Source organism: Pseudomonas sp. NY15181, assembly GCF_048068055.1.
Lineage (GTDB): Bacteria > Pseudomonadota > Gammaproteobacteria > Pseudomonadales > Pseudomonadaceae > Pseudomonas.
In genome coordinates this window covers 220,037-275,381 of sequence record NZ_JBLUPT010000010.1, presented here as the reverse complement: position 1 = coordinate 275,381, position 55,345 = coordinate 220,037, and the positions used below count along the sequence as shown (strand labels likewise).

The 55,345-nt window shown below is 62.5% G+C and carries 54 protein-coding genes and 2 pseudogenes (3 of these 56 running past the window's edge); 21 read left to right on the top strand and 35 right to left on the bottom strand.

Translation table 11 applies throughout. The annotated features are described in order from the left end of the window. Positions 1-8, top strand: the 3' end of a protein-coding gene (locus ACNFBT_RS22375; RefSeq protein WP_416752922.1) for a phosphatase PAP2 family protein. Its footprint begins 817 nt before the window's first position; 8 of the gene's 825 nt are visible here — the last part of the coding sequence; its start codon lies beyond the left edge, outside the window; it ends in the stop codon at positions 6-8. Here ACNFBT_RS22375 and ACNFBT_RS22370 read toward each other — a convergent pair. The 9 genes from ACNFBT_RS22370 to ACNFBT_RS22330 form a co-directional block, all read right to left on the bottom strand. After that, positions 1-567, bottom strand: partial view of a hypothetical protein gene (locus ACNFBT_RS22370; RefSeq protein ID WP_416752921.1) — the 5' portion only. The gene continues 6 nt to the left of window position 1, outside the view; 567 of the gene's 573 nt are visible here — the first part of the coding sequence; it begins with the start codon at positions 565-567; its stop codon lies off the left edge, out of view. The two genes, ACNFBT_RS22375 and ACNFBT_RS22370, sit on opposite strands and share 14 nt — an antisense overlap. A 93-nt stretch (positions 568-660) precedes the next feature. After that, positions 661-1,038 (bottom strand): NUDIX hydrolase, encoded by a 378-nt coding sequence (locus ACNFBT_RS22365; RefSeq protein WP_416752920.1) that lies wholly within the window; start codon positions 1,036-1,038, stop codon positions 661-663. A 359-nt stretch (positions 1,039-1,397) separates the two neighbouring features. Continuing rightward, complete coding sequence (locus tag ACNFBT_RS22360) at positions 1,398-2,777, bottom strand: sensor histidine kinase (protein WP_416752919.1); 1,380 nt, start codon at positions 2,775-2,777, stop codon at positions 1,398-1,400. Further along, positions 2,777-3,433 (bottom strand): response regulator, encoded by a 657-nt coding sequence (locus ACNFBT_RS22355; protein ID WP_416752918.1) that lies wholly within the window; start codon positions 3,431-3,433, stop codon positions 2,777-2,779. Before ACNFBT_RS22355 ends, ACNFBT_RS22360 begins: the two co-directional genes overlap by 1 nt. Positions 3,434-3,541: 108 nt before the next feature. Next, on the bottom strand, positions 3,542-4,339 hold the full coding sequence (locus tag ACNFBT_RS22350; protein WP_416752917.1) for an SDR family oxidoreductase: 798 nt from the start codon (positions 4,337-4,339) through the stop codon (positions 3,542-3,544). Next, the gene (locus ACNFBT_RS22345) at positions 4,326-5,006 is read right to left on the bottom strand and encodes a TenA family transcriptional regulator (RefSeq protein ID WP_416752916.1); all 681 of its coding nucleotides are present in this window, start codon (positions 5,004-5,006) and stop codon (positions 4,326-4,328) included. The genes ACNFBT_RS22350 and ACNFBT_RS22345 overlap by 14 nt, the downstream gene beginning before the upstream one ends. Positions 5,007-5,017: 11 nt before the next feature. After that, positions 5,018-6,484: an AMP-binding protein gene (locus ACNFBT_RS22340; protein WP_416752915.1), complete on the bottom strand. Its 1,467-nt coding sequence runs from the start codon at positions 6,482-6,484 to the stop codon at positions 5,018-5,020. Further along, entirely contained in the window at positions 6,474-7,157 is a 684-nt protein-coding gene (locus ACNFBT_RS22335; protein WP_416752914.1) for a thermostable hemolysin, read from the bottom strand. Before ACNFBT_RS22335 ends, ACNFBT_RS22340 begins: the two co-directional genes overlap by 11 nt. A gap of 79 nt (positions 7,158-7,236) precedes the next feature. Further along, a complete protein-coding gene (locus ACNFBT_RS22330; RefSeq protein ID WP_416752913.1) occupies positions 7,237-8,142 on the bottom strand; it encodes a LysR family transcriptional regulator in 906 nt (301 codons plus the stop codon). A gap of 100 nt (positions 8,143-8,242) precedes the next feature. Here ACNFBT_RS22330 and ACNFBT_RS22325 point away from each other — a divergent pair, with 100 nt between their 5' ends. The 3 genes from ACNFBT_RS22325 to ycaC all read left to right on the top strand — a co-directional run bounded on the left by ACNFBT_RS22325 (position 8,243) and on the right by ycaC (position 10,577). Beyond that, the gene (locus tag ACNFBT_RS22325) at positions 8,243-9,109 is read left to right on the top strand and encodes a pirin family protein (RefSeq protein WP_416752912.1); all 867 of its coding nucleotides are present in this window, start codon (positions 8,243-8,245) and stop codon (positions 9,107-9,109) included. 101 nt (positions 9,110-9,210) lie between these two features. After that, the gene (locus ACNFBT_RS22320; protein WP_416752911.1) at positions 9,211-9,897 is read left to right on the top strand and encodes a hydrolase; all 687 of its coding nucleotides are present in this window, start codon (positions 9,211-9,213) and stop codon (positions 9,895-9,897) included. A gap of 53 nt (positions 9,898-9,950) precedes the next feature. Continuing rightward, positions 9,951-10,577 (top strand): isochorismate family cysteine hydrolase YcaC, encoded by a 627-nt coding sequence (ycaC, locus tag ACNFBT_RS22315; RefSeq protein ID WP_416752910.1) that lies wholly within the window; start codon positions 9,951-9,953, stop codon positions 10,575-10,577. A gap of 76 nt (positions 10,578-10,653) precedes the next feature. On the opposite strand, the gene ACNFBT_RS22310 is transcribed toward ycaC, so the two are convergent. Together ACNFBT_RS22310 and ACNFBT_RS22305 are read right to left on the bottom strand one after the other, a co-directional pair. Continuing rightward, complete coding sequence (locus ACNFBT_RS22310) at positions 10,654-11,148, bottom strand: hypothetical protein (protein WP_416752909.1); 495 nt, start codon at positions 11,146-11,148, stop codon at positions 10,654-10,656. Then, positions 11,132-11,425: a hypothetical protein gene (locus ACNFBT_RS22305; RefSeq protein ID WP_416752908.1), complete on the bottom strand. Its 294-nt coding sequence runs from the start codon at positions 11,423-11,425 to the stop codon at positions 11,132-11,134. The genes ACNFBT_RS22310 and ACNFBT_RS22305 overlap by 17 nt, the downstream gene beginning before the upstream one ends. Before the next feature lie 818 nt (positions 11,426-12,243). Between ACNFBT_RS22305 and ACNFBT_RS22300 the strand changes: the two genes are divergently transcribed. Further along, complete coding sequence (locus tag ACNFBT_RS22300) at positions 12,244-13,257, top strand: SIR2 family protein (protein WP_416752907.1); 1,014 nt, start codon at positions 12,244-12,246, stop codon at positions 13,255-13,257. Between the two features lie 10 nt (positions 13,258-13,267). Continuing rightward, positions 13,268-14,995 (top strand): ATP-binding protein, encoded by a 1,728-nt coding sequence (locus ACNFBT_RS22295; protein WP_023083790.1) that lies wholly within the window; start codon positions 13,268-13,270, stop codon positions 14,993-14,995. 202 nt (positions 14,996-15,197) lie between these two features. On the opposite strand, the pseudogene ACNFBT_RS22290 reads toward ACNFBT_RS22295, so the two are convergent. After that, positions 15,198-15,509, bottom strand: a pseudogene (locus tag ACNFBT_RS22290) (TonB-dependent receptor domain-containing protein); the annotation flags it as partial. A 254-nt stretch (positions 15,510-15,763) separates the two neighbouring features. On the opposite strand from ACNFBT_RS22290, the gene ACNFBT_RS22285 reads away from it, so the two are divergent. Further along, entirely contained in the window at positions 15,764-17,020 is a 1,257-nt protein-coding gene (locus ACNFBT_RS22285; protein ID WP_416752906.1) for an XAC2610-related protein, read from the top strand. Between the two features lie 175 nt (positions 17,021-17,195). Here the strand turns inward: ACNFBT_RS22285 and ACNFBT_RS22280 are convergent, their stop codons facing one another. The 12 genes from ACNFBT_RS22280 to ACNFBT_RS22225 form a co-directional block, all read right to left on the bottom strand. Then, entirely contained in the window at positions 17,196-17,633 is a 438-nt protein-coding gene (locus ACNFBT_RS22280) for a hypothetical protein (RefSeq protein ID WP_416752905.1), read from the bottom strand. Between the two features lie 109 nt (positions 17,634-17,742). After that, positions 17,743-18,309 carry a hypothetical protein gene (locus ACNFBT_RS22275; RefSeq protein ID WP_416752904.1) on the bottom strand — a complete coding sequence of 189 codons (567 nt, stop codon included), beginning with the start codon at positions 18,307-18,309 and terminating at the stop codon, positions 17,743-17,745. Positions 18,310-18,374: 65 nt separating this feature from the next. Further along, on the bottom strand, positions 18,375-18,968 hold the full coding sequence (locus ACNFBT_RS22270; RefSeq protein ID WP_416752903.1) for a hypothetical protein: 594 nt from the start codon (positions 18,966-18,968) through the stop codon (positions 18,375-18,377). 107 nt (positions 18,969-19,075) lie between these two features. Beyond that, positions 19,076-19,528, bottom strand: a complete 453-nt coding sequence (locus ACNFBT_RS22265) for a hypothetical protein (RefSeq protein ID WP_416752902.1) — start codon at positions 19,526-19,528, stop codon at positions 19,076-19,078. A 10-nt stretch (positions 19,529-19,538) separates the two neighbouring features. Then, positions 19,539-21,944 carry a hypothetical protein gene (locus ACNFBT_RS22260; protein ID WP_416752901.1) on the bottom strand — a complete coding sequence of 802 codons (2,406 nt, stop codon included), beginning with the start codon at positions 21,942-21,944 and terminating at the stop codon, positions 19,539-19,541. A 22-nt stretch (positions 21,945-21,966) separates the two neighbouring features. After that, positions 21,967-24,345, bottom strand: a complete 2,379-nt coding sequence (locus tag ACNFBT_RS22255) for a type VI secretion system Vgr family protein (RefSeq protein WP_416752900.1) — start codon at positions 24,343-24,345, stop codon at positions 21,967-21,969. Positions 24,346-24,612: 267 nt separating this feature from the next. Continuing rightward, positions 24,613-26,733, bottom strand: a complete 2,121-nt coding sequence (locus ACNFBT_RS22250; RefSeq protein ID WP_416752899.1) for a TonB-dependent receptor — start codon at positions 26,731-26,733, stop codon at positions 24,613-24,615. 200 nt (positions 26,734-26,933) lie between these two features. Then, positions 26,934-27,596, bottom strand: a complete 663-nt coding sequence (locus ACNFBT_RS22245) for a dihydrofolate reductase family protein (protein ID WP_416752898.1) — start codon at positions 27,594-27,596, stop codon at positions 26,934-26,936. 329 nt (positions 27,597-27,925) lie between these two features. Next, positions 27,926-29,383 carry a DUF1254 domain-containing protein gene (locus ACNFBT_RS22240; RefSeq protein WP_416752897.1) on the bottom strand — a complete coding sequence of 486 codons (1,458 nt, stop codon included), beginning with the start codon at positions 29,381-29,383 and terminating at the stop codon, positions 27,926-27,928. A gap of 178 nt (positions 29,384-29,561) precedes the next feature. Continuing rightward, on the bottom strand, positions 29,562-30,791 hold the full coding sequence (locus ACNFBT_RS22235) for an OmpP1/FadL family transporter (protein WP_416752937.1): 1,230 nt from the start codon (positions 30,789-30,791) through the stop codon (positions 29,562-29,564). Between the two features lie 173 nt (positions 30,792-30,964). Then, the gene (locus ACNFBT_RS22230) at positions 30,965-31,639 is read right to left on the bottom strand and encodes a DUF3313 family protein (RefSeq protein WP_416752896.1); all 675 of its coding nucleotides are present in this window, start codon (positions 31,637-31,639) and stop codon (positions 30,965-30,967) included. A 111-nt stretch (positions 31,640-31,750) separates the two neighbouring features. Then, positions 31,751-33,139, bottom strand: coding sequence for a DUF1254 domain-containing protein (locus ACNFBT_RS22225; RefSeq protein ID WP_416752895.1), 1,389 nt, complete (start codon positions 33,137-33,139; stop codon positions 31,751-31,753). A gap of 390 nt (positions 33,140-33,529) precedes the next feature. Between ACNFBT_RS22225 and ACNFBT_RS22220 the strand changes: the two genes are divergently transcribed. Further along, the gene (locus tag ACNFBT_RS22220; RefSeq protein ID WP_416752894.1) at positions 33,530-34,501 is read left to right on the top strand and encodes a helix-turn-helix transcriptional regulator; all 972 of its coding nucleotides are present in this window, start codon (positions 33,530-33,532) and stop codon (positions 34,499-34,501) included. Positions 34,502-34,622: 121 nt separating this feature from the next. Here ACNFBT_RS22220 and ACNFBT_RS22215 read toward each other — a convergent pair whose 3' ends face one another. Continuing rightward, positions 34,623-35,522, bottom strand: a complete 900-nt coding sequence (locus ACNFBT_RS22215) for a LysR substrate-binding domain-containing protein (RefSeq protein ID WP_416752893.1) — start codon at positions 35,520-35,522, stop codon at positions 34,623-34,625. Positions 35,523-35,714: 192 nt separating this feature from the next. On the opposite strand from ACNFBT_RS22215, the gene ACNFBT_RS22210 reads away from it, so the two are divergent. From ACNFBT_RS22210 to ACNFBT_RS22185, 6 genes are all read left to right on the top strand, one after another. After that, on the top strand, positions 35,715-37,337 hold the full coding sequence (locus ACNFBT_RS22210) for a 5-guanidino-2-oxopentanoate decarboxylase (RefSeq protein ID WP_416752892.1): 1,623 nt from the start codon (positions 35,715-35,717) through the stop codon (positions 37,335-37,337). 360 nt (positions 37,338-37,697) lie between these two features. Beyond that, a complete protein-coding gene (locus ACNFBT_RS22205) occupies positions 37,698-38,801 on the top strand; it encodes an ABC transporter substrate-binding protein (protein WP_416752891.1) in 1,104 nt (367 codons plus the stop codon). 101 nt (positions 38,802-38,902) lie between these two features. Continuing rightward, positions 38,903-39,811, top strand: a complete 909-nt coding sequence (locus tag ACNFBT_RS22200) for an ABC transporter permease (RefSeq protein ID WP_416752890.1) — start codon at positions 38,903-38,905, stop codon at positions 39,809-39,811. Continuing rightward, the gene (locus tag ACNFBT_RS22195) at positions 39,808-40,653 is read left to right on the top strand and encodes an ABC transporter permease (RefSeq protein WP_416752889.1); all 846 of its coding nucleotides are present in this window, start codon (positions 39,808-39,810) and stop codon (positions 40,651-40,653) included. Before ACNFBT_RS22200 ends, ACNFBT_RS22195 begins: the two co-directional genes overlap by 4 nt. Positions 40,654-40,667: 14 nt before the next feature. Then, positions 40,668-41,723, top strand: coding sequence for an ABC transporter ATP-binding protein (locus tag ACNFBT_RS22190; RefSeq protein WP_416752888.1), 1,056 nt, complete (start codon positions 40,668-40,670; stop codon positions 41,721-41,723). A 472-nt stretch (positions 41,724-42,195) separates the two neighbouring features. Continuing rightward, the gene (locus ACNFBT_RS22185) at positions 42,196-43,104 is read left to right on the top strand and encodes an alpha/beta hydrolase (protein ID WP_416752936.1); all 909 of its coding nucleotides are present in this window, start codon (positions 42,196-42,198) and stop codon (positions 43,102-43,104) included. Between the two features lie 71 nt (positions 43,105-43,175). Here ACNFBT_RS22185 and ACNFBT_RS22180 read toward each other — a convergent pair whose 3' ends face one another. From ACNFBT_RS22180 to ACNFBT_RS22155, 6 genes are all read right to left on the bottom strand, one after another. Beyond that, a complete protein-coding gene (locus tag ACNFBT_RS22180; RefSeq protein ID WP_416752887.1) occupies positions 43,176-43,721 on the bottom strand; it encodes an arsinothricin resistance N-acetyltransferase ArsN1 family B in 546 nt (181 codons plus the stop codon). 7 nt (positions 43,722-43,728) lie between these two features. Continuing rightward, complete coding sequence (gene arsH / locus ACNFBT_RS22175; protein WP_416752886.1) at positions 43,729-44,430, bottom strand: arsenical resistance protein ArsH; 702 nt, start codon at positions 44,428-44,430, stop codon at positions 43,729-43,731. A gap of 12 nt (positions 44,431-44,442) precedes the next feature. Then, positions 44,443-44,913 carry an arsenate reductase ArsC gene (locus ACNFBT_RS22170; RefSeq protein WP_416752885.1) on the bottom strand — a complete coding sequence of 157 codons (471 nt, stop codon included), beginning with the start codon at positions 44,911-44,913 and terminating at the stop codon, positions 44,443-44,445. Positions 44,914-44,940: 27 nt separating this feature from the next. After that, positions 44,941-46,224 carry an arsenic transporter gene (locus ACNFBT_RS22165; RefSeq protein WP_416752884.1) on the bottom strand — a complete coding sequence of 428 codons (1,284 nt, stop codon included), beginning with the start codon at positions 46,222-46,224 and terminating at the stop codon, positions 44,941-44,943. Between the two features lie 20 nt (positions 46,225-46,244). After that, entirely contained in the window at positions 46,245-46,592 is a 348-nt protein-coding gene (locus tag ACNFBT_RS22160) for a metalloregulator ArsR/SmtB family transcription factor (protein WP_416752883.1), read from the bottom strand. A 202-nt stretch (positions 46,593-46,794) separates the two neighbouring features. After that, positions 46,795-47,688: a MerR family transcriptional regulator gene (locus ACNFBT_RS22155; RefSeq protein ID WP_416752882.1), complete on the bottom strand. Its 894-nt coding sequence runs from the start codon at positions 47,686-47,688 to the stop codon at positions 46,795-46,797. 127 nt (positions 47,689-47,815) lie between these two features. On the opposite strand from ACNFBT_RS22155, the gene ACNFBT_RS22150 reads away from it, so the two are divergent. From ACNFBT_RS22150 to ACNFBT_RS22120, 7 genes and pseudogenes are all read left to right on the top strand, one after another. Further along, entirely contained in the window at positions 47,816-48,286 is a 471-nt protein-coding gene (locus ACNFBT_RS22150) for a PAS domain-containing protein (protein ID WP_331314789.1), read from the top strand. A 96-nt stretch (positions 48,287-48,382) separates the two neighbouring features. After that, the gene (locus tag ACNFBT_RS22145) at positions 48,383-48,805 is read left to right on the top strand and encodes a nuclear transport factor 2 family protein (RefSeq protein WP_416752881.1); all 423 of its coding nucleotides are present in this window, start codon (positions 48,383-48,385) and stop codon (positions 48,803-48,805) included. Next, entirely contained in the window at positions 48,802-49,557 is a 756-nt protein-coding gene (locus ACNFBT_RS22140) for an SDR family NAD(P)-dependent oxidoreductase (RefSeq protein ID WP_416752880.1), read from the top strand. Before ACNFBT_RS22145 ends, ACNFBT_RS22140 begins: the two co-directional genes overlap by 4 nt. A gap of 3 nt (positions 49,558-49,560) precedes the next feature. Next, positions 49,561-50,808 (top strand): NAD(P)/FAD-dependent oxidoreductase, encoded by a 1,248-nt coding sequence (locus ACNFBT_RS22135; RefSeq protein ID WP_416752879.1) that lies wholly within the window; start codon positions 49,561-49,563, stop codon positions 50,806-50,808. Continuing rightward, the gene (locus ACNFBT_RS22130; RefSeq protein ID WP_416752878.1) at positions 50,805-51,620 is read left to right on the top strand and encodes a DUF1365 domain-containing protein; all 816 of its coding nucleotides are present in this window, start codon (positions 50,805-50,807) and stop codon (positions 51,618-51,620) included. The genes ACNFBT_RS22135 and ACNFBT_RS22130 overlap by 4 nt, the downstream gene beginning before the upstream one ends. Continuing rightward, the gene (locus ACNFBT_RS22125; protein ID WP_416752877.1) at positions 51,592-52,860 is read left to right on the top strand and encodes a class I SAM-dependent methyltransferase; all 1,269 of its coding nucleotides are present in this window, start codon (positions 51,592-51,594) and stop codon (positions 52,858-52,860) included. Before ACNFBT_RS22130 ends, ACNFBT_RS22125 begins: the two co-directional genes overlap by 29 nt. Beyond that, a pseudogene (locus ACNFBT_RS22120) lies at positions 52,860-53,350 on the top strand (DUF2878 family protein). Before ACNFBT_RS22125 ends, ACNFBT_RS22120 begins: the two are co-directional and overlap by 1 nt. Here ACNFBT_RS22120 and ACNFBT_RS22115 read toward each other — a convergent pair. The 4 genes in view from ACNFBT_RS22115 to ACNFBT_RS22100 are tightly spaced (each overlapping or abutting the next) and all read right to left on the bottom strand, a layout consistent with a single transcriptional unit that may run on beyond the window. Then, the gene (locus ACNFBT_RS22115) at positions 53,315-53,470 is read right to left on the bottom strand and encodes a DUF2256 domain-containing protein (protein WP_416752876.1); all 156 of its coding nucleotides are present in this window, start codon (positions 53,468-53,470) and stop codon (positions 53,315-53,317) included. The pseudogene ACNFBT_RS22120 and the gene ACNFBT_RS22115 sit on opposite strands and share 36 nt — an antisense overlap. Continuing rightward, complete coding sequence (locus ACNFBT_RS22110) at positions 53,467-55,008, bottom strand: cryptochrome/photolyase family protein (RefSeq protein WP_416752875.1); 1,542 nt, start codon at positions 55,006-55,008, stop codon at positions 53,467-53,469. The genes ACNFBT_RS22115 and ACNFBT_RS22110 overlap by 4 nt, the downstream gene beginning before the upstream one ends. Then, entirely contained in the window at positions 55,005-55,310 is a 306-nt protein-coding gene (locus ACNFBT_RS22105) for a DUF6482 family protein (protein WP_416752874.1), read from the bottom strand. The genes ACNFBT_RS22110 and ACNFBT_RS22105 overlap by 4 nt, the downstream gene beginning before the upstream one ends. After that, positions 55,307-55,345, bottom strand: partial view of a DUF3833 domain-containing protein gene (locus ACNFBT_RS22100; RefSeq protein WP_416752935.1) — the 3' portion only. Its footprint extends 507 nt past the window's final position; 39 of the gene's 546 nt are visible here — the last part of the coding sequence; the start codon falls outside the window, past its right edge — the gene reads right to left on this strand; it ends in the stop codon at positions 55,307-55,309. The genes ACNFBT_RS22105 and ACNFBT_RS22100 overlap by 4 nt, the downstream gene beginning before the upstream one ends.

Below are 55,345 nucleotides of genomic sequence, written 5' to 3'. Positions count from 1 at the left end.
CGCGCTGAGGTTGCGGGGCGCGCCGCCCAGGCGGTAGCGCTCCAGCTCCTGCGGCGTGAGCACGCGCATGTTCTGCGGTTCGATGTCCTGCATGTCGTCGGCCAGGGCGAGTGGGATGTCCATGTCGCGCAGGTAGCTGCGGGCGTTGTATGCACCGCTGGCCTGGGACGAGTCGCCGCCCGGGTAGTAGGGGCGGTGCAGGCCGACGTAACCGCGCACCGTCTTGCGCTGGCCGGCGGCCAGCAGGTAGACGCACGAGCCCTGGCACACGCTGTTGGACGGTACCAGGGTCTCGAAGCCGGACTCGCGCAGCAGGCGCCCCATCTTGATCGACTCCGCCGCGCTGCCGCCGATGCTGTCGAGCAGCGCCACCTTGCGCGCGAACTTGCCGGGATTGCCCATCAGGCCCTTGAGCAGCCGCTCGTAGTCACCCGGTGCGACGTCCTCGGAAATGCGCACGGCCAGTACCGGGCCGACCTTGCTGTGCTGCACCGGCTGCACCTCGACCTTGGCCAGGGCGGTGGCGGAGCACAGAAGGGTGGCGCAGAGCAGGGGGACGCGGCGCATGGGCGGAAAATCCTGTCAGAAGGTGCGTTCAGAAGGCGCCGAAGATACCGCGAAGCACCGGCGCCTTGCATCCCTTCCGTTGGCCGCCAGGGTTCAGCTCGCCTTGGACAGGCAGGTGCGCAGCAGGCGCCGCACCGACTTGTTGATCTTGCGCTGCTCCACGTCTTCCGGGCCGAACCAGCGGCAGTCGGCGATCTCGTTCAGCGGCACCGGCTGCTGGGCCGGGTCGATCGGCGTCTCGAACACGTAATGCAGCGTCTGGTACAGCTCCAGCGGCGCGAGGTAGCTGAGCTGCGCCGCGTGCAGACCGGTTTCCTCGTTCAGTTCGCGCAGGGCGGCCTGGCCCGGGCGCTCATCGCGCTCGATGCGCCCGCCGGGCAGGTTCCATTTCGACTTGGCCTTGCGCACGAAGAGGATCTTGTCGTCGAGACGGCAGATGACCGTTGCGCGTTCCTTCAGCGATTTACCCATGGCGGCACCTCTGCGGCAAAACCAGTAACCCTGCAAACATCGGACGCGTCGCCATGGATGAAGAATTGCGTGGTGGGAAGTCAGTTGCGTGAATGAAGTGCGCGGATGGTAAAGGCCGGGTTTTGGCGACGTCTGTAGGAGGTTTCCCAGCATCCTGCTTCGACATCCTGACTCTCGCATATTCAGGGAAATTTTTCTTCAGACGGCAGGAGGCCGTTTCGCGTTCCTTAAGAGTCTTCCCCATGGCCCCTTCTCCTTACCGCAGAGCGCGGGTGCTTTTTTCCGTAAGCATAAGACGTCGGGAGAAAATCTCCATCGGCCAAATGGGTTATGACAATGATCTCGACTCGGGATGAAGATCAGAGGTGGGATTCGCCCAGTACAGGCAGGCATACGCGTGCCTGCAGACCACCTTCGGGACGGTTGCTCAACTGCACCTCGCCGCCCAGGCGCTGCACCGCCCGGCTCACGATGGACAGGCCCAGGCCCGCTCCGTTGGGGTTGCCTTCGCTGTAGAAACGCTCGAAGGCCCGCTCCAGCCGGGCTTCCTCGATCCCCGGACCGCTGTCCTGCACGGTCAGCAACAGGTTTCCGCCCTGACGTTCGAGGGCTACCCGCACGGTGGCGCCGGCGGGGGAGAAGTTCACCGCGTTGCTGACCAGATTCTGCAGGACCACTTCCAGTGCGCTGCGATCACTCACGGTGCGGTAGTCGCCACTGGCGATCTCCAGGTCTGGCTCGACCTGCTGGCGCAGCATCCAGGGCGTCAGCTCGGCGAGGCTGTCGGTGATCAGCGTCTGTACATCCAGCATTTTCCAGTGGTTGCGGTTGGCCGCCGGCTCCAGGCGCGCCAGGGTCAGCAACTGGTTGACCACCCGGCTGAGGCGGTCGACCCCGTCGATCAGGAAGTCCAGGGCTTGCTGGCGTTCCTGCTCGTTGACCGCCTGGGCGGCATTCTGGGCATGCAGGCGCAGGACCGCCAACGGCGTGCGCATCTCGTGGGCGGCGTCGGCAATGAAGCGGTGCTCGCGGTGCAGCAGGGATTCCACCTGGCTGAGCAGGCGGTTGAGGGCGGCCTGCATCGGCTCCAGCTCTCGCGGCAGCGGCACCAGTTGCAGCGGCTCCAGCGAGTCGGCGTGGCGGGCACGGATGACCCGCGCCATGTTCTGCAGCGGTTCCAGCCCGCCGCCGATGGCCAGCCAGACCAGCAGCGCCAGCGCCAGGCTGCCAGCCAGGTAGGGCATCAGGGTGTGGCGCACGATGCGGGTCACCAGGTCGTCGCGCACGTCAAAGCGTTCGCCGACCCAGATCACCAGCTTCTGCGTCGGCACCGGCAGCACGAAACTGCGCCATTGCTGGCCGTCGCGGGTCTGGGTGCTGAAACCGGGAACCTTGGGGGGCGCGGCGAATCCCGGCGCGCTGGGCGAGCGGACATGCAGTTCGCCGTCGTCGCTCCAGACGGCGAAGGCCAGCTTGTTTTCGTAAGGGTGGCCGAGGCGTTTCTCGCCGGACTGGCTGAGTGCCTCGTTGAACGCGTGGTACAGCGTCTGTCGCTCGGCACCGGCCAGTGGCAGGCTCATCACACCCTGCAGCAGGCGGGCGTTCTGTGCCAGGTGGGCATCATAGACTTCGGCGATCTCGTGGCTGCTGTCATGGTAGTTGTACAGCGCCAGCAGGCTGGTGCCTGCCAGCAACAGCAGCATCACCCGCCACAGCGTGCGGCTGCGCAGCGAACTCATCAGGCCTCCACCAGATAGCCGATGCCCCGCACCGTACGGATCAGGCCGCTGAACAGCTTCTTGCGCAGGTGCGAAATGTGCACTTCCAGGGTATTGCTCTCGGCGCTTTCATCCCAGCCGTAGAGCAGCTGGGTCAGGCGGTCGCGGGTGAAGACCTTGCCCGGTTGCGCCAGCAGTTCGTGCAGCAACTGGTACTCCTTGGGCGTGAGCACCACGGGGTGGCCCTGGAAGTGCACCTGCTGGGTCGACGGGTCGAGACTGACCCCGGCATGCTCGATCAGCACCTTTGCCCGGCCGCTGCTGCGGCGCAGCAGTGCGCGCAGGCGGGCCTGGAGTTCGTTGAGGTCGAAGGGCTTGATCAGATAGTCGTCGGCGCCGGCGTCCAGGCCGGCGATGCGGTCTTCGGTGGCGTCGCGGGCGGTGAGGATGAGCACCGGGACGGTCGAACCGGAAGCGCGTACGCGGCCCAGCACCTGCAGGCCATCGAGCCTCGGTAGCCCGAGGTCGAGCACCACCAGGTCGAACTCCTCGGTCTGCAAGGCGTGCAGCGCACTGGCGCCATCCTGCAACCAGTCGATGGTGTAGCCCTCCTGGCGCAGGCCGGTACGTACGCCTTCGCCCAGGGCCTGGTCATCCTCTACCAACAGCAAACGCATGGTCAGTCCTGTCTTGCCTGGATTTCCCTGAGTAAAGCATCGAACCTTGCGCGATGTCCCATGCCTGGCCCGCTCACGCACGCGAGGCCGGGCGGCCGGTGGCGGCCATCAGGGCTGTTGCCCGTGACGGCTGTGGCGGCGGATCAGCGGCAGTTGCTTGCGCAGCGCACGGTCGACGATGCCGGGCAGCATGCCGTTGATGCGCACGAAGAGTTTTTCCGGCCAGCCCAGGTACAACTCGCTGCGCCTGCCTTCGATGGCCGCGAGCACGGCCCGGGCGACGTCGCGGGGATCGTCGGTGCTGGCCTTCAGCGCCTCGTTCAGCGCCATTGCCGCCGCGCTGTTCATGCTGGTGCGGGTGGCGCGCGGGGCGACGTAGAGTACGTCCACCGAGGTGTCCGCCAGCTCGCGGCGCAGGGCCTCGGAGAAGCCGCGCAGGGCGAACTTGCTGGCGCAGTAGACCGCATAGCCCGGGTAGCCGATGGAGCCGTAGATGGAGCCGACGTTGACCACCAAAGCCTGGCTCTGCTCGCGCAGCGTCGGCAGCAACAGGCGGGTGAGGTGCAGGGTGGCGGCGATGTTCAGCTCGATCATGTCGTCCAGGCACGACTCTTCCAACTGGTCGAGCATGGCGAACTGGTTGACCCCGGCGGCATTGATCAGCAGGTTGGCTCCGCCGTTGTGCCGTACCGTGTCCAGCAGGGCGTGGCGATCAGCGCCGTTGCGCAGGTTGGCGGCCTGCCAGCGCAGGCGCTCCGGATAGCGCCGCAACAGCTCGTCCAACGCCCCGGCGTGGCGGCTCACCGCCAGGACCTGGGCGCCGGCGGCGCAGAGCTGTTCGGCCAGTTGCAGGCCGATGCCGCCGCTGGCGCCGGTGAGCACCACGCGGCACTCAGACAAGCGCATGCTGCACCTCGTCCTGCTGGGCACGCGGCAGGCCACGGAACATGTCGGCATACAGGCGGTAGACGACTTTCGCCGCGTGGATCACCGCTTCCTGGTCGGCCGGGTCTTCCAGGCGGTTCATCAGGCGTCGGTAGGTCTGCATGTGGTCCTGGTCCAGCGCACCGTGGGAGCTAAGGTAGCTGAAGGCCTCCTGGGGCAGCCCGAGGCTGCTGCGGATGGTGCCGGCGGCCTGGGTGGCCAGGGCGATGCTGGTGCCTTCGAGCACATTGACCATGCCGAACAGCCCGACCGGATTGCCGCGCTGGATGAGGTCATAAAGGAAAGCCACCATCAGCTCGATGGCCAGCGATGGGTGCCCCGTTCGCACGGCTTCCGCGTCACCGCCGCAGGCCGTGATGTCATCGAGAATCCAGCGCTCGTGGCCGTATTCGTCGTCGATGTACTCGCACACCGCGCCGCGCAGCCACTCCAGGCGGGCGGGCAGACGGGCGCCGCAGGCCATCATCAACGGCACGGTGTGGCGAACGTGGTGGTAGGCCTGGGTCAGGAAGGCGACGTAACCCTCCAGGCTGACGGTTCCGGACAGCGCCTCGCGAATCACCGGGATGCCGAACAGCGCCTCGCGCTCCTGGGCGGTGGCTGACTGCAGGGTGTCGAAGAAGGACATGGGGCACTACCTCACTCAGTGACCATTTCGGAAAGGGCTTCGCGGTATCGCTCCAGGATGGCCGTGCGGCGGGGACGGCCGTTGGCGGTGAGCAGGCCGCTGGCGCTGCTGAAGGGTTCCGGCAGGCGCGCCCAGCGATGCACCCGGGCGTAGTCCGGCAACTGCTGGTTACACTGGCGCACTGCCTGCTCCAGGGCCTGGTCCGTGCAGGCCGGGTCCACCGGCCAGAGCAACGCCAGGTTCTGGTGCAGGCCTTCGCCGTGGACGAAGGCCTGGAGCACCACGCCGTTCTGCGTCAGCTCGGCTTCGATCCATTCCGGATTGACGTTGCGCCCGAAGCTGGTGATGAACTGGTTCTTCTTGCGGCCGGCAAGGTACAGGTATCCGTCCTCGTCGAAGCGGCCGAGGTCGCCGGTCGGCCACCACTGCCCGAGGTGCGGCGGCTCGCCGAGGTAACCGAGCAGGGACGAGCCGCTGACCAGCACTTCGCCATCGTCGGCCAGCTTCACCTGCACGTGGGGCAGGGGTTTGCCCACGCTGCCGGGGCGCACCGCGCCAGGGCGGTTCAGGCATACCACCGAGGCGCATTCGGAGAGCCCGTAGCCCTCGAACACCGGCAGTCCGACGGCGGCGGCGCGTTGCAGCAGCGAGGGCGCCACCCGCGCACCGCCCACGGCGACGAACTTCAGCGGGCCGGGGCGCATTACACCGCGCTCGATGGCGGTGACCAGTCCCAGCAGCAGTTGCGGCACCAGGATCAGGCTTTGCGCGCCGCTCAGGGCGATGGCGCCGAGCAGCCGCTTCCAGTCCACGCTGCTCGATCCTCCCAGCCCGATCTGCTCGCTGGGCAGCAGGGTCAGCGAGGCGCCGGCGCACAGGGCGGCGTACAGGCCGAGGTTTTCCAGCAGCACTGCCAGGGGCAGGATGGCCAGGTAACGGCTGGGCTCGGCGGGTCGGCTGGCGGCTTCCAGCTCATGGGCGACGCGTAGCAGGGCGCCGGCATCCAGGCACACCCCCTTGGGCGCGCCGGTGCTGCCGGAGGTGTAGGTGATCTTCGCCGTCCCCAGGGGCAGGCCGGCGTCCACCACGGCGGGGCGATACCAGAAGGTCTCGCCACGGCTGAAACCGTTGCTGCGCAGCTCGTTCTCCATGCGGGGCTCGACCAGGGCCAGGCTGGCCTGGCTCTGCATCAGGCAGTGGGCGCGCTGGGACGGGCTGAAGAAGGGCGGCAGGATCAGGCAGGGACGTTCGCTGAACAGCGCGGCCAGGTCCCAGATCAGGGCCTCCGGGCCATTGTCCAGCGCCAGGGCAAAGGCCCCGCTGGGTTGCGCGGCCAGATGCGCGGCACGTTGCTCCACGGCTTCGAGCATCTGCGCGTAGCTGTAGCGCTGGGTCGCGCCACGCAAGGCCAGGCGCTCGCCATGGTCACGGGCGTGGTGACGCAGATGATGCTGGAAAGCCTCCAGCTCAGGCCGCATCTTCTTGCCTCGCACGGTAGAGCAAAACCGGGAAGCCCAGCCGCTGGTAGGCCCCGCTGTTCTCCAGCTGCTCATGGCCGTAGCGGATGCTGCCGGTGAACACCTGCGGGTGCTGGTCGTAGTAGCTGCCCCAGTCGCGCCGTTCGCCGTTCAGCCGCGTCGGGTCGGCCGGCGCCAGTACCGTTGGCTCCAGGCCCAGGCGATGGAAGCTGTTGATCAGTGTCGACGCGCCGGTGAAGGCGACCCAGCGCAGCCCGCGGGCGGCCAGCAGCCAGGTCATCGCGGCAATGATCAGGCGTGCGCTGCCGGCGTTCCGGACGGCCAGGTTGCCCACTTCCACCAGCTCCGCGCGCGGCACGGCGTAACCGGCGATGCGTGAAACCGGGCCCTCCAGCGGCTCATCCAGGTAGCGTTCGAGGAACAGCGGCTCCTGCCGCGCCAGGCGGATGCCTGCGACCGCCACCAGCGCGCCGTGGCGGTCGCGCAGGCTGAGCAGCTCGGGCAGGTAGTGATGCAGGTCGGCGTGGTGGGCGCGGTCGAAGCGCTCATGCACGAAGGCTTCGATCTCGCGTCGCTGCGGGTCGTCACGGCCGACCAGGCACAGGCTCGCCAGGTGCGTGTCGCGCGGGCCGAAGCGGAACGGAAACAGCGACTCCCATTCGGATTGCGTCATGACTCCCCCCACGATGGTGATAACTCGTTTGGGGGAGTATTTGCGGTGAATCTGAATGCAGTCTTAAGAGACGCGCCGCTCAGGCCATATCGCTGCGCTCGAACTCCTCGGCGAGAAAGTCCAGCAATGCCCGCACCGACGGCAGCAGCCCACGCCGCGAGGGGAACACCGCATGGACCACCCCGGTGCGGGGCGCCCAGTCCGGCAGCAGGTTGACCAGGCTGCCGTTGTTGAGGTCCTCGCACACCACCACCGCCGGCAGGTGCACCGCGCCAACCCCGGCCAGCGCGGCCTGGCGCAGCGCCATCAGGTCATCGGTGACCAGCCGGGGATGGTGGCGCACCTGGGCGCTGGCGCCCTTGGGGCCGTCCAGTTGCCAGTGGTACTCGCGCTGCACCGAGCCCCAGTGCAGCGTCGGCAGCGCCGCCACATCGGCTGGGATCGGCCGCGCCGTCAGCCGCTCGCGCAGCGACGGCGCGCCCACCACGCGCTGGCCGCTTTCGCCCAGCACCTTCATCACCAGGTCGCTGCTTTCCAGTGGCGGGAAGCGCACCCGCAGGGCGACGTCGATTCCTTCCTGGATCAGGTCCACCTGGCGGTTGGTGCTTTCCACGTGCAGCGCCACCAGCGGGTGCTCGACCATGAAGCGCGCCAGCATCGGGCCGACCCAGAAGTTCAGCAGGGCAGTGGGGCAACTCAGCCGCACCACGCCTTGTGGCTCGGAACGGTGGCGCTCGATCACCTCGGCCGCGCCCTCGGCTTCCACCAGCATCGCCAGGCAGTGGCGGTAGTACTCCTGGCCGATCTCGGTCACCGAGAAGTGCCGGGTGGAACGCTGGATCAGGCGTACGCCCAGGCGCTCCTCCAATGAGGCGATGCGCCGGCTGAGCTTCGACTTGGGCTGGTCCAGGGCGCGTCCGGCGGGGGCGAAGCCGCCGTGCTCGACGACCTGGGCGAAGTAATAGAGATCGTTGAGGTCTTCCATTTCAGTGTTCTCCAGATGGAACTCTGAGGTGAATTATTGCCGTCTACTGAGCTCAGTGTTGCAGATTTATCGTGTCTCCATGCACTACAGGAGGCACCCCATGAAACAGATTCTCGGCATCTACAGCGCACCCCGACCGCACTGGGTCGGCGATGGCTTCCCGGTCCGCTCGCTGTTCTCCTACGACAACCTGGGCGAACACCTGAGCCCCTTCCTGCTGCTGGACCACGCTGGTCCCCATGACTTCACCCCCAGCGCCAGCCGGCGCGGCGTCGGCCAGCACCCGCACCGCGGCTTCGAGACGGTGACCATCGTCTACCAGGGCGAACTGGAACACCGCGACTCCAGCGGCGGCGGCGGGCGCATCGGCCCCGGCGACGTGCAGTGGATGACCGCCGGCGACGGCATCCTCCACGAGGAATTCCACTCGCCGGACTTCAGCCGCAGTGGCGGCACGCTGCACATGGCGCAGCTGTGGGTGAACCTGCCGGCGCGCGACAAGCGCACCGCGCCGGCCTACCAGACGCTGCTGGCGGCGGACATCCCGCAGATCGAGCTGGCCGACGGCGCCGGCACCCTGCGGGTGATCGCCGGCCGCTACGGCGACGCGGCGGGGCTGGCCCACACCTTCAGCCCGCTGGATGTCTGGGACATGCGCCTGAACGCCGGCCACACGCTGGACCTGCGCGTCACCCCGGGGCGCAACACCGCCCTGGTGGTCCTGCGCGGCAACCTGCGCCTGGGCAGCGGCGAAAGCCTGCGTGAAGGGCAACTGGCGCTGTTCGACCCGCGTGGCGACAGCCTGCCGCTGCAAGCCGACAGCGACGCCCTGGTCCTGCTGCTCAGTGGCGAGCCGCTGAACGAGCCGATCGTCGGCTACGGCCCCTTCGTGATGAACAGCGACCGCGAGATCCGCGAGGCCATCGACGACTTCCGCGAAGGCCGCTTCGGCCAACTGAGCCACTGACTGTCACATCCCGGACTTGGCGGGTGCCTAGTCTGGATCATCTCCCACGCCGGAGTGCGTGGGCCGCGCGGGCCGGTACGGCCCCTTCGAGGAGAACCACCATGAGCAACTTCTCTCAGATCGCCAACTTCAACGGCCAGCGTCCGGTGATCGATCCCGACGACACCGCCATGCTGCTCATCGACCACCAGAGCGGCCTGTTCCAGACGGTCAAGGACATGCCCATGACCGAGCTGCGCAACAACGCCATCACCCTGGCGCGGATCGCCACCCTGGCGAAGATCCCGGTCATCACCACCGCCTCGGTGCCGCAAGGCCCCAACGGCCCGCTGATCCCGGAAATCCACGAAGCCGCGCCGCACGCCCAGTACGTAGCGCGCAAGGGCGAGATCAACGCCTGGGACAACCCCGAATTCGTCGCCGCCGTAGAGAAGACCGGCAAGAAGACCCTGGTCATCGCCGGCACCATCACCAGCGTGTGCATGGCGTTCCCCAGCATCAGCGCGGTCAATGCCGGCTATCGGGTGTTTGCCGTGATTGACGCCTCCGGCACCTACTCCAAGGCCGCCCAGGAAATCACCCTGGCCCGCGTGGTACAGGCCGGCGTGGTGCCGATGGACACCGCCGCGGTCGCCTCGGAAATCCAGCGCACCTGGAATCGCCCCGACGCCGCCCAATGGGCCGAGGCCTATAGCCTAATCTTCCCCCACTACCGTCTGCTGATCGAAAGCTACACCAAGGCCCAGCAGGTAGTGACCGAGCACGAAGTACTGGACTCGCAACGCTGACTCCCCTTGCCCGGCGCCCCCGCCGGGCTTTCCACCTGAAACGAGGAAACGCCATGAGCAAGCCCTACGTCCGTCTCGACAAGACCCAGGCCGCCGTACTGCTGGTCGATCACCAGGCCGGTCTGCTCTCGCTGGTACGCGACATCGAACCGGACAAGTTCAAGAACAACGTCCTGGCCCTGGCCGACCTGGCCAAGTACTTCAAGCTGCCGACCATCCTCACCACCAGCTTCGAAACCGGCCCCAACGGCCCGCTGGTGCCGGAGCTGAAAGACCTGTTCCCCGACGCGCCCTACATCGCCCGTCCCGGCAACATCAACGCCTGGGACAACGAAGACTTCGTCAAGGCGGTCAAGGCCACCGGCAAGAAGCAGCTGATCATCGCCGGCGTGGTCACCGAAGTGTGCGTGGCCTTCCCGGCGCTGTCGGCCCTGGCCGAAGGCTTCGACGTCTTCGTCGTGGCCGATGCCTCGGGCACCTTCAACGAAGTCACCCGCGACGCCGCCTGGCGCCGCATGGAAGCCGCCGGCGCGCAGATGATGACCTGGTTCGGCGTGGCCTGTGAGCTGCACCGCGACTGGCGCAACGACATCGAAGGCCTGGCCGCGCTGTTCTCCAACCATATCCCCGACTACCGCAACCTGATCACCAGCTACAGCCTGCTGACCGCGAACAAGTAACGCACCAGATGGCAGGACTCGCGTGGAGGCCGGAGGGGGCGTTCCCTCCGGCTCTCCGCGCGACCTTGCGCCGGGTTCATGCCGGGTGCCGGGGCGGATGGCGAACCGGTTTGATGCAGCGCTCGCCGAGCGACCAGTGCGACACGCCGTGCCGCGCCTCCTGCAGCAACTGGAAGAAGCGGATCAGGTAGCCCGTCTCGAAGCAGGTACGAGCCATGCCGGCACTGAAGCGCTGGCGCGCCAGGAACAGCGCATTCCACGGCGCGGACAGGCCGTCCGGTTCCAGACTGCACTGTGCCTCATGCATGCCACGCCGCAGCAGATCGAGGTTGCGGCCCTGGCTCGGTGTCAGCGGAATGCGCCGGCAATAAGGCGTCGCCGCAATCTCCCGGACATTGCTCAGCACCCGCAGGTGGGCCAGCCAGAAACCCTGCTCGATGTGCTCCCGCGCCGTTTCCAGCAACGCCAGCGCCGGCGCGTCGTCGCGTTGCAGCAACATCGTCCGCAACGAGTCGATGGCCTGCATGGCGGTCGCGTAGTGCGCAATCGCCGGATCAGGGCCTGCGTTCATCGACCTTTCCCTCCGGCCTGTTCCGTGGGTGCTCCAGTGCCAGCTCATAGAGCTGACGAGCCTCGCTCACCAGCGGCGCGAGCGCCGAGGCAAGCCGCGCAGTGGCGTTGATCAGCCCGCGATCGGCGTCGTCTTCCATCAGTCGCAGCAGGTCCTCCACCGCCGTCAGGCGTCGCATGGCGGCTTCGTGCAACTGCTGGGGCGGCGCCAGGGCATTGATGAAGAACACGCCCTCGCCGGGCTGTGTCGCCAGGGGAACGAGCTGCAGTTCAAGCATGGTGTACCTCCGGATGGAGGGCGGGGCGGGGCAGTGGGGCAGGGCGGTGCGCGGGGGTAAAAGGGGGAAAGTTCATGTCTGGTCTTCCCTGGGAGTGGTTGGGAGTCACCAATCGACCTTTCCTACGGGTAGAGAGGCAACCGTGCGAGGGTAGGAAACGCCGGACCCAGGGAACCGGTAGGCCAAAGGCCTCCCCGCACGGCCACCATAGAAACACGAGTTCAAGAGGCGAATTGCACCTATGAGTCGTGGCTACAGAGCTACCGTGTCCTGGGTGGTGTTTCCGGGTTTCCTACGCCCGACCGCAGTTGTGCTGCGGCGACCAAGAGGCTAGAGACGGCGCTTGTAGGCCCGCAAGGCTAAAGGAACGTAAGACCATTCGCTTGAAAGCTGCGACGGAACATCAGGACGTTGCTGACGGAATGAAACAGGTCTCACCCGCGTACGATTCTGCCGACAGTTCATAGCGGCCATTCACGAAGCCAGTCCCTACCTGTAGGAGCGACCGCTCAGCAGGACAACTCCGGCCGATACAAAGCGGCCGGTTGCATCAGGCAGAAACCGGCCAAAAGCAGCCCATTAGCATCAATACCGTGGTCTGCCCCCCGCTTTGTGGGGTTTCAGGTATTGACAGCGCAGAAGCCGCACGTGCTACTGAACACCCGCGATCATCGCTCGGAGGGCATGGAGCCGCAGCTGGATGGAAAACACCTACCGCCCCCATCATATAGATCGCTAGCTTCAAGCTGCGGGCCTTGTAGTCCGGCGGGATACCAGACGTAGATTTTAAGACTGGCACAAATAACAAGGATAGAAATTTGTCTGACCTGAATTACCAAAAACAAGCTCAGGACTATTACGGGAAGGCCCCTGTCATCATTTTGGGCAGCGGTGCTTCGGCTGCGCACGGCATGTCTGGGATGGGAGCGCTTGCAAAACATCTCGTCGCGCACACCGACGTTTCTGGTCTGTCTGCTGCTGAACTGGAGGTCTGGGAGAAGTTCTGCCAGGTTTTGAACAATGGCGTAGACTTAGAATCCGCCCTGCACCAGGTAACAGCTACTGAAGAGCTGACGTCAAGAATCGTTAAAGCCACCTGGGCGCTAATTAAATCTGAAGACATAGAAATCTTTCAGAAGAGCCTTCAAGATAACTCAATGTTTCCATTGAGTCGTCTTCTTGAACATATGTTCAAAAGTAGCCTCAAAATGCTAAATATTGTCACTACAAACTATGATCGCCTGGCGGAGTATGCTTGCGATCAGGGGCGCATCCATCATTACACCGGGTTCACGCACGGATTCTTTCGACAGCTCGCGGCCCCTACAGAAATCACCTCTGCGCGCAGGGCTAATATCTGGAAGGTCCATGGATCTCTGGATTGGTTCCAGTCCCCTCTGGAAGATACTGTCGCCCTCTCAAATATCCAAGGAATACCGGATAACTACCAACCGCAGATCGTGACTCCTGGCACCCAGAAATACCAAAAAACGCATCTGGAGCCGTTCCGCTCCATTATCAATAACGCTGACCAGGCTATAAATGAAGCCGGCTCGTACCTTTGTATTGGCTACGGCTTTAATGACGAGCATATACAGCCGAAGCTGATGGTGAAGTGCCTTCGGCAGAAAACACCTATAACCATTATCACTCATACGCTTTCCGAATCTGCCAAGAAGCTTATTCTTGATGGTAAGGCACAGAGCTATCTGGCAATAGAGCGAGGCGAAACAGACGACCAGTCCATCGTTTATTCCTCCTTGGATAAAAATCCTTTGATGGTAGAAAAGAATATCTGGAGCCTTGAAGGTTACCTGTCACTCATCATGTAGGAAAGAAGAGATGCCGATTTTCAACTTTAAGGACGAAGAAGCGCTTGGGAAGGTTGCCTCCGTCGACACTACAAATGTGATCGTAGAGGTAGAGAACGTCGACCAGCTCAAAAGGTTGCAGGTTAACCATCTCGCTGTACTGCAAAGCAGTAGGCCTGGGCAGCACCTCATCGGACTCATTACGCAGGTGACCCGCAAACGTGGTACCGGAGACATTATCAATGACGGTATAAACGACCACGTGTCAGAGTTAAATCTGTGCCGTATCGCCCTGATTGGCACGATGCTGGATCGTGACGGCGAAAAGGAAAACGTATTCCGTCGTACTCTCGAAAGCGTTCCTGAAATAGACGCGAATTGTTTCTCGCTCGAAGGCGAGAATCTCACAGGCTTCATGCGCACACTTTCCAGTGTATCAGCCGATGGAAATGCCCTGACTCTCGGTAAATACACACTGGACGAACATGCTGTCGCCTACCTCAACGGCAACAAATTTTTCCAGCGCCACGCCTTCATTGGCGGCAGCACCGGTTCGGGTAAATCTTGGACGACTGCCAAAATCATCGAGCAGATGTCGGGGCTCTCCACCGCTAACGCTATCGTCTTTGACCTTCATGGCGAATACGCGCCTTTGGTCGGCAATGGCATCCAGCATTTCAAGGTGGCCGGCCCCGCAGACGTTGAAGCTAAACGCACCCTCGACGACGGTGTGATCTACCTTCCGTACTGGCTGCTTTCTTATGAAGCGCTTGTTTCCATGTTTGTAGATCGCAGCGACCAGAACGCGCCCAACCAGGCCATGATTATGGCGCGTGAAATCAACCACGCGAAACGCAAATATCTAGAAGATAACGGCCAGCACGACGTGCTGAAGCACTTCACTGTTGACAGTCCGGTTCCGTTTGACCTCGATTTCCTCATGAGCAAGCTGAACGAGATCAACGTTGAGATGGTCGCTGGAGCACGTGGTGAGAAGCAGGGCGATTTCTTCGGGAAGCTCGCTCGCATGATTTCCCGACTTGAGAACAAAATCTCCGATAGACGCCTCGGATTTATGTTCAACGGTGGTGGGGACGTGCTGGATTTTGCTTGGCTTGAGAAATTTACCACTGCCGTACTGGGTAGCACTGATGAGAATGGCAGGGCCGGTATCAAAATCATTAACTTCTCAGAAGTCCCATCAGACGTTCTGCCACTGATCGTATCCCTGGTCGCACGGGTCACGTTCTCCGTTCAGCAATGGACGCCTTCTGAACTACGCCACCCCATTGCTCTTCTGTGTGACGAAGCGCATCTCTACATGCCTCAGCGCAACATGGCCGACTCTGCCGATGATATCTCGCTCGATATTTTCGAGCGTATCGCGAAGGAAGGCCGCAAATACGGTGTCAGCTTGGTGGTGATAAGTCAGCGTCCGTCCGAAGTGAATAAGACGATGCTCAGCCAGTGCAGCAACTTCGTATCCATGAGGCTGACCAATGCAGAGGATCAGGGCGTAATCAAGCGTCTGCTTCCCGATAGTCTTGGCGGATTCAGTGACATTTTGCCGACCCTCGATACAGGCGAAGCTCTGGTTGTTGGTGATGCCAGCCTGCTGCCAAGCCGGATCAGAATCGACGAGCCCAAAAACAAACCGAATAGCGGTACGGTCAATTTTTGGGATGATTGGCAGAAGCCAGTCAAGGATAAGCGCTTGCTGATTGCCGTCGATAACTGGCGTAAGCAGAACATCCAGTAACCACGTTACTTAGAGACCTCAAGGGGGCAATGCCCTTGAGGTCTTCCGCCAGCTCATCATGCTCCTGCTTTGCGGCATAGGGGCCTCGACACGATGACCGCTATTGGCCGACTTCTGCCAGTCGTGACCAACAGAAGTCGACCAGAAGCAGCCATTCACGTCATAACGACGAGCGCTTTTTCAGATCATCGCCAGCAGTTCCCTAGAAGCGATAGTTCAAGCTCGCTTCCAGGGTCCGCGGCACACCGGGAGTGATGAGATCAACCGAGCCGTGTGCGGAGGCGTAGTAGTCGCGGTCGAGGACGTTCTTCAGGCGCAGTGCCATGTCCCAGTGCGGCAGGGTGTAGAACAGGGCCGTGTCGACGGTGGTGTAGCTCGGCATCACCACGTTGTTATCCAGCGCCGTGTAGCGGTCGTCAACGTAGTTGGCGCCGGCGGCGACGCGCCATTGCGGGGTGAGGCTGCGTACCAGCCAGAGGTTGGCGCTGTTGCGCGGGGTGAGCGTCGGTACCTCAGAGAAAAAGGGGGACAGATTTATTTAAGCACTCTAATCCTGATCTCCAAGGTAGCTTTAGAGTAGAAAATAAATCTGTCCCCTTTTCGGTCAGTCCCCTTTTCGGTCGCATCGACAGGGGACCGCTTCTATGTAGGGAAAGATCGTGCGCAAGGCGGGGATTTTCTGTGAAGTTTGCCCCGTTAGCTGAACGAGGCGACCCAAACGCCTAGCAATGGAATTGCTAGGTACTCTAGCAAGACAAGGAGATAGTCATGCGCACTAAAACTACTAACTACCGCCTATTGGCTTGTCTGCTTCCATTGCTAGCCATCGGCTCTCCGGTCTTCGCGAACGATGTCCCCAATCTGCCCGCAGAGTCTTTTGAGTTCCCAGGCTGGAGCAGGAAATGGGTGGGCACAGTTGGCGACAAGCAAGTAGAAGCCTCACTGAATCGCGTGGGCAATTCATTGTCAGGAGCCTACTGCTACCAACCATGCAGCATAAGAACTCGCAATCAGCTCGCGTTGACTGGTCAGATGTCGGGCGAAATGGCCGAGCTTACAGAGCGAGACAGTAGCAACGGAAACGTTCCCACTGGTTTGTGGCGGATTGAGTCGATGCGAGATCGCGTCATCGGTCAATGGACTTCCTCCACGGGCGAGCGGAAGCTCGCTTTGGAGTTGCGACCGGACATGACCGGGTTTGCAGAGAGTTTCCCGTATGAGATACGGCTGCTCGCGAATCGTTTGCCCGATGAGGGCGATGACAGTTGCCTCGATCCACCGATTGTGTCAGCTATCCGCCTGTACAGGGGCGGAGAATTATTTCAATCACTCCCCACAGAGTCCCAGGGAACCTGTGGCGTGTTCACGCCCCGTCTAATCGATGCCAACTTCGATGGTTGGCCGGACGTAACCATTGCCCTTTCCCTGCCTGCTGGCCCAGACATCCCCTACCAGACATGGCTGTATGATCCGGAGAGCCGCCGCTTCGTTGATGCTCCAATCAAACTGCAGGACATCACTTCGCCGGAGTTTGACCCGGTGCACCGGGTTGTCTACAGCTACTGGCGAGCCAGCTGCTGTGAACATGGCGTCACGACCTATCGCTGGCAGGACGGAGATGTAGAGGAGATTGACTCCCAGAGCAGTTACGTTCTTCCAGTCTTGGATAAGGGGCAGCGGCGCGGTTGCTACATCATGCCGAGTTACGAGAATGGATTTATCGAGTATGCCAGCCGTGTCGAGCAATCAGCCAACGGAAGATTGAAACTGCATGGAGTCGATCCGAAGACCTGCGACCTCGACGAGGGCTCGTTGCTTGAGCGGACATATATCGACATCTGGCAGCCAAGTCTGGACGGGCAGCAGCCGATTCGTCTGCGTAGCGAAAAGGTTGCATGGAAACTGACCGAGACTTCAGCGGGCCAGCGGTTCTGTCCTGAGGTGCCGTTCTTCGACAAGGACCGGGTCCGCCGTGTCGTGCTGCGTGACAATTTGGACTTATGCAGCGAGTCGAGTCCGCAATAGGAATTAAGCGGAACAGGGGCGGGTTTGTTTTTCTACTCTAATTCTTTTGGTGAGTCTGGATCAAAGTGCGGAAAATAAATCTGTCCCCATTTCTCCTCCTTTCTCCTTTCTCCTTCTCAGTTTCTGCTGATCGTTAGGTATTGAGGATGGTGGTCATTTGGATGAATAATAGGACTTACTGTTGTTTGTTTTTCCAGTGGCAGCCAGACTCGATGCTGAAGTCTATGTTTGGGTCTAGCGTAAAATAATATTTCTTCCCATTTTTTCGTTTTGTGTAGTTGAGGTCGTAAACATTTACCCCTTGCGAGGATATCTCGTATTTTCCCGAAATCTCACCGTTCTCTATTTCTATCCATGTTGACGTGCTATCCGTGGGGGAGTTATCTGTTGAATTGTTTTCCTCGGCTCCCTTAAGAACTATAGGGATGGGCTTGCTTGAGTTTGAGTATTTTACATACCCGCCGCTCCACCTGCTCTCTATCTCATAGAATGTTCTAAACTCTAGTTGGATTTCTTTTTCTCCAAGGGTGTGCAGGCATAATGCTTCTGTGTGGATATCTCCGAGAGCAAGGCCGGAGGTACATAGCAAAAGTAATAAGGTAATTTTCCGCATAATGATTTTTTCGCAGGTGCTTGGCGGTAATGCGGGATGTCTATGTTGGAGTATGGGGTTAATGTGTTTCGCTTGTTGGTTGTTTGGCTCGTCGTAATGTCTGTCTTTCCTAAGGTATGGTCGCCTCAAGTCTTTTGATTTCTAATATGTCATTTTCGTAGAAATCGCTGCATTGGAGTAAGGCTTTAGTGTCTTTGTCTTTGGTTTTCAATAGCGTCAGGCAAGTCAATATGAGGCCGTTTTCTTCTTTTTCTCCGTGGTATTCAATGGTTCTCATGTCAATTAATTTCCAGTGTGGAGATTTTATTTTTTCTCTAGCGGCGACAGAAGAAATAATGGATGAATTGGCTCTTTCAGTTGGTGGCAGGTTCATTAGCTCTATGTAGATTTGTGCGAAATCTTTCGAGTGTAATATTTTTCTTATTACCGAGGTTTCATTTGCTCCAATGATTAAAACTGCAGGGATGTTGTCGGTGTTAGTGGCGTATGTTGAGTTTTTTCTTGAAGGGTGTGCTAATACTACCTTTAGGTTTCCTTCTTTTTTGCATTCGGTTCTGTAGTCGGTTGGAAATGTGTTTTTAGAGTCACATGGGCTGATCTCTGGGCTTGCTATGGTTAGCCCAGGCTGAATAAGTGCCACTATTAAAAAGCTTCTGACTTTACTCGGTCTTGTCATTTAAAACGTCTGCAGATGTTCGCAAATGCTTGAGTTCGAAGATTGTGCTTCAAAATGTTAAGGTTCTATTTAGTTGATGGGGGTGAAGGTGTTTTTTGTTTTATAGATATGTCTGAGAGGATTTTTTGAACTTTTTTGGAATCGCTCGACGACAAGCGAGTGGTGAGATCGATGTTGATGTAAAAGCATGGATTATTTGATTTTTTGGGGCATATGAAGAATTGGTCGGGAACAGTGATCTTCTCGCCATCACCAAATATTGTGGTGACATAGGCTATGGTTCCTGGCCAATTTTTTCCTTTTATTGGTCTTTCCCAGTTCACTATTCGATAGTATCGCCCGCCAGAGTCCTCTCTTTCTATTTCCGATTTTGCAGTCTTATTTTCTTCTGTTGAAGGTTGGGTGGATGCATAGCAAGAAAATTCTATACTTGCTGGAATATTCCTTGTTCCAAGATCTATTGTTGTGACTACGGTTTTCCTGCGTATCCCATTGTTTGTTTCTGAGCCGGCGTTGATTATTTCTTTGGCTAGCTTTCCTTCGATGTGGTATCCGCAGTAGTCCTTTGTTTCGGACTTCTCAGGAGTATTCAGGTCGCCTTTGCTTGTGCTTGAAAATAGTAATGCCATGATCACAATGGAAGTGGGTGGTGTTCTCAAGGCAAGGTTCTCCTGTCGTCCTGTGTTGATCTGATTTTTTGATGGTGGATTAATTTTTCTCGCTTGAATTCCTAGAGTTATCAAGAGGGTTTGAGTTCTTGTGCGATTTAATTATTCTTTTCTTGGTTTTTATTTGCTGCTCCCCATTGGCATCCTGAGTTGGCGGTATAGTCAGCATTTGGGTCTATGATAAAATTCGTGGACTCCTTGCTTTCGAAGTTTTCGTACAGAAAGTTGTAGTTGTTTCCGCCTTGCGATGATGCCGCATAAGATCCAGTTATTTTGCCGTCCTTTATTTCTAACCACGTACTTGTTGTGTCATCAGGAGATGTGTCGGATGTGGCTGTTGATTCGAATGATTTAAGGATTATAGGTATGACATTTTTTGATGTTGAATATTTTACATATCCGCCTGCCCAGGAGCTTTCGGTTTCATAGAATCTCTTGAACTCCAGCTTGACTGGTCTGTCTCCAAGTGAATTTAAACATAGGGTTTCTGTTTGAATCGATGCGATCGCGGCACTGGGGATGGTTAAAGATAGGAAAAAGACTGCTCTCATTGCCGGTCTCCTAAGGGTTCTGGCGCTCTAAACTTACGTTTATTGTGTGCTGTGTTCTGTAGTATTTCTTCTTCGGTCGTGGAGGGTTTCCTATCATGACAATGTTCCCGTTGGAGTCTAAGACAACTTCCTTGTTGCTGTTTCTGCGCCAGTCAAATATTAATTGAACTGTGGGTGTTTCAATTATCTTGTTGGTTAGTATGTTTTCAAGGTAAAGGACGGATTGTAGTCGGACGTCCAGTCCGTTTAGATTTTCGATGCTCACATATCCGTTAACATCCTTGCTTACTGATATGGAGTTCTCTTGAGATGTTCCGGAGTCCATGTGGCTGAGCATTTTGCTTCTACTCACAACATAAAATGTTGATGTGTCTGCGCAGTTCTGATAGTTGTGGTCTCCGCTGTTGTTTCTGGCGATTAAGATGTCGGGATTCCAACCTAGTGCTTCATATGTTCCGGTAAGTTCTGTTGTTTGGAATCTTCTGAAAGCTCCATATTTCTGATAGGTGGTGAGGTGTGTTAGTTGTATTAGTCCTCTGCCATAGTATGGGGAGTAGTCTCTAAATTCTCCATCAGTCTCTTTTACATATTTTAGGTTTCCCGTTTCTGGTATGACGTGAGATAGCAGGTGTAGAACTCTAAGTCTGGTGCAGATTCCGTATCTCTGTGTTGCTTGATTGAAATATTTTGCCCAGGACTGTGCTCTTCCGATGGCTGTTGTCCATGCCGTGTTTGCAGGCTCAAAGTTGGTGTTTTTTAGATGGAGCAATTTTTTTGGGAAGCATTGTGCTAACTGCTCAGGGGTTAGCCACAGACATCCGGATAGATGTTTTATTGCTTCTCGCGGTGGGAAATGCCAATGCTTACTACCTATTCCCACTAAATTCGCTTCTTCCCAAAACGCCAAAGCATCCTGATGCTGCTTAAGTTTTTCGAAGTCTTCCTCCGACATCGGCCCGCCATCCGCGACTCGCTTGAGCCAGCCATAGCGAATCTCGAAGTCATCCCGCGCCCATTCGGTGGGGAACTTGCAGATCAGGCGTTTGAGCTTGTTCTGGTTCTCGCCATCTTTCAGCCGGAGGGTGTTCCGCTCGCGGTCCTCGACGTATTCCTCGGACAGGCGCCGACGGTCGCCTTCGAACATCGTCTCGTACTCCGGAGAGTTGGCGCGGGTTGCGGCATCGGGTTTGCGCGGTGGTGGGTTCGTCACGTCGCTCGGGGGTTCGAGCAGGTCGCGGATGTAGTCGGACTGGCAGTGGCTGTCCGAATTGGTGTCGTCATCGATCAGGCGCCAGCCCATCCAATGGGGGAAGTCGGCGTCGCTGAACTTGGTGACGCCAGGGGCGTTGAGGTTGAACCAGGCGCTGCCGGCGGGCTGGTTGGTACGCGCCGGCAGGCTGATTTTCCTCCAGTGTGCGGCGTTGGCTGGTTGCAGTGCATCCGGCCCTAGCACGCGGCCGAAGCGCAGCAGTTCGTAGCCGGCGCTGGGACAGCCGGGGTAGCGGCGGGTGGCGGCGGTGTAGAGGTTGTATTCGAAATCTGCTTCTTCCTGCTGGGTGCCAATCAGTTCGCCGCTGAGGAAGTAGGTGGTCAGGTGGCATTGGCCTCGGTCGTAGGTCATGCGGACGATGAGGCCCTGGCGCAATTTACTGACAACGGTGGGGCTGAAGCCCTCGCTGCCGACAAAGCCTTCTTCACTGTTCCAGCCGCCGGTCAGTTCCGGGCTGCGGTAGACCACCTCCGTCGGGTTGGTGGTTTGCGTGAGGTTCGCTGGCGGCGAGGCGTAACCCTGGAGCGTAGTGGGGAGGAAAAAGTACATGTCGCCCCAGCAACTGTCGGTGCGGCCATCCTGGGTCTGGTAGTCGAGGTCGCGCTGGTTGCGGCCGGTGAGGTGGGCGATCTGGCTGTCGGCGGCGATGATCTCGAAGTGGATCCTGCCGGCGCTGCCATAGATTTGCCCGGCTTCGCCGATGCTGTCCTTGCGGTAGATGCGCTGGTTGAGCTGCGGGTGGGGAATGTTGATTTTCGACAGGTGCATGTAGATCGAATAGAACACCACCTGCCCATGCTCACCTTCGCCGATCTCGGTTTCGTGGCGCAGGACGATGCAACCGTCGTCGGTCCAGCCATCGCCCACGCTCTGCTCGATACGGTATTTGAGGGCGTGCGTCTCGCTGTCGGACTTGGCGGTTGGGGCGCGGAAATAAACCAGTCTGCCGTCCGCGATGGCTCGTATCGGCAGCGGATTGCCATTCTCCTGCGGGGCGCTCAGGTGCATGCCGCCATGCCAGTTGAGGTCGAAACTCAGGGGGTAGGCGCCGTCGCCCGGTTCGCCGCCGGGCATGGCGCGTTCGACGAAGGCCTCGTCGGTTTCGCCCGGAATAGGGGCGGGAATGAAGGGAGGGCTGATGATCATGGGAAGGGTCCTTGCGCTTCGCTTACATCGAGAGGGGGTAGCCGGTTTTCGGCTTGGCTTCGTCGTTCAGCTCGCGGGGTAGCCAGGGAACGTCCGGGTGCAATTTGGCCGGCCCGCGAAACTCGAAATGCGCCGCCTTGATGGTGAAGTCGCCCCGGGTGCCCAGCTCGATACGGTACGGGTCGAGGGTGATGTAGGTGCCGCCGGCGTTGAGGGTGATCTTCTTCCTGGCGGTGATGTGGATCTCGTCCTCGGTGCTGACGATGTCCAGGCCGTGGCGGGCGAGCAGTTCCAAGCTGTCGTTTTGCGCCTGGATCGTCACCGGGCCCTGGTTGGCGTAGAGCTTCATGCCCAGCTTGCGCACGAACAGGCCGATGCTTTGCCCCACGGCGGCGGTGAATCGCTTGGCCACGCTGACGTCCATGTTGGCGCGGGCGGTGGCGATCAGGTTCTGCCCGGCAGCCAGTTGCAGGTGCTGGCCGCTGGTGAGGGCGATGCCGGCGGGCGCCGAGGCGAGGATGCCGGGCTGCTTCAGCAACTCCAGGGCGGCCTTGAGTTGTTCCGGGGCGTATTGGTCCGGCTCGTGGGCGATGGCAAGGGCGGCATCGCGAGCCATGCTGCGGACCAGTTCCAGTGCCTCCTGTAGTTCGCGGATAGCGGCGTCCATGCTGAGGGTGTCGCCCTGGGCGCTCGGCTGTGCGTCGGCGCTGATGAACAGGCCCTTGCCCGCACGCACGGCGCCGTGGCCGTCGGTGCGCAGTTCGAAGCCTTCGCCGCGTTTCTGTTTTTGTGTGTCCACCAGGTGGCCGAGGTTGAGCTGGCTCTTGCCGCTGTGCTCGGTGCTCAGTTCGATGCGTTCCTGGCCGCGTTGATCGCCTAGCACCAGTTCGTTGTTGGCTGGCGTGCGCAGTCTGTTTTCCCGGTAGTTCTGCAGGGTGACGAGGTCGGGATGGCGGGAGTCATGGAAGCAATAGGCGATGTACGGGCGGTCGATATCGCCCTGTTCGAAGGCCACGCCCACCTCGGTGCCGGCCAGTAGTGGCAGGTGCAGGCCGTAGGTGTCGCCGGCATAGGGGCGGGCCAGGCGTAGCCAGGCGCTGCTGTGTCCGCGCTTCCACGGCGTGCGGTCGAAGAGGAATTCGACCCGGTATTTGCCGTCCCGGTCGATTTCGGCATAGGTGGGGTGTTCTTCGGGGCTGACGATGCGCGCCGGGACGGTGCCGGCGATACGCGGTTTGTTGCGCAGCGGCGGGCGGAAGCAGACGCTCGCGGAATAGGGAATGGCCTCGAATTGCGCTTCGAAGCTGCGATCACGGACGGCGCGGGTGATCAGGCGGGTGATCACGATGCGCGGAGTGAAAGCCAGCGGCGCGCCGCCGCTGAGTGTCAGTACGTCGGCGGGTTGCAGGGTAGCGCTGCTGGTGACTCCGCTGAGCCGGGTGCGGCCATTGAGGTAGCGCTCGTGGCGCAGCCGTGCGTAGAAGTAGCCGGATTCGCTTTGCAGGTCCTGCTCGTCCAGCCCCAGCGGATCGCCCAGGACCCGATAGGGTTCGGCGTAGTGGTAGGCATCGCCGTACAAACCTTTTGCGCCACGGCTGTGGTCGACCTCGCCATCGAGGAAGGCCGCCGCGTCGGCGTAGTGGTAGGCGCGGATGTTGATGTGCCGCTCCACCACCCGGTGCTGGCTGCGCAGGTTCCAGGCGCTGTCCTGGCCGCTGCTGCTGGTGCCCGAGAGCGGGCGGCAGGGCAGTTCGACATCGAAGTGGTAGCCGCGCTGGTCGTCGTGGAATTCGATGACTTCTATGTTCAGCTTCCGGTTGCTACCGAAGGTGAACCAGATGCCGACATCGGCGAGCAGGCGGGCGATGAAGGCGAGGTCCGATTCACCGAATTGCATCACCTGTTCGCGCTTGGGGTACTCGCGCTTGAGTGTCTGGAAGTTGAAGTCCTGCCCGGCCAGGCCGTGCTCGCGCAGGATGCTCTCGACGATTTCCGGCACGGATTGATGCTGGAAGATGCGGTGCTGCCGGCCAAGCCCGAGCAGGGCCAGGCGGGGTTGCAGGGTGACTTCGTAATGGGCTTCGTCGCGGGAGTCGACGGGCAGGCGGCGGAACTGCGTAATGACGCCGTGCAGGGTACGCAGGGGCGCTGCCGGCACGGCGCCCTGGCCGGCGAAGGGCAACGATGTGGGCGCTGGATGAAGGCAGAAGCGGGCCTCTTTCAGCAGCACCTGCGCGGGGGGTATGTCGAGCTCGGTGCTGGTGAAGGTGATGCGATAGGTGAAGGCTTCGGAGAGCCTTTCCTCGCCCTCGAAGCTGAGCGTATCGATGGGCGCGACGAGGTCATGGATGAAGAGCTTGTGCCGGCTATGGTCGAAGAGGAGCGGGCGTGTGGCGAGCATGGGCGGGCTTCCTTTTCCGGAGGAGGTCCGTTTTTAGCCCACTGGGTGCAACTGCCACGATCAGCAATGTCCCAAACCACCTGACGAATCGGCGTCAGCCTTGAGGGAATCCTCGAGCAAGGCAGCGCCAATCCTTCCGTAATCTGTTCAACGCACTTTCCGGATCGAGCAAAGCTGGTCGGTTCCGCCAGAAACCCGGGTCTTACCCGGGATTCTGCGTTTTACAGGCGCACCTCCAAGTGTCGGCAGGCCAGCCGCAGCATTTCCCTAGAAGCGATAGTTCAAGCTCGCTTCCAGGGTCCGTGGCGCACCGGGGGTGATGAGGTCTACCGAGCCGTGCGCCGAGGCGTAGTAGTCACGGTCGAAGACGTTCTTCAGGCGCAGCGCCATGTCCCAGTGCGGCAGGGTGTAGAACAGGGCCGTGTCGACGGTGGTGTAGCTCGGCATCACCACGTTGTTGTCCAGCGCCGTGTAGCGGTCATCAACGTAGTTGGCGCCGGCGGCGACGCGCCATTCCGGGGTGAGGCTGCGTACCAGCCAGAGGTTGGCGCTGTTGCGTGGGGTGAGCGTGGGCACCTGGCCTTCGTTGGGCACGCCGTTGGTCTTGCTGTTGGACTTGGTGATCTCCGCGTCGAGGTAGGCGTAGCCGGCGTAGATCTGCCAGTTGTCCGTCAACTGCCCGCTGATCGTGGCCTCGAAGCCGTCGGTGCGTTGCTCGCCGGCCAGCACGGTCAGGTTCGGGTTGGTCGGGTCGGCGGTCTTCATGTTGGTGCGTTCGAGACGGAAGATCGCGGCGGTGACCGAGAGGTGGTTGTCCAGCAGGTCCCACTTGGTGCCGATCTCGTAGTTGGTGGTTTCCTCGGGTTCGAGGTTCTGGTTGGACGGGCTTACCGCGAACACTTCGCCGGACGGCTGATAGCTGCGGCTGACGGAAACGTAGTAGGACTGGATCTGGTCCGGTTGGTACACCAGGCCGGCGCGCGGGCTCCAGGTTCTGTCGGTGCGGTCGAGGTCGACGTTCTGCACGCGTTCGTCGTCGTACTCCTGGCCGAAGATGTCGTAGCGCACGCCCAGCAGCGCTTTCCACTGCTCATTCAGTTCGATCAGGTCCTGCACGTAGAAGCCGGTGGTGTCCTGGGTGTTGGTGCCCTTGGACGACAGGTTGGCGGCGTGCTCCGGGACCGGCACCAGGCCATCGCCGAACACCGGAACCTGGGCCACATTGTTCTGGCTGAACACGCGCTGGTGCTTGTCCTGGACGCCCACTTCGACGCCATACAGCAGGTTGTGCTGCATGCCGGCCAGTTGCGCGTGCTGCTTCAGTTCGGTCTGGTTGAACACGCCGTATTCGTCGCGGGCCACGTTGCCGCGGTTGAGCTTCACCAGCAGTTCGCCGTCGGGCGAGGTGACGAAGCGGGTGGGGCTGGTGTCGGCCAGGGTGTTGTTGCGGTCCAGGTCGTAGCGGTAGAAGCGGGTGCTGTTGGTCAGGCTGAGGTCGTCGTTGATCTGGTAGTTCAGGGCGCTGGTGAGCGAGAACACTTCGCTGCGGGCGTAGTCCTGATCCGGGTCGCCGGAGCCGAAACGCTTGTCCCGGTCGACGTCCACCGGGCGGTCGCCCAGGGCGGGGATGCCGAAGTCGATCAGGCGCTTGTCGTACAGGTAGCTGGCGCCGAGGTTGAGCTCCAGGTCGTCGGAGAGCCGGAAGTAGGCCGAGGGCGCGATGGCCTTGCGGTCGATGTAGCCGTCGTCGCGGAAGGTGTCGCTGTCCTCGAAGGCACCGGTGACGCGATACGCCTGGTTGGTCTGCGGGTCGGCCCAGCCGGTATCGAACTGCGTGCGGCGCTTGCCCTCGCTGTCGACGGTCATGCCCACCTCGTGCTTGGGCGCGAAGCCGGGGGTCTTGGAGATGCTGTTGATCAGGCCGCCGGAGGAGCCACGGCCGTAGAGCACGGCGGCGGGGCCCTTGATGACCTCGACGCGCTCGATGTTGGAAAGGTCGCGGAAGTACAGGGCATCGTCGCGGATGCCGTCGATGTACATGTCGCCGATGGCACTGAAGCCACGGATGGTGACCTGGTCGCGCTGTCCATCGCCGTTGGAGAAACCGACGCCGGGTACGTTCTTCAGCACGTCCTCCATGGACTGGGCGCCCTGGTCCTTGATCACGCTCTGCGGCACGACGTTGACCGTTTGGGGAATGTCGCGCAGGGGAGCGTCGATCTTCAGCGCGCTTTTGCTGTCGCCGAGGTTGTAGCTTTGCTGGTCGTAAGCGGCGGTGACGGAAGTTTCCGGCAGCGCCAGGGTGTCCTGGGATTCAGCGTGAACGGTGGGGATGACCAGCAGGCCCAGCATCGAGAGGGATGCCGGGGCGACAGACTTTTTTACCATGGGGTGCGACTCGTTTTTTGTGGGAATAAATAGTAATTATTCGCAAATACGAATCGTGTGTAAATGTCTCAATACAATTCGAGGCGGGTCGTGCCGCTGGGGACTGAGCAGAGCGGGGGCGGTTACTTCAGGCGGGGGAGAGGGGCGCGAGGAGGTGGTGGCGGGCGCCCTGGCCTCTGCCCGCCAGGTACATCGGCCCGTCAGGCGCTCGCGGACCCTTGCCTCCGCAGGACGACATGCGTGGCCTTCGCCGACGCTACGAATTCAACGCACTCGTAGCCCAGGGTCCGTAGGTCGAGCCCTTCGAACAGCGATTCTCCCCGGCCGAGCAGGACGGGCGAGATCGCAATGTGCAGCTCATCGATGAGGCCTTCGCGAAGATATTGCCGGAGGGTGTCCGGCCCTCCGCCGATCCGCACGTCCTTTCCGGTAGCGGCCACGCGTGCACGGTCGAGCGCCTCGCGAATGCCGCCGGTGATGAAGTGGAAGGTCGTGCCGCCTTCCATCTCGATGGAGGGGCGAGCGTGGTGGGTCAGGACGAAGACCGGAACGTGGTACGGCGGATTGTCGCCCCACCAGCCTTTCCAGTCTGTGTCCGGCCAGTCCCCACGAATGGGCCCGAACATGTTCCTGCCGAGAATCCAGGCGCCGACGTTCCGAAAGCCACGGGCGGCGAAATCATCGTCAACCCCGGTCGTACCGTCTTCCTGGCCGAACAAGGCCCGCTGGAACGTGCGTGTCGGGAACAGCCACTGGTGCAGTTCCGTTCCGCCCACGCCGAGTGGGTTGTCGATGTCCTGATCCGGGCCTGCTCCGTATCCGTCGAGTGAGAGGGTGAAGCCTTCAACGCGAACCCGTGTCATCGTCTGCCTCCACTTGGACGCCCGGCAGGACGCCGGCATTCGGACATGCCTACTGGCAGGCGCGGAGTGTGTCGCGCGTAAGCAGTTGCCTGCGCAGCGAGTCCATGCCAAGCCGTTTCGACAGTAGGGTCAATGTAGCGGACGAGAGTGAAGGCGGTAAGTCCGTATCGATGCCCGGTTTGGCGAAGGGCCGGGAACACTGTTCAACGATTGCGGGTGGTCGGTTGAGGCTCGTCTCGAGCCGCTGCAATCGACTCAAGGCGGACTGTCGTCCCAGCACAAAAAAAGCCGCCACATTTCGAATGTGGCGGCTTTTTTGTCATGCCAGGTTACTTAACTTTTTTGATCACCGGCGGCTTCCAGCTGCCGTCGATGATCGGCTCCTTGCCCCAGTAGGCGCGGAGATAGAGCGAGATGGACTCCTTCGGCGACGGCAACCAGTTGGTTTCCTTGTCCTTGCCTGGCGAGGTCGGGCCGACGTAAATCGTCAGCGAGCCGTCGGCGTTGTGCTGGAGGGTCTTGGCATTCTTGGTGCCCAGCGAGTAGCGGTTGAGCTTGTTGGCGCTGAACAGGTGCTTCTCGTTGTACAGCGTCAGCGACCAGAAGCCCTGCACCGGCGGTTCCTGGCCGGCGGCGAAGGTCACCTCGTAGCTGTGACCGCCATTGAGCTGCGCGCCCGACTGGTCGAAGTCGGTGTAGAAGTACTGGGTCTCGGTCGGACGGTTGTCGAACATGTTCGACTTGGATGTGCCGGTACGGTTGAAGTAGTCGACGCCGAACTGCGCGTTGTTGGTCGAGCGATTCCAGCCGTTGCCAGCCGGGCGGCCGTTATGCTGCCACTCGAAGAAGGGTTTGATCAGCTCCTTCTCGCTCTCCACCGCCGTCTGGACCAGCAGTTTCTTGATTGCCGGGTCCTTGTCGGCGGCGTCCATCAGCAGGCGGAATTGGCCGTACAGCGCTTCCTCGCCTGGCAGCGGCGGGACCATTTCCAGCACTTTCGGGAACTGGTCGAAGAACTTCTCCGGGATCACCCACTTGGTTTCACCCTTGCTGGCGCTGTCCGCGTTGGGAACTGGGATGTTCGGCGTGTTCTTCCAGTCGATGGTTTTCATCTTCCCGTCGAAGTCCTTCAACGGGTAGAACACCACCTGATTGAGTTTTTCCTGGATCGCCGCCCGGTCGTCCTGGGTGTCGTCCATGAAGATGCGCGGAATGGCGTTGGCCAGAGCCGTGGGACTGCGGATGATGGCCTCGACGCCTGCCGGCTTCTCGCCTTTCCAGTTCGGGCCGACCAGCAGGTAGAAGCCGGGCTTGCTAGTGTAGGGCTTGCCGAGCTGGCCGAACTGATCGGTGCGCTGGTCGTACAGTGCGTAGACCCAGAAGCGGTCGCCGAAGTCGGGCACCTGGGCGATCACCGGTTCGTCGTCCAAGGAGAAGAAGCCCAAGCCGTAGACGACATCCTGGTTCGGGCAGGTGACGAAGGTTTCTGCCGGAGTGATGTAGTCATGCAGCATGCCGATCTGACCACGCGGCGCCGCTGGCAGGATGCCGCCCAGCAGACCTGGATGTGGGGCTTTGGTGATCTTCTCGTTGCGATTGATCATGTTCACCATCGGCCAGCCCCAGAGATAGGCCATGCGCGCGACAGTCTTGGCGTACTCGGGGTGCATCAGCACGCCGGTGGCCGGTTGGGTGATCTGCACGGTGGCGGATTGAGCCTGCTCCGTCGCCTGGGACAGCGGCACTCCGAACGTCAGCGTGAGTAGCGCCGCCGAAAGTGCCGTCATTCTGTAGTTCGTTTTCAAGTTCCTTATGTGGCTCATCATAAAATTCCTTGCATGCTGATGGAGGCAGGTGCCGGGCATTCTTTCTCCGGCGTCCGCAATGCTTTTCAAGCCAGTGCGGTGCTGGCCAGTGGAGCGGCCAGGTTGCCTCCTTCTAGTGGATACCGATTCCCGTGTCAGATCAGAAGCGCCATGTCGCGCCGCCGCCGATGATGTGCAGCGCAGCGTTGTGATAGCTGCCGGAAAGGGTAGTGCCGGACCGGCTCTTGGTCTGTTCGTCTTCCATGTCGCCGAGCCAGGCCAGGGTATAGGCCAGGTGCAGGTCGAGGCCTTCTTCGAGCTGGTAGTTGACCCCCGTGGCCAGGCGCCAGGTTTCGCCCATGGGGTTGTCCACGGTGCGGTCCTTGTCGTCCACCGCCGAGCTGTCATAGCCCAGGCCCATGTTCCAGCGCAGTCGCGGATTGATCTGGTACTGGGCGCCCACCGAGGCGTGCCAGGTGTCCTTGTACTGGCGGTCGACGGTGCGATCCACGCCGCCGGCGTTGGCGTCGACATCGACGCCGATCTGGCCGAAGTCGCTCCAGTCCTGCCAACCCAGGCTGCCCAGCAGCTTCCACTGCGGGTCGAGCTGATGCGCGATGCTCAACAGGACGGTCTGCGGAACATTCATGTCCAGTTGCAGCGCATCGACATCCAGGCGGTTCAGGGCCGCGTTGATGATCGGATTGCTGACCTTGCGCACGTCCGGGCTGTCCTTGAACTCCAGTTTCACCTTGCTGGTGTAGGCGAGACCGATCTGGGTGCGCTCATCGACCTTGTAGAGCAGCCCGAGGTTGACCCCGGTGCCGACGTCGGTGTCCTTGTATTCGAGCTGGCCGTCGGGGCGATCCGCCAGGCCCAGCAGATTGTTGTTGATCGCCATCTCGGTGCGGTAGTAGCCGTACATGATGCGCGGGCCGATGCCTACCGAGAGCTGGTCGGTGAACTTGTGGGCGATGGTCGGCTGGAAGGAAACGCCGATGATGGCCGCTTCCTGGGTGAAGTAACGGCCGGCCCAATCGTCGTCGTAGTTCACCGCCAGGCCGAAGTTGCCGTACATGCCAAAACCGATGGCGGAGCGCTCGTCGATCTGGTGGCTGATGAAGAAGCTGGCGCCGGGCAGGTATTGCAGTGCGTTGCCGCCTTCATTGCCATCGAACTGGTTGTTGCCGTCACGGGAGAAGCGCAAGTCGCCAAGGATCAGCTGGGCGTTGGCGCTGATCTGGGTGCCCGCCAGTTCAGTGATGCCGGCCGGGTTGCTCATCAGCACGCTGGGGTCGCTGGCCAGGGCGGCGGCGCCGGCGTTGGCAAGGCCGGCGCCTTCCTGGCCCGCCTCGTAGATGAAGATGCCACCGGCCCAGGCGTTGCCCATGGCCAGGCTCAACCCGCAAGCCAGGGCAGGGAGGTGGTATCGGCGAGAGTTGTGGTGTCGGTCGCGTTGCATGCTGTTTCCTCATTAGCCCCACAGGGGCCGGGAGTAGTCGCTCGGGTGCTTCAGGGTGCGCCTGCCCGGCAATGCGGCAGGACGCTCCACTGACGGGCCTCTTATTGCTTCGACTTGAGCTGCTGGAACGACTTGACCATGTCCTGTGCCCAGCCATCGAGCACGGCGCGGGCGTCCTTGGCCTGCATGACCTGGGAGGAGTTCTCCAGCTCAGTGCCGGCGCCCTTGCGCACGACCTCGGCCACGACCTTGTTGCTGCCGCCGTCGAGGAAGGCGGCTTCGGTGGCGATGCTGGTGTCCTGGTCGCGGATGCCGGTGGCGGTGCTGATGCCGGCGGCGATCAGGGCGATCGGGATGACCTCGTAGGGCTGCAGGCCCTTGGTCGAGGCACTGACGGCGGTGATCGCCGGGCGCACGACCAGCACGCCCGGACCGGGGGCGGTGGCCAGCGGCAGGGCCTTGGAGAATTGGGTCTTCAGCGCCTGGTCGTAGTACTGGGTAATGCCCGTCAGGGTGCTGGCCGGAATCTTCTCGGTGGGCTTGGGCTGCGGGTAGAGCTGGCTGGGCTCGATGTAGACGCTGGAGAAGCGCTTCACGTCCACGCTCGGATCGATCCAGCGCATGACCGGCGCGCCGGAGGGGGACTTTTCTTCGGTGAGGTTGCTGTAGTTCTTCAGGAATCCGGAGTATTGCTCGGGCTCGACATACTTGCTGGCACAGCCTGACAGCGCGAGCGTTGCCAGGCACAACGATGCGGCCAGAAACTTCATTTGCATGGTGATCCTTCCTATGGTCGGTGTCGCAAGTTGGTTTTATGGGGGAGCTCTGTGGGAACCCGACCTGGCCATGTTCCCCAGGGCAGGTCGGGTCCGGAACGGTGATTGGCGTTACTTCACCTTGACGACGTCATCGGGTTTCCAGGTCTGGTCGTAGAACGCGTCCTCGGTGCCATAGAGGCGCAAGGCGACCAGGAAGTTGCGCCCCGGAATGGTCTCGATGAAGGCCGCGTCGGCCACATCCTTGGGCTTCTCCGGGCCGAACCAGATCTCGATGGAGCCATCGGCCTGCTTGGGAATGTCGTAGTAGCCGTTGGTGGACGGCAGCAGCTGCTTGGTTTCGGGCATGGTGCCGTCGGTGATGTTGTAGGCGGTCACCGCCCAGAACAGCGCGGCCGGCGGGTTCGGCGGCAGGCGCAGCTTGTAGGTGTTGCCGCCTTCGAGGAACTTGCCGTCCTTGTCGCGCCCGGTGAAGGGGTACTTGGAGCCGGCGCCGGTGGTGTGCATCACCATCGCCGGGGCGGAGGAATAGGCGAACTGGAAGAAGTTGGCGCGCTGGTTGGTGTCCAGGTAGCTCTCCTGCATCCAGTCGTTGGTGCCACCGGCCCAGGTGTTTTCGTACTGGCGATCGGTGTAGTAGAGGTTGCGCTTGTCCTCGCGGCCCAACTGGCGGTTGGCGAGGATCATCTTCGGCGCGATTTCCACGGCTTTCTTCAGCAGCTCCTGCTGCTTTTCGGTCGGCTTGAAGGGCTCGCCCTTGACGATGCCGATGGAGGCCAGCACGCCGCGCAGTTCCGGGTCGATGGACTCGACCGGCTCGTAGTCGACGAAGGCCTTGAGCTTGGTCCAGTAGGCGTTGTCGACGGGGTACATCATGTTCAGGTTCTTGCCGCTGGCGTCGGGGAACTGCATCGGCTTGGCGTCCTTTTCGGTCGCCCACAGCGGATAGACGCGGGTGGTCTCGGCGTTCTTCACCGCCGGCACCGGGTCGGGCTTGCCGTCGCCCTTGGCCATGACGGTGCGGAAGAACAGGAAGACGTTATAGGTGCGCGACTTCACGGCGAAGTAGCCGCCCGGTACCGGGCCGTTGTAGTCCGGCGGCAGCAGCAGGTAGAGGCCGCCGCGAGCGCGGTCGGGGCCGATGGCGCCGACGTCGGTAAGGGTGCGCTGGAAGAAGTCGGTGAACATGCCGATGACGTTCGCCGGCGCCTTCACTACCAGGGGCCCGGTCTTCTTCAGGTCCAGGTAGCTCATGGAATAGATCACGTCGGCATTGGGCGTGGGCACCATGGTGCGGGCGTCCATGCGTTCCTTCCAGATCGGCAGGACGTTGTAGCCGGCGCCGAAGGCTTTCTCCGAACCGTCTTTCATGCCGATGGTATTGAGCAACGGCAGCATGGTCATGTAGGCGTACACGGCCCGCTGGTAGTACAGCTCGTCACGCAGGCTCTCGGCCTCCTTCGGGTCGAGCCAGTTGCCATTGTTGAGCTGCTTGATCAACGGGGAGGCAGGAGCCGAATCCTGGGCAAGGAGAAGGGGGCTGGCGACAGCAAGCGCGGCGGCTCACGCGGTCGTCAGTGCGGTTTGCTTGAAGGCTGAGAACATCGATGAACTCCATCTCTAGTTGCCTCGACCGGTTATTGGCCGAAGTGAATCGATAAACAAGTGCAGCCCGGAGGCGGCGATTTTCAGGGGTTTCTCCAAGTCGTGCTGCTGCCATGAGAGGCAACAGTGCAACTCTGTTTTGAAGGCCAGTGGTGGTTGACGATAATGGGAGTAATTGAAGTAGTCGAAATTTCGACGACAGTAGCTGGAATTTTCTGTCGCTAGTCTAGGCTGACTTCTGAAATCCGATAGCCGAAAAACGAAAAACGTCAGGAAGACCAGGCCATGCGCAACGGAGCATCTTTTCAGCGATACAGTTATTCGGGCCTGGACCCATCGCTGGCCTGCGACGTCGTCTATGGCGGGCATTTCGAGCATCGACTGTTCTCGGCCCGTCATTCGAGTATGGGGCATCAGCGTCTGGCATCGGCCAATGTCGTGCTGGAGACTGGCAGCTATGACTTTCCCGTGGCCGCTTGCGGTGTCATGCCAAAGGACATGCTGTGCATCGGAATAGCTGCAGAGGGCGCCGAGGTAGTTCGCTACAACACAACCTCGATCGAGGCCGACGAGGTGCAGGTGTATTCGCCAGGGGCCGACCTGCTTTATCACGCCACTGGGAGTTCCCGCTGGATTACCCTCGTATTGCCGGAAGCACTCATGCAGTCGGTGGCTGTCGCTCGAACGGGGCGCCCTTTGGCATTGCCCAGTCGCGACGCCACGTCGATTCGTCTTTCCGCAGGCGGCAGGGCGCGCCTGGTGCAATTGGCCGACGATGCCTTTGCCTTGGCGCGCGCCCTCGAACCGTCGGGGATATCCGATGTTCTGGCAGATAGCCTTATTCAAGGCTTGCTCGATGGCTACATCGATGCGCTCGACGAAGCGTCGCAAACCGACAGGAAGCGAATGGATACCGCGCGCCAGCATTTGCGCCTGGTGCTGGCTTGTGAGCGACTGGCGATGACTGAGGATGTACTGGACGTCCAGTTGGACGATATTGCCCGGCGCAGCGGCTATAGCCGCAGGGCCCTGGAGCTGATCTTCAAGCGAACGACCGGCATGCCGCCTGGCCGCTGGTTCATGAATATTCGCCTCAATGGCGTCATGCGCGACTTGTTGATGGCGCGGCCTGACTGCCGTGTCGCGGATGTCGCTGCGCAATGGGGATTCCGGCATTTCTCCCGCTTCGCCTATCAGTACCGCAGGGTTTTTGGCGAGCTACCGAGCGAGACCTTGAAACGGGCGAATGCTCGCTGAGTCCGCTGCGAAATGACCGGCTATCAGCCAAAGCTGCTGATCAACGTGCCCCCGGGCCGCCAGGTGACCAGCGATAGCCCGGATTGCAACGAGGCGGAGAACGCCTGATACCGAAACGGCATCAGGCGGCCGGCTGCTCCTGTGGCTCGGCCGCTTGCAGCAACAGCCAGTCGATCAGCTCGCGCAATTGCGGCGACGTCTCGCGGCGTTCGGGATAAACCAGGTAGTAAGCCGCACCGGTGCGCACCTTCAGCTCGAAAGGAGCGACCAGGCGCCCGGCGCGAAGATCGTCGCCGATCAGTGCCCAGTCGCCCATGGCCACGCCGGCGCCCTGGGTGGCCACCGAAACGGCCAGGTCCAGGGTATCGAAATGCTGGCCCTTGCCCATGTTGCTGACCCGCGTGCCGGCCGCACACAGCCAGGCCTCCCAGTCGCGCTGGTCGCGAGTCGGGTGCAGCAGCATGTGTCGCTCCAGGTCCGCCAGCGCGCCCAGCGGTAGCGGACCGTCGAGCAGTTGCGGGGCGCAAACCGGGGTCAGCTGCTCGTCGAACAGACGGTGGCAAGTCGGGCTTTCCTCCTTCTGCACGCCGTAGACCACCGCGGCGTCGAACTCCTCGCTACGGAAATCCACAGAGTGCTGCACGGTGGTGGTCAGCTCCACCGGCACGTCCGGACGCTCGGTCTGCCACTGCAGCAGGCGCGGCAACAGCCAACGCATGATGCAGGTGGGGGCCTTGAGCTGCAGCGCCTCGCGCTTGCCGCCGACCTCTTCCATCGCCTCTTCGATCAACGCGAACACCTGCTGGATGCGCGGCAACAGTTCGCGGCCCTGGGGCGTGAGGGTCAATCCACGCGCCTGGCGCTGGAACAACGAATAGCCCAGGTGGCTTTCCAGGCCGGCGATCTGCCGGCTCACCGCCCCCTGGGTGATATGCAGCAGACCGGCCGCGCGGGTGAAGTTGCAGCATTGCGCGGTGACCAGAAACGTGTGCAGGGCAGGCAGGGGAGGTAAGCGCTTCATCGGGGCTCAGGCATGAGGTGAAGACATGCCTAGTATGACAAATTTTGGTTTGTCAGCGCCCTCGGCCGGCGGGTCCAATGCCGTCTCCCATGCGCGCCCCTCGCCGAGCCATACGCCCCGGCCCCGGTTGCTCCCCGGCGGTTACACCGGGATGGCGCGCCCGACCGACGACAAGCAATAAGGATGAAGTCCATGGCCACATGCGGCGAAGTACTGGTGAAATTGCTCGAAGGCTACGGCGTCGAGCAGGTGTTCGGCATCCCCGGCGTGCATACCGTGGAACTCTATCGCGGGCTCGCCCGCTCGAAGATCCGTCACGTCACCCCGCGCCACGAACAAGGCGCCGGCTTCATGGCCGATGGCTATGCGCGCACCAGCGGCAAACCCGGGGTGTGCTTCATCATCACCGGCCCGGGCATGACCAACATCGCCACGGCCATGGCCCAGGCCTACGCGGACTCGATTCCGATGCTGGTGATCTCCAGCGTGCAGTCGCGCAGCCAGCTCGGTGGCGGGCGCGGCAAGCTGCACGAGCTGCCGTCGCAGAGCAACCTGATCGCCGGTTGCTCTGCCTTCTCCCACACCCTGATGTCGGCGGCCGAATTGCCGGCCGTGCTGGCTCGCGCCTTCGCCTTGTTCCAGGCCGGCCGGCCGCGTCCGGTGCACATCGAGATTCCCCTCGACGTGCTGGTGGAGAATGCCGACGCGCTGCTGTCCAGCCAGCCGATCCAGGTATCGCGCGCCGGCGCCGCACCGGCGGCGGTGGCCGAGATGGCCGGCCTGCTCGCAGGCGCCAAGCGTCCGCTGATTCTTGCCGGCGGCGGTGCCGTCGATGCCGGACCGGCCCTGCAGCGACTGGCCGAGCACCTGCAGGCGCCGGTGGCGCTGACGATCAACGCCAAGGGCCTGCTGCCCTCGCAGCATCCGCTGCTGATCGGCTCGACGCAGTCCACCGACGCCACCCGCGAACTGGTCAACGAGGCCGACGTGGTCCTCGCGGTCGGCACCGAGCTCGGCGAAACCGACTACGACGTGACCTTCGCCGGCGGGTTCAAGATCCCCGGGGCGCTGCTGCGCATCGACATCGACCCGGACCAGACGGTGCGCAACTACCCGCCGCGAGCTGCGCTGGTCGCCGACGCCCGGCTGGCACTGGAAGCCCTGCTGGGCGCGCTGGAAGGTCAGGCGCTGGCGGTCGACAGCGAGAGTTGGGGCGCCCGCCGCGCGGCCAGTCTGCGCGAAGTGCTGCTGGCAACCTGGGACGACAACCTGCGTGCCCAGACCCGCTTCCTCCGCGCCGCGCTGGAGGAGTTGCCCGAAGCCGTGCTGGTCGGTGATTCGACCCAGCCGGTGTACACCGGCAACCTGACCCTCGACCTGGAACAGCCGCGTCGCTGGTTCAACTCCTCGACCGGCTACGGCACCCTCGGCTACGCCTTGCCGGCCGCCATCGGCGCATGGCTGGGCGACGCCACGCGACGCCCGGTGCTGTGCCTGATCGGCGACGGCGGGCTGCAGTTCACCTTGCCGGAACTGGCCAGCGCGGCGGAAGCGCACGTGCCGCTGATCGTCCTGCTGTGGAATAACCACGGCTACGAGGAAATCAAGAAGTACATGGTCAACCGCGACATCGAGCCGGTCGGCGTGGACATCTACACCCCCGACTTCGTCGGCGCGGCCAAGGCGCTGGGCTGCAAGGCGCATCGAGCGGGCGACGAGGCGGCACTGCGCGCCGCGCTGCGCGAAGCCGGCGCCAGCTCGCTGCCGACCCTGATCGAGATCGACCAGGCGACCTGGATGAGCAGCCAGGGCTGATGCCTCCCTCCCTGCCGCAGCGGGCGGCAGGGCTCTTCCTGGGGACCGTTCCCCGCCACGCGCCGGCCTCACGGCGCGTCTTTTTTTGTGTGAAACAGCTCTACTGCGGACCTTTCGAGAGAGGTCTGCTGCCTGCGCATGGACGCACGCCAGCCATGCATCCAGGACATGGCTCCGATGACATTTTTTCGATTGTTGGCACCTCTCCGAAGTCGCAGGATGACCCCGCCGAACCGCCTGCGCCCTCCGGATTCCGGGGCCGCCAGGGGAGTCCGGCAGGCGGGAGGTCATCAGCCCCGACCGACCGCAGCGCACCAGTGACCGTCCTAAACAAAAGCGATAAGAGCAAAGGAGTCCCAGATGGGCGAGCGTGATTTCAGCAGAAGGCAATTCATCAAAACGGTAGGCGCCGCCTCGGTGGCGGCGGCCGCCCTGTCCATGCCGTTCATCCGGGCCAGCGCCAGCGATAACCGCTTCCAGGGCAAGACCCTGCGCCTGCTCACCTGGTCCGACGACACAGGCCTTGCGGCGCTGCGCAACATCGCCGCGACCTTCGAAGCCAAGACCGGCGCCAAGGTGATCGCCGACCGTACCGGCAGCACCTCGGAGATGGTCGCCAAGCTCAAGGCCGGCGGCGACCGCCCGCAGTACGACGTCATCACCCTGGCCGGCGTCGGCGCCGAGGGCCTGGCCAGCGCCGGGCTGCTGGAGAAGCCCGACCTCAACCGCATCCCCAACCTCAAGGACGTTCCCGCCCAATACCAGACCGGCGCCGACGGCCACGGCATCGGCTACCTGCTGTGGTGCAACAGCCTGGTGTACAGCACGCGCACGGTGAAGGACGTGCCCGACAGCTACGCGGCCCTGTGGGATGAGAATTACGCCGGGCGCCTGTTCCTGCCGCCGCCGAACTGGACCGAGGCCATGGACCTGATCATCATCGCCGCCAAGCTGGCCGGCGGTGACGAACACAACATCGAGCCCGGCTTCAAGAAGCTCGAAGAGCTCAAGGACCGGGTCATGATGCTGGGCGAGAACCCCAACCAGATCGCCGAGCTGTTCCGCACCGGCTCGCTGGACATCGGCGGCCTCTACGCGCCGGCGTTCTTCCCCAAGCAGATCCGCGACCCGAACTACGGCCTGGGCGCCACCTTCGGCATGAAGGAGGGCTTCTACACCGACCTGATGCTCTCGGTGCTGCCGAAGAACCGCCCTGGCGACACCGACCTGGCCCACGCGTTCATCGACCACTCCCTCGACCCCTACGTGCAGGGCAAGATGGCCGAGGACATCTTCAACGGTCCGGTCAACGCCAAGGCGATCATCTCTGCCGAAGCGCGCAAGAGCCCGTACATCCTCACCCCGGAGCAGATCGCGGAGAAGGCGATCATGCACGACAACGCCTTCCTCTCCACCGTCCACGAACAGTGGATCCGCCGCTACACGGAAATCTTCTCTTCCTGATGCAGCCATGGCCGCCACGGCGGCCGTGAACAGTCGCGCGCCGGCGGCCAGTCCCGCCTGCGCGCGACGCGGACATTCTCCGTTCTGACGAGAGACGCGATATGCAATCGAGCAATCCGACCCGCCCGGTCGGCGTGGCGCCCCTGCGCCCGGCCCGGGCGTTTTCACCGACGGCGCGTGCCTGGCTGTTCCTCACGCCGTCCCTGTGCTTCCTCATCGTGCTCATCGCCGCCAGCCTGCTGGTGGTGCGCATGAGCGTCGGCGAGAAAGGCGCCGAATGGACCGGCTTCAGCCTGGCCAGCTACGCCCAACTGTTCCAACCCTACTACCTCAAGTCGCTGCTGCTGACGTTGCGCCTGGCCTTCGTCAGCGCGCTGATCGCCGTGCTGCTGGCGATCCCCGTCGGCTACAGCATGTCGCGCCTGCAATCGCCCCTGCTGCGACGGATATTCCTCGCCGCCGTGCTGTTGCCGCTGCTGGTCAACCTGCTGCTGCAGAGCTACGGCTGGCTGGTGATCCTCGGCCCGGCGGGCATGCTCAACAAGGCCTTGCTGGGCCTGGGCCTGATCAAGCGTCCGGTGATGCTGCTGTACAACCAGAACGGCGTGCTCATGGGGCTGGTGCAGACCGCTTTCCCGCTCGCCGTGCTGCCCATCGCCAGCGCCATGCGCGGCATCTCGCGCAGCTACGAAGAGGCGGCCGCGACCCTCGGCGCCAGCCGCTTCCAGGTGTTCCGCCAGGTGGTGCTGCCCATGAGCCTGCCGGGCATTCTCACCGGGGCCACCCTGGTCTTCGCCTACAACGCCAGCAGCTTCGTGGTGCCGCTGCTGCTGGGCGGGCGGCGCGTGCCGATGCTCGCGGTGATGGTCCATGACCAGATCGCTCCGCTGATGAACTGGCCGGCCGCCTCCGCCGCTGGCGTGGTGCTGATCGTCACCACCCTCGCCATCATGACCCTGTCGGAAGTCGTCACCGGCCGTCGCCGGCGCATCCTGGAGGCCTCGCAATGACCAGCTTGTCCCGCCGCCAACCCACCCTGCCGGGCGACACCGGGCGCTTCGCCCTGGTGCTCTCCGGCGCCATCCTGCTGCTTGCCGTGCTGCCGATCCTGAGCATGATCGTGATGTCCTTCAGCGGCGCGGCGAACCTCGACTTCCCGCCCAGCAGCTACAGCCTGCAGTGGTATCGGGCGGCCTGGCACACCTTCGTCTCGCCGGATGCGAGCGACGTGCTCAGCCTCGGCAAGGCGTTGAGCACCAGCCTGCTGGTGTCCTGCCTGACGATGGTCCTCGCCACCCTGGTCGCGGTACCCGCGTCCTACGCGCTGACCCGCTGCGAATTCCGCGGCAAGGCCGTCGCCCTGCAATTGATGTCGCTGCCGCTGGTGTTCCCCATGGTCGTGCTGGGCCTGGCCCTGCTGCTGGTGTTCGACAGCCTGCCGCTGCACCTGGATACCTCGCGCCTGGTCATCGCCCACGTGATCCTCGCCTTGCCGTTCGTGGTGAAGAACTGCACGGCGGCCATGGTCGCCATCGGCAGCGAGGTCGAGGAAGCCGCGCAGATGCTCGGCGCCTCGCCGCTGCGCGCCATCGTCGACGTGGTCGTGCCGCTGATGCGCTCGGGCATCCTCGCCGGGATGCTGCTGGCCTTCATCGTCTCGTTCAACGAATTCACCGTGACCTACTTCCTCTACAACATCGACGTGATGACCGTGCCGATCTGGATGTACAGCCGCACCGTGTCCTCGCTCGACCCCACCGTGTTCTCGTTCGCCGTGCTGATCGTGCTGATCGACTTCGTCCTCATCTGGGCGCTGGAGAAGCTGGTTGGCGAAGGTGGCGTGTCGTTCTGATTCGAGGTGAAAAAATGAATGGACTGAATCTGCAAAACGTCGAGAAGCACTACGGCACCGCCTGCGCCGTGAAAGACGTGAACCTGCACCTGCCGCAGGGCAAGCTGGTCTGCTTCCTCGGCCCCTCCGGCTGCGGCAAGACCACGCTGCTGCGCATGATCGCCGGCCTGGAAAGCCTCAGCGGCGGCGAGATCCTCCTGGACGGCGAAGACATCAGCCGCATCCCGGCGCACCAGCGCAACTTCGGCATGGTGTTCCAGTCGCTGGCGCTGTTCCCGCACATGACCGTCGGCGAGAACATCGCCTATCCGCTGAAGCTGCGCGGCGTCGGCAAGGCCGAGCAGCAGGCGCGCGTCGTCGAGCTGCTGCAGATGATCCAGTTGCAGCAGATGGTCGACCGGCCGGTGGCCAAGCTGTCCGGCGGCCAGCGCCAGCGCGTGGCGATCGCCCGCGCCATCGCCTCGCACCCCAAGCTGCTGCTGCTCGACGAGCCGCTGTCGGCGCTTGACGCCAAGCTGCGCGAGTCGATGCAGGTGGAGATCCGCCAGCTGCAGCAGCGCCTGAACATCACCACCATCATGGTCACCCACGACCAGCGCGAGGCCATGACCATGGCCGATGTCGTGGTGGTGCTCGGCGAACACCGCATCCAGCAGGTCGGCACTCCGATCGAGATCTACCGCAACCCGGCCAACGCCTTCGTCGCCGACTTCATCGGCTCGGGCAACATCTTCCCGGCGACCGCGCTGGGCAATGGCCAGGTCGGCCTGCCGGGCGGCGCGGCATTGAATGCAGCGCATTGCCCAAGCATCCCTGCGGGGGCCAGTGTGCGCATGCTGGTGCGCCCGGAGGACCTGCAACTGTCGACGGCGCATGCACCGGCGGCCAATCGCCTGGACGGAACCGTGACCTTCATTCGTGACATCGGTGCGACCATCGAGACCACCGTCCAGTGTTCCGGAGTCTCGCTGACCGCCCTCAGCACGCCCTGCCAGGACATTGGTCTGCGCGTAGGCCAGGCCGTGTCGGTGATCATTCCGGAGCAAGCCTGCCGCGTACTCAGCGCTTGACGCTGTCGCGCCGGCGGCCGCAGGACCGTCGGCGCGGATGACCACGGAAGGCCCCATTCCATACAACTCTTCCTCGAAAACTGCAGCGCCCTGATCTGAGGCGGCAGCTACGGAGTCGGCTTCGGCGTCGTGCAGGCTCTGACTCGCGAGAGCGTGCGCGTTTGCCTGCTGGAGCGCGACGCTACACCTGGTTGGCCGATTGCTGGTGTCCGCGATTAGAGCAGCGATGGAGCGGGGTGGCCGATCGTGAGGCGCCGCTTCTGGCCGATAGTTGCCTTTAAGCAGCGACGGAGTCCGGGCTACGCGGCACTTCCGGGAATGAACTGACTTGAAGGTCTGAGCACCCGGTCAGCATTCCTGGTCGCTCACTGGCGCATCAGCCCCCGTGATGGCTCAGGACGTCAAAGCATTCCCGTGTAGGAGTCGCAAATCGAACTACGCTCCTTCAGTCGACACCCATGGAGATGCCATGATGATTCGCACCCTGCTGAGCGCTTCGCTGCTGGTGACTCTGAGCATTCCGGCCCAGGCCGGAATCGTCGCGTTCCCAGCCTCCTTTCGTGCCCAGGACGTTGCGGTAGAGGGCGCAACCATTCATGTGCGCGTCGGTGGAGCTGGGCCGGCCGTGGTGCTTCTTCATGGGTTTGGCGATACCGGCGACATGTGGGCTCCGCTGGCGACGGATCTGGCCAAGGACCACACCGTCGTGGTACCGGACCTGCGCGGCATGGGCTTGTCATCGATTCCGGCCGGCGGCTACGACAAGAAGACCCAGGCGGGCGATGTCCGGGCCGTGTTGGCTTCGCTGGGTATCGATCATTCGGTGGTCATCGGCCATGACATCGGCACCATGGTGGCCTACGCCTATGCGGCACGTTATCCGCAGCAGACCGAGCGGCTGGTGGTCATGGATGCTCCGGTCCCCGGAATCCCTCCCTGGAATGACATCGTCCGTTCCCCACTGCTCTGGCACTTCGACTTCGGCGGCGCTGATATGGAGCGACTGGTGGCTGGGCGCGAGCGGATCTATCTGGATCGTTTCTGGAACGATTTCGCCGGAGATCCCCACAAGGTGGACGAGGCCACTCGCGAGCATTACGCGAAACTTTACGCCCGCCCTGGCGCGATGCGCGCGGCCTTCTCCCAGTTCCGCAGCATCCGCCAGGATGCCGTGGACAACGAAGCGTCGAACAAGACGCGCCTGAAGATGCCGGTGCTCGCGGTCGGCGGTGCGAAGTCCTTCGGCGCCAACGAAGCCATCGTCATGCGCAATGCTGCCGATAACGTCACCGAAGTGGTGGTGCCCGGCGCCGGGCACTGGCTGATGGAGGAGGCGCCTACTCAGACGATCCAGGCGATTCGCAAGTTCATGTCGCCGTGACGCGCGCCCCATGAAGGATTCGGCGCCACGCCTTGAGCGGAGGCTGTCCGTTATCGCCCCATAGCGGACGGTCAGCCGGCTACTTCCGGGTATCGGCGAGGGTCTCCGGGCGATTTGCTCGGCGCACCCAGCTCCAGGCGCCAGTAACCCACGTCGTGCCATTGGCCCAGCTTGAACCCGACTTGCGGGAAGGTGCCGATGTGCTGGAAGCCCAGCCGTTCATGCAGGCCAACGCTTCCAGCGTTGGGCAGCGCAATGCCGGCATAGGCCGCGTTGAATCCCTGCTTGGCGAGTATGGGTAGCAGCTCGCCGTAGAGGCTGAGGCCAACCCCGGAGCGACGCTCGCCGTCTGCGATGTAGACGGTGACATCCACTGCCCATCGATAGGCGGCACGCGCCCGGTGCTGGCTGGCATAGGCGTAACCAACCAGGCGCCCATCGCGCTCCGCGATGAGGTACGGGTAGGTCTGCAGGGTCGTGACGATACGCTGCCGCATCTCCTCGATGGTCGGCGGTACTTCCTCGAAGGAGATCGCGGTGCCGGTCACGAGCGGAGCGTAGATGGACTGGATCGCTGCAGCGTCCTCGGGGCGTGCTTCTCTAACTTCAATGGACATGGCGGCCTCAGATCGAGCGCTGATTCACGCGGGCGGAAAGCTGCTCGGCGCTTTCCTTGCGCTCCGAATAACGATCCACCAGGAACTCCTGGCGATCACGCAACAGCAGGGTGAACTTCACCAGTTCTTCCATGACGTCCACTACGCGATCGTAGTACGCCGACGGCTTCATGCGACCCGCGTCGTCGAACTCCAGGTAGGCCTTGGGTACCGATGACTGGTTGGGGATGGTGAACATGCGCATCCAGCGGCCGAGTACGCGCAACTGGTTGACCACGTTGAACGACTGCGAGCCGCCGCAGACCTGCATCACCGCCAGCGTCTTGCCCTGGGTGGGGCGCACGGCGCCGAGCGCCAGGGGAATCCAGTCGATCTGCGCCTTGAACACGGCAGACATTGCGCCGTGTCGCTCCGGCGAGCACCAGACCTGGCCTTCCGACCACTGCACCAGATCACGCAGCTCCTGCACCTTGGGATGTTCCACAGGTACGTCGTCAGGCAGCGGCAGGCCGGAGGGATTGAAGATGCGCGTCTCGGCGCCGAAGTGCTCCAGCAGACGCGCGGCTTCCTCCACCAGCAGGCGGCTGAAAGAACGTTCGCGGGTCGATCTGTACAGCAGCAGGATGCGTGGCTTGTGCTCGCTGGGACGGGTTGTCGCTGGCGGGAGGCTGAACAGCGAAAGATCGAGATTGGGCAGTTGATCGGACATATTTCCTCCTGCTCAGAGAGTGCCGATGCGATCCAGTTCGTGTTTGAGTTCGCCGCGGCCGAGGGAGCTGAATGGAAGGGCGAAGAAGGCCCGACAGCGCAGCTCGATACTGGCCAGCGTCGCGCGGAATGCAGCATCAATGGACGCCTCATCGCCTACGACATTAGATGGGTCTTCCAGTCCCCAGTGGGACTTCAGCGCCGGGCCGAAGTACACCGGGCAGGCTTCGCCAGCGGCCTTGTCGCAGACGGTGATGACGATATACGGCGGGTTGCCTTCGAATGCGTCGTTACGCTTGCTGCTCAGGCCCTCGGTAGATATGCCGGCCTGCAACAGAGTAGTGAGGCTGCGCGGTAGAACCTGGCCCTTGGGGAAGCTGCCGGAGCTGACCGCCTTGAAGCCTTCCGGCGCCAGGTGGTTGAACAGCGCTTCGGAGAGGATGCTGCGGCAGCTGTTGGCCGTGCACATGGACAGGACTCGCATGGAAGGCTCCTCCGCTAAACGGGGACGTCAGAGGCTCAGGCGCAGCGCCAAGGCCGAAAGGGTGATCAGCAGAACGGGCAGGGTGAGGAGGATGCCGACCTTGAAGTAGTAACCCCAGGTGATACGCATGCCCTTGCGCTCCAGTACATGCAGCCAGAGCAGGGTGGCGAGGCTGCCGATGGGGGTAATCTTCGGGCCGAGATCGCAACCGATCACGTTGGCGTAAATCATCGCCTCCCGCACAAGACCCTCCGCGCCGCTGGCTTGGATCGACAGGGCGCCGACTAGCACGCTGGGCATGTTGTTCATCACCGAGGACAGCAGCGCCGACAGCAGGCCGGTGCCAATGGCGGCGCTCCACAGGCCGTGCTCGGCGAGGCGGTTGAGCAACTGGGTCAGGGAGTCCGTGAGGCCGGCATTCTTCAGACCGTACACCACCAGGTACATGCCGAGAGAGAAGACCACCACCTGCCAGGGCGCCTCGCGCAGTACGCGACGAGTGGAGATGCGATGACCGCGGGCGGCGACGGCAAAGAGAATCGCCGCGCAGACAGCGGCCACGGCACTCACCGGGATGCCCAGCGGCTCCAGGGCAAACAGGCCGACCAGCAGTACCAGCAGCGTCCACCCACCGACGATGAAGGTGGCGCGGTCGTGGATCGCTGCCTTTGGCTCCTTCAGCGCGCCGAGTGCGTACTGCCTCGGGATGTCGCGGCGAAAAAACAGGAACAGCACCAGCAGGGTTGCGGCGACGCTAGCGAGGTTCACCGGTACCATCACCGAGGCGTACTCAGCGAAACCCAGGCCGAAGTAGTCGGCCGAGACGATGTTCACCAGGTTGGAGACCACCAGCGGAAGGCTCGCGGTGTCGGCGATGAAACCGGCTGCCATGACGAAAGCCAGGGTCGCCGCTGGCGAGAAGCGCAGGGCGAGCAGCATCGACATGACGATGGGCGTAAGAATCAGCGCCGCACCATCGTTGGCGAACAGCGCCGAGACGGCGGCGCCGAGCAGTATGCAGAATGCGAACAGGTGGTAGCCGCTGCCATTCGCCCAGCGCGCTACGTGTAACGAGGCCCACTCGAAGAAGCCGGCCTCATCCAGCAGCAGGCTGATGATGATGACTGCGATGAAGGTGGCAGTGGCGTTCCAGACGATGGCCCACACGGTCGGGATGTCGTGCAGCGAAACCGCACCGGCGGCCAGGGCGATGATCGCGCCCAGCGCGGCACTCCAGCCGACGCCAAGGCCCTTGGGTTGCCAGATGACCAGAACGAGGGTGAAAACGAAGACAGCAACGGCGACCAGCATGGAGGACTCGCTCAAAAGGATCAGCAGCAGGCGGCTTCACGGACGGGGCGGCCGTCCATGTTCTGCAGGCGAAGGGTGTTGTCGGCCAACCATTGCGCGTTGGCCTGCAGGGTGACCTGCAGCATCTCGTGCACCCAGGCGGGCAGCTCGGGGTTGAGGCGGTAATAGACCCACTGGCCCTGGCGCCGATCCAGCAGCAGACCGCTGCTGCGCAGTTGCGCCAGGTGGCGGCTGATCTTCGGCTGGCTATCGTCCAGGGCGCACATCAGCTCGCAGACGCAGAGCTCGCCGAGGCTGGCGATGAGCAAAGTGGCGCGAGCGCGGGTCTCGTCGGCCAGACTCTTGAAGACTTCGGGTGGAGTGATCATGGCTTCACATTACATATGGAAATTCGAATATACGAATTTCCATATGTAATGCGCAAGCTCATTGAACACGAGCGTCCGCTTCACAGCCAATAGCTGCTCTCAGCCAGCGGCAGCTTCCAACTCATGGCAAAAGTTCGAAGACGCAGGTGGGTGTCGCCCTCACCCGATTCGCCTGCGGTTCGTGCGATTCAGAAACAGTGACTCAGAGCTGCAATTTTCCCCGCACTAAAGCGCGCAGGCGCTGCCGAGCACTTGCCGGGTTGTTGCCGAGATCGGCGAGGGGGACCTCGCGCAGCGCGCTCGATATCTTCTGTGCAGCCTCGCCGGTCACTGCCAGCGGGCAGTCAATGGCCAGTTGCAGGCGCTCGACGCGTTTGAGCCTTTCGCCGGCTAGCGCGACATGGGCCAGAAGCACCAGGGCAGCCGGCTGGATCGCTTGGCAGAGCAGTGGCAATTCCTCCAGTGGCGTGTCCGGCGAAAGAGTTCGAACCTGGATTCCATCGTCGCTGAGCAGAAGTCCCGTCGCCAGCAACTCGAACTCCCGGAGGTTTCCCGTGGCGTCCGACAGCAGGACGCAGGCTTCGCTGGGACGACTCATCTGCAAGCGCATGAGGATGCGGGCGCGCAGGAAGGCATCGAGAAACAGCCATTGGCTGCGCGCGCCAAAGGCATTGAGCGTCAGCAGGGAGCGCCACAGTGGCAGGAGGATCTCCTCCAGCAGGGTGAGGAGCGGATAGAGGCTGTAAGCCTGGCCATAGAGACGATCGAGTGCGTCCAGGTCGAACGCCGCACTGGCCCGCTCGAAGGCTTCGCGCCATTGCAGCAGTTCGTCGTCGGCCTGCTCGGGTTCCTGGCGCTTAGATTTGGCGAGGAGTTCGCCGATCTTGCCGACCGCCATACCTCGGCCGGACCAGAGCAGGATGTCCTGGATGGTCTGCAGGTCGCTGCGGGTATAAAGGCGGTGGCCTCCCTCGGTGCGTATCGGGTTCACCAGACCATAGCGTCGCTCCCAGGCACGCAGGGTCACCGGATTGACGCCGGTGAGGCGCACGATCTCACGCATGGGCAGCAGGTCGGTTTCGAGAATGTCGTTCATGGCGCGGCCAGGGGAGGCGAAGGTGCGGAGATTGTAAACCAGCGCCGGCGCTCATGGCCGCGCTGGGCATCGCGAAGCTCGCCGACTACCCTAGGCGGATGATTTCAAACCGGACGGGAACGCCGCCATGATCAACGCCAAGCTGCTGCAATTGATGGTCGAAGCCTCCAACGACGGTGTCGTGGTGGCGGAGCAGGAGGGTGATGACAGCATCCTGATCTACGCCAATCGCGCCTTCGAGCGCCTGACCGGCTATGCCGTGGATGACATTCTCTACCGCGATTGCCGGTTCCTTCAGGGAGCCGAGCGCCAGCAACCCGGGCTGGCGGCCATCCGCGAAGCAATAAGCAGTGGCCAACCCTGCCGCGAAGTGCTGCGCAACTTCCGCAAGGATGGCACGCCGTTCTGGAACGAACTCTCCATTACGCCGGTGCGCAACGAGGCGGATCACCTCACCTATTTCATCGGCATCCAGCGCGATGTCAGTACTGAGGTCGCGGCGCTGGAACGAGTCAGGCAGCTGGAGGCGGAGGTGGCCGAGCTCAAGCGTCAATTGGCTACCGCCGACCTGGGAAGGAACAATTCCGCACCCAAATAACTGTACAAGATCTCTTGATTTGTACAATTTTTGCCGTAGGCTTCGATTATACCTGTACAGAATTTTTGATCTGTACAGAAATTATCGGAGCTTCCTATGTCTTCGTTCCTGCAGCCCTTCGCCGAACGTTTCGCCACGCTGGATGCCACGAGCCTGCACCGGCTGGATGAGCTTTATAGCCAGGACGTGTGCTTCCAGGATCCACTGCACCAGGCGGAAGGGCTCGCCGAGCTGCGCCGCTATTTCGAATCGATTTACGCCAATGTCCGCGAACTGCGCTACGACTTCCATGAATTTGACGAAGTCGCGCAGGGCCGCGGATACCTGCGCTGGACCTTGCACTTTCGCCACGCGAGGTTGGCCGGCGGCGGGCTGATCTCCTTGGATGGCTGCAGCTTTCTGCGATGGAGCGAGCGGGTCGATTACCACCGGGATTATTTCGACGCTGGAGCGCTGCTTTACGAGCATCTGCCGGTATTGGGCGGCGTCATCGGCTGGCTCAAGCGGAGGCTGGCATGAGCCGCATCTGGCTGACCGGAGCCGGCAGCGGCATGGGCGCTGCCATGGCTGATCGGTTGCTCGCGGACGGTCACCATCTGGCGGTGACGGCGCGCCGGGCGGAATCGCTCGAGACCTTGGCGCAACGCTATCCGGGGCAGGTGCTGATAGTCGCCGCGGATATCGCGGACGCGGACCAGGTCGCCGTGGCTGCCCGCTTAATCGGGCAGGCGTGGGGCGCTCTGGATCGCGTCATCTTTAATGCCGGAACCTGCGAATACCTGGAGGCTGGACTCTTCAGCGCCGCCTTGGTGCAGCGCGTTGTCGCGACCAATCTTGTCGGGACGGCGAATTGCATCGAGGCCGCGTTGCCTTTGCTGCGCCACTGCCAGCGCCCGCATCTGGTGATCATCGGCAGTGCCGTGACCTGGCTGGCCCTGCCGCGTGCCGGTGCCTACGGTGCCTCCAAGGCGGCCTTGCGGTACCTGGTGGAGTCGTTGCGGATCGATCTGGCGGAGGAGGGTATCGACCTCACCCTGGTCAGCCCTGGCTTCGTCGACACACCGCTGACACGGCGCAATGACTTTCCCATGCCGATGCTGTGGCCAGCCCGGCGCGCCGCCGAACATATCGTCGCGAGGCTGGATTCCCGCCCTCTGGAGATCGCCTTCCCGTTTGCCTTCGTTCTGGCGCTGAAGCTGCTAGGCAGACTGCCGGCGCGCTGGCGACTTGGCCTGGGGCGGCGCCTGGCGCGTCCACCGGCGGAGGCCTGAGCCATGCGCATCGCGATCATTGGCAGCGGCATCTCCGGGCTGACCTGCGCCTACCTGCTGGCTCGTCAGCACGAGCTGACCGTCTTCGAGGCCGCCGACTGGATCGGCGGGCATACCCACACCGTCGACGTCGACTGGCAGGGGCGGCGTTACGCCGTGGATACCGGGTTCATTGTCTACAACGACTGGACCTATCCGCGTTTCATCCAGCTGATGGAACATCTGGGCGTCGCCTCGCGGCCTACGCAGATGAGCTTCTCGGTGCACGATCCGGCCAGCGGGCTGGAGTACAACGGCCATGACCTGAACACGCTGTTCGCCCTGCGGCGCAATCTGCTGTCCCCTGGCTTCTGGGGAATGCTGCGGGACATTCTGCGATTCAATCGCACGGCCCTCGAGGATCTGGCCGAGCAGCGCATTCCAGCGTCGTTGACGCTGGGCGACTATCTGCGAGCCGATGGCTACGGCGCCCGCTTCATCGATCATTACATCGTGCCCATGGGCGCCGCTATCTGGTCGATGTCGCCGGAACGCATGCTGGATTTCCCGCTGCAGTTCTTCGTGCGCTTTTTCGCCAATCACGGTTTGCTTTCCGTCAGCGAGCGGCCTCAGTGGCGGGTGGTGGAAGGTGGGTCACGGAGCTACGTAGCACCCTTGAGCGCGAGCTTTCGCCAGAGCATTCGGCTGTCTTGCCCGGTGCAGCGGGTCAAGCGGGACGGGCAGGGCGTCGAGATTCTCAGTGCCGCCGGCTGCGAACGTTTCGACAAGGTGGTGTTCGCCTGTCACAGCGACCAGGCCCTGGGCCTGCTGGATTCCCCTACACCGCAAGAGCGCGATGTGCTCGGCGCGCTGGCTTATGCCAGCAACGAGGTCGTCCTGCATACCGACACGCGCCTGCTGCCCAGGCGACGTCGTGCCTGGGCGAGCTGGAACTACCGGCTCGGCGGGCCGACGCAGGCGCCGGCCGCGCTGACCTACAACATGAACATTCTGCAGGGCATCGACGCGCCGGTGACCTTCTGTGTCAGTCTCAACCAGAGCGAGCAGATCGATCCCTCCAAGGTGCTGGCGCGCTTCGACTATGCGCATCCCCAGTTCAGCCTGGCGGGTGTGGCGGCACAGGCGCGCCGTGCCGAGTTGCAGGGGCGTCACCACAGCTACTTCTGCGGTGCCTACTGGGGCAACGGCTTCCACGAGGACGGCGTGGTCAGCGCATTGGAAGTGGCCGATTACTTCGGAGAGCGGCTGTGAACAGCAGCCTCTGCCGTGGCTGGGTCAGCCACCGGCGGGTGCTGCCGCGGCTGCACGCCTTTCGCTATCCGGTCGGCATGATCCTGCTGGACCTTGCAGAGCAGCCGCAGCTGCTGCAGCTCTCGCCATTACTGCGTGCTACCCGGTTTGCACCGCTGAGCTGGGTTGAGCACGACTATCTGCCGGCATGGACGCGCCAGGGGTTGCCGCTGGCCGAGGCGGTACGTCGCCTGTTGCGTGAGGCACTGGGCGAAGCGCCCACGGGGCGAATCGAGTTGCTGACCCAACTGCGCAGCTGGGGGCTGTGGTTCAACCCGGTCAGCTTCTATTTCTGTCATGACGCCGATGGCCGTCTGGCCGCCATTCTTTGCGAGGTGCGCAACACGCCCTGGCGGGAGCGCTTTCACTATGTGTTTCCGGTGACGCCTGGCGCATCGCGGGAGTTCGCGGTGGCGAAGGCGTTTCACGTTTCCCCCTTCCTGCCCCGGCACATGCAATACCGCATGCGTTTCCTGATCGAGGAGTCGCGCCTGCACGTGCACATGGAGAACTGGCGTGAGGAGCAGTTGATATTCCAGGCCAGCCTCGACCTGCAGCGGCAGACGCTGGACGCTCCTGCGCTACGCCGTCATCTGCTGGCGTTCCCCTGGATGAGCCTGCGCACCGTCACCGCCATCTACTGGCAGGCCCTGCGCCTGCTGCTCAAACGCATTCCCGTGCATGACCACCAGGCAAGCGACGGTCGCCTGAGTGTCGGCCACATCGTACAGAAGGAGTCCGACCATGACCGACCCCACCCTGAGCGCCGGTAAGACCGGAATTACGGCCCCGCTGGCGGGAAGCCTGCTGCGCCAGGCCGTCATGGGGCGGCTGCGCCTGTTGCGCCAAGGCTGGTTGCAGGTGCGTCAGGGGGAAACCGTACTGGATTTCGGTGACCGGCTCAGTCCGTTGCGAGCGGTGATCGAAGTGCGGAACGAGGCGGTGTGGGGCATGGTCGCCTGCAACGGTTCGATCGGTGCTGGCGAGGCCTACATTCAGGGATTCTGGAGCAGCCCGGATCTGGCAGCGGTGACCCGCCTGTTCGTCGCCAATCTTGACGCGCTCGATGCGCTGGAGGGCGGGCTGGCCCGGCTGGGGCGCCCGGCGCTCAAGCTGCTGCACTGGCTGAACCGAAACAGCCGGCGCGGTTCGCAGCGCAACATTATGGCCCATTACGACCTGGGCAATGACCTGTTCGAGCGTTTGCTCGATCCTACCTTGATGTACTCATCGGCGATCTTCTCCAGCCCCGAGCAGAGCCTCGAACAGGCGCAACTGCAAAAGCTCGATGTCATCTGCCGCAAGCTGGACCTGCGGCCGGAGGACCACCTGCTGGAAATAGGAACCGGTTGGGGCAGTCTGGCGCTCTACGCTGCGACGCATTATGGCTGTCGTGTGACGACGACGACGCTCTCCCGCGAACAGTACGCCTGCGCCGAGCGACGCATCCGTGATTGCGGCCTGGAGGGCCGCATCACACTGCTGCTGGAGGACTATCGGGATCTGCGCGGGCGCTTCGACAAGCTGGTCTCCATCGAAATGATCGAGGCCGTGGGCCATCGCTACCTGCCCGAGTATTTCCGTTGCTGCGCGGCGCTGCTCAAGGACGACGGACTGATGCTGCTGCAAGCCATCACCATTCGCGACCAGCGCTACGAGCAGGCTCGTCGCTCGGTAGACTTCATCCAGCGCTACATCTTCCCCGGCGGTGCGCTGCCATCGATCACCGTGCTGTTGCAGACTGCCACGAACCACACGCGGCTCAGCCTCGTGCAGCTCGAAGACTTCGCCGCCGACTACGCCCGCACGCTGCGGCACTGGCGCGAGAACCTGCGCCAGTCGCGTGCCGAGCTGCTGGAACTGGGTTATGACGAGCACTTTCAGCGCCTGTGGGAGTTCTACCTGTGCTACTGCCAGGGCGGCTTCGAAGAGCGTGCCATCGGCGTGGCGCACCTGCTCTGGGCGGGGCCGGCCGCGCGCAAGGCGGCCCTGGTGGATCACCTGGAAGCCTGATGTCCCGCCGCGGCTGGCTGATTGGCAATGCCCTGTGGCTGCAGCTGGGTTGGTGGGGGGCGTGCTGGGGGCGCAACATGTCGCCTTGCTTGTAGCAGTGGCGGCCGGCCTGATCGCGCATCTCTGGCTGTGCCAATGGAGGGCAGGGGAGTGCCGGGCACTCCTCACGGTTGGCGTGGCCGGTTGTGTGCTGGATGTGCTGTTGGGTGCGCTCGGCCTGTTCGATTTTCGCGGCGAAATCCTGCCGGCGTGGCTGGCGCTGCTCTGGTTGGTTTTCGCCAGCGGTCTACGGCACTGTCTCGCTTGGGCCGTGAGCCCAACATGGCGGGGAGGCCTGCTGGGCGCGGCGGGTGGGCCGCTGGCCTACTGGGGCGGCGCATCGCTGACCGGTGTCGGCCTGCCCTGGGGCAACGGCGCCACGGCCGTGGTATTGGCGCTGGTCTGGTGCGTCTGGCTACCCCTGATGCTGAAGCTGGCGCTTCGCTGGTGAGCGCCGGCAGCGCTCGGAGCAATAGCGAACGTCATTCCAGCATCTTGCCCAGCGCCGCCTCCAGATGAAGGGGCGGCCGCAGACAGCGCAGGTCTTTTCCGGCAGATGGGCTTTCTTCATAGCGGCAACCCCGCATCCAGGCGTCCCAGCAGCGCCTCGCCGCGTTGCCAGAGGGCGAGGCAGCGTTCATCGCCCATGCGCTGCAGGTTACGGTATGGCATGGCCAGGCGAGGGTTGTGGCCGAGCTGGTCGCGGTGCCGCATGAGAAAATGCCAGTAGAGCGCGTTGAACGGGCAAGCGTCGTCTTCCGTGGCTTTGTCCACCCGGTAGCGGCAGGCGCCACAGTGATCGGACATCCGCTGGATGTAGCGGCCGCTTGCGCAGTAGGGTTTCGATCCGAGGTAGCCCCCGTCGGCGTGCATCACCATGCCCAGCGTGTTCGGCAACTCGACCCAATCGAAGGCGTCCAGGTAGACCGCCAGGTACCAGTTGCAGATGGCCGCCGGCGAGATGCCAGCCAGCAGGGCGAAATTGCCGGTGACCATCAGCCGCTGGATATGGTGCGCGTAACCCAGCTCCAGGGTCTGGCCTATCGCCTGGGCCATGCAGCGCATGTCCGTTCGGCCGGTCCAATAGAACTCGGGCAAAGGGCGGCGATTGCCGAAGCCGTTGAGCTCCGAGTAATCCGGCATGCGCAGCCAGTAGATGCCGCGGACGTATTCGCGCCAGCCGATCAGTTGGCGGATGAATCCTTCCGCCGCGTTGAGCGGGGCCTGCCCTTGGCGATAGGCGTCTTCGACGTCCGTCGCCAGTTGGCGAACGTCGAGCAAACCGATGTTCAGCGCGGCGCTGATGCGCGCGTGGAAGAGATAGGGCTCGCCCTCGGCCATGGCGTCCTGGTAGTCGCCGAACGCTGGCAAGGCGAACTCCAGAAAGTGCTGCCAGAGTGCCTGGGCTTGCCCGTGAGTCACCGGGTAGTCGAAGCGGTCGAGGCGACCGTAATGGTTGCTGAAATATTCGGCCACCAGCGTCATCACTTCGCGGGTGATGGCGTCCTGGCCGAAGCGCGCCGCGAACGGCCCTGCCATGCCTCGGGGCAGGGGCTTGCGGTTGTCGGCGTCAAGGTTCCAGTGCCCGCCGACGGGTTGGCCATCGGGTTCCATCAACAGGCCGGTGCGCCGGCGCATCTCACGGTAGAAGTGCTCCATGCGCAGCGTCTGGCGATTGCCCGCCCAGTGGACGAACTCGGCCCGGGAGCAGAGAAAACGGCGATCCTCATGCCAGGTCAGCGGTATCCCGCACTGGCGCAGCGCCTGCTCCAGCCGCCACTCGCCGCATTCGGTGAAATGCACGGCCGGTTCACCCAGCATGGCATGCCAGCGAAGCACTTCGCCGGTGATGCTGCCGCTGTTGTCGGCATCGTCCAGCCTGGTGTAGATCACTCGCCAGCCGCGTTCCCGCAACGCCTGGGCGAAGTGGCGCATGGCGCTGAAGATGAGCACGATCTTCTGCGGGTGATGGGGCACGTAGCGTGCCTCCTCATTCACCTCCGCCATGAGGATCGCGTCCAGGGCCGGATCCAGGGCATCGAACAGCGAAAGATCGAAGCTGAGCTGGTCGCCCAGCAGCAGTCCCAGCCGCCGTACCTTGAGCGTCACGACGAGGGCTCCAGGGAGAGCGGGATACGCAGGGGCTGCACGCTCGTTTCACGGGTGGCGCCCATCTCGTCGTGGACGCAGTGCTGGATCAGTTCGCAGGGGAGCGGCCAAAGACCGGCCAGCAGGGTGCGGGCCTGGGTGGTGGAGCGCAGATGCAGTACCTGCCCACTCTCGTCGCAGAGCAGTTTCAGGCTGTTGGCCCGGCGCACCTGGACTATGTAAAAGCCGCCCTCCAGGGATACGACTTCAAGGCCGTCGACCATGCCGGCCGACGCCGCCTCATGGAGTTCCTGCAACGTCATTCGATGCTCCCCGGTGCGTCAGCCTGGCGGCGGAA

Excerpts from the sequence above, each read along its gene's own strand:
- ACNFBT_RS22145 (WP_416752881.1), top strand. The coding sequence starts at position 48,383 with ATGTCTTCGTTCCTGCAGCCCTTCGCCGAACGTTTCGCCACGCTGGAT.
- ycaC (WP_416752910.1), top strand. The coding sequence starts at position 9,951 with ATGAGCAAGCCCTACGTCCGTCTCGACAAGACCCAGGCCGCCGTACTG.
- ACNFBT_RS22230 (WP_416752896.1), bottom strand. The coding sequence starts at position 31,639 with ATGCAAATGAAGTTTCTGGCCGCATCGTTGTGCCTGGCAACGCTCGCG.
- ACNFBT_RS22190 (WP_416752888.1), top strand. The coding sequence starts at position 40,668 with ATGAATGGACTGAATCTGCAAAACGTCGAGAAGCACTACGGCACCGCC.
- ACNFBT_RS22355 (WP_416752918.1), bottom strand. The coding sequence starts at position 3,433 with ATGCGTTTGCTGTTGGTAGAGGATGACCAGGCCCTGGGCGAAGGCGTA.
- ACNFBT_RS22205 (WP_416752891.1), top strand. The coding sequence starts at position 37,698 with ATGGGCGAGCGTGATTTCAGCAGAAGGCAATTCATCAAAACGGTAGGC.
- ACNFBT_RS22265 (WP_416752902.1), bottom strand. The coding sequence starts at position 19,528 with ATGAGAGCAGTCTTTTTCCTATCTTTAACCATCCCCAGTGCCGCGATC.
- ACNFBT_RS22220 (WP_416752894.1), top strand. The coding sequence starts at position 33,530 with ATGCGCAACGGAGCATCTTTTCAGCGATACAGTTATTCGGGCCTGGAC.
- ACNFBT_RS22350 (WP_416752917.1), bottom strand. The coding sequence starts at position 4,339 with ATGCGCTTGTCTGAGTGCCGCGTGGTGCTCACCGGCGCCAGCGGCGGC.
- ACNFBT_RS22305 (WP_416752908.1), bottom strand. The coding sequence starts at position 11,425 with ATGCTTGAACTGCAGCTCGTTCCCCTGGCGACACAGCCCGGCGAGGGC.
- ACNFBT_RS22260 (WP_416752901.1), bottom strand. The coding sequence starts at position 21,944 with ATGATCATCAGCCCTCCCTTCATTCCCGCCCCTATTCCGGGCGAAACC.
- ACNFBT_RS22285 (WP_416752906.1), top strand. The coding sequence starts at position 15,764 with ATGCGCACTAAAACTACTAACTACCGCCTATTGGCTTGTCTGCTTCCA.
- ACNFBT_RS22150 (WP_331314789.1), top strand. The coding sequence starts at position 47,816 with ATGATCAACGCCAAGCTGCTGCAATTGATGGTCGAAGCCTCCAACGAC.
- ACNFBT_RS22240 (WP_416752897.1), bottom strand. The coding sequence starts at position 29,383 with ATGACGGCACTTTCGGCGGCGCTACTCACGCTGACGTTCGGAGTGCCG.
- ACNFBT_RS22280 (WP_416752905.1), bottom strand. The coding sequence starts at position 17,633 with ATGCGGAAAATTACCTTATTACTTTTGCTATGTACCTCCGGCCTTGCT.
- ACNFBT_RS22310 (WP_416752909.1), bottom strand. The coding sequence starts at position 11,148 with ATGAACGCAGGCCCTGATCCGGCGATTGCGCACTACGCGACCGCCATG.
- ACNFBT_RS22195 (WP_416752889.1), top strand. The coding sequence starts at position 39,808 with ATGACCAGCTTGTCCCGCCGCCAACCCACCCTGCCGGGCGACACCGGG.
- ACNFBT_RS22250 (WP_416752899.1), bottom strand. The coding sequence starts at position 26,733 with ATGGTAAAAAAGTCTGTCGCCCCGGCATCCCTCTCGATGCTGGGCCTG.
- ACNFBT_RS22105 (WP_416752874.1), bottom strand. The coding sequence starts at position 55,310 with ATGACGTTGCAGGAACTCCATGAGGCGGCGTCGGCCGGCATGGTCGAC.
- ACNFBT_RS22140 (WP_416752880.1), top strand. The coding sequence starts at position 48,802 with ATGAGCCGCATCTGGCTGACCGGAGCCGGCAGCGGCATGGGCGCTGCC.
- ACNFBT_RS22165 (WP_416752884.1), bottom strand. The coding sequence starts at position 46,224 with ATGCTGGTCGCCGTTGCTGTCTTCGTTTTCACCCTCGTTCTGGTCATC.
- ACNFBT_RS22335 (WP_416752914.1), bottom strand. The coding sequence starts at position 7,157 with ATGACGCAATCCGAATGGGAGTCGCTGTTTCCGTTCCGCTTCGGCCCG.
- arsH (WP_416752886.1), bottom strand. The coding sequence starts at position 44,430 with ATGTCCGATCAACTGCCCAATCTCGATCTTTCGCTGTTCAGCCTCCCG.
- ACNFBT_RS22170 (WP_416752885.1), bottom strand. The coding sequence starts at position 44,913 with ATGCGAGTCCTGTCCATGTGCACGGCCAACAGCTGCCGCAGCATCCTC.
- ACNFBT_RS22215 (WP_416752893.1), bottom strand. The coding sequence starts at position 35,522 with ATGAAGCGCTTACCTCCCCTGCCTGCCCTGCACACGTTTCTGGTCACC.
- ACNFBT_RS22185 (WP_416752936.1), top strand. The coding sequence starts at position 42,196 with ATGATTCGCACCCTGCTGAGCGCTTCGCTGCTGGTGACTCTGAGCATT.
- ACNFBT_RS22275 (WP_416752904.1), bottom strand. The coding sequence starts at position 18,309 with ATGACAAGACCGAGTAAAGTCAGAAGCTTTTTAATAGTGGCACTTATT.
- ACNFBT_RS22365 (WP_416752920.1), bottom strand. The coding sequence starts at position 1,038 with ATGGGTAAATCGCTGAAGGAACGCGCAACGGTCATCTGCCGTCTCGAC.
- ACNFBT_RS22125 (WP_416752877.1), top strand. The coding sequence starts at position 51,592 with ATGACCGACCCCACCCTGAGCGCCGGTAAGACCGGAATTACGGCCCCG.
- ACNFBT_RS22235 (WP_416752937.1), bottom strand. The coding sequence starts at position 30,791 with ATGGGCAACGCCTGGGCCGGTGGCATCTTCATCTACGAGGCGGGCCAG.
- ACNFBT_RS22345 (WP_416752916.1), bottom strand. The coding sequence starts at position 5,006 with ATGTCCTTCTTCGACACCCTGCAGTCAGCCACCGCCCAGGAGCGCGAG.
- ACNFBT_RS22340 (WP_416752915.1), bottom strand. The coding sequence starts at position 6,484 with ATGCGGCCTGAGCTGGAGGCTTTCCAGCATCATCTGCGTCACCACGCC.
- ACNFBT_RS22245 (WP_416752898.1), bottom strand. The coding sequence starts at position 27,596 with ATGACACGGGTTCGCGTTGAAGGCTTCACCCTCTCACTCGACGGATAC.
- ACNFBT_RS22160 (WP_416752883.1), bottom strand. The coding sequence starts at position 46,592 with ATGATCACTCCACCCGAAGTCTTCAAGAGTCTGGCCGACGAGACCCGC.
- ACNFBT_RS22295 (WP_023083790.1), top strand. The coding sequence starts at position 13,268 with ATGCCGATTTTCAACTTTAAGGACGAAGAAGCGCTTGGGAAGGTTGCC.
- ACNFBT_RS22155 (WP_416752882.1), bottom strand. The coding sequence starts at position 47,688 with ATGAACGACATTCTCGAAACCGACCTGCTGCCCATGCGTGAGATCGTG.
- ACNFBT_RS22180 (WP_416752887.1), bottom strand. The coding sequence starts at position 43,721 with ATGTCCATTGAAGTTAGAGAAGCACGCCCCGAGGACGCTGCAGCGATC.
- ACNFBT_RS22360 (WP_416752919.1), bottom strand. The coding sequence starts at position 2,777 with ATGAGTTCGCTGCGCAGCCGCACGCTGTGGCGGGTGATGCTGCTGTTG.
- ACNFBT_RS22115 (WP_416752876.1), bottom strand. The coding sequence starts at position 53,470 with ATGAAGAAAGCCCATCTGCCGGAAAAGACCTGCGCTGTCTGCGGCCGC.
- ACNFBT_RS22200 (WP_416752890.1), top strand. The coding sequence starts at position 38,903 with ATGCAATCGAGCAATCCGACCCGCCCGGTCGGCGTGGCGCCCCTGCGC.
- ACNFBT_RS22320 (WP_416752911.1), top strand. The coding sequence starts at position 9,211 with ATGAGCAACTTCTCTCAGATCGCCAACTTCAACGGCCAGCGTCCGGTG.
- ACNFBT_RS22325 (WP_416752912.1), top strand. The coding sequence starts at position 8,243 with ATGAAACAGATTCTCGGCATCTACAGCGCACCCCGACCGCACTGGGTC.
- ACNFBT_RS22135 (WP_416752879.1), top strand. The coding sequence starts at position 49,561 with ATGCGCATCGCGATCATTGGCAGCGGCATCTCCGGGCTGACCTGCGCC.
- ACNFBT_RS22255 (WP_416752900.1), bottom strand. The coding sequence starts at position 24,345 with ATGCTCGCCACACGCCCGCTCCTCTTCGACCATAGCCGGCACAAGCTC.
- ACNFBT_RS22210 (WP_416752892.1), top strand. The coding sequence starts at position 35,715 with ATGGCCACATGCGGCGAAGTACTGGTGAAATTGCTCGAAGGCTACGGC.
- ACNFBT_RS22330 (WP_416752913.1), bottom strand. The coding sequence starts at position 8,142 with ATGGAAGACCTCAACGATCTCTATTACTTCGCCCAGGTCGTCGAGCAC.